55 protein-coding genes, 1 other RNA gene and 1 riboswitch (2 of these 57 only partly in view) are annotated in these 55316 nt (G+C 65.2%); of the genes, 32 read left to right on the forward strand and 24 right to left on the reverse strand.

Annotated elements, in window-relative coordinates; genetic code table 11:
• The 12 genes in view from MET49242_RS02090 to MET49242_RS02145 are tightly spaced (at most 19 nt apart) and all read right to left on the reverse strand, a layout consistent with a single transcriptional unit that may run on beyond the window.
• On the reverse strand, positions 1-1236 hold the 5' portion of the coding sequence (locus tag MET49242_RS02090) for a cobyrinate a,c-diamide synthase (RefSeq protein ID WP_036280234.1). The gene continues 75 nt to the left of window position 1, outside the view; 1236 of the gene's 1311 nt are visible here — the first part of the coding sequence; the start codon lies at positions 1234-1236; its stop codon lies off the left edge, out of view.
• Positions 1233-1997 (reverse strand): precorrin-4 C(11)-methyltransferase, encoded by a 765-nt coding sequence (gene cobM, locus MET49242_RS02095; protein ID WP_036280237.1) that lies wholly within the window; start codon positions 1995-1997, stop codon positions 1233-1235. The genes MET49242_RS02090 and cobM overlap by 4 nt, the downstream gene beginning before the upstream one ends.
• Positions 1994-2419: a cobalamin biosynthesis protein gene (locus MET49242_RS02100; protein WP_051133944.1), complete on the reverse strand. Its 426-nt coding sequence runs from the start codon at positions 2417-2419 to the stop codon at positions 1994-1996. The genes cobM and MET49242_RS02100 overlap by 4 nt, the downstream gene beginning before the upstream one ends.
• A complete protein-coding gene (locus tag MET49242_RS02105) occupies positions 2398-3600 on the reverse strand; it encodes a bifunctional cobalt-precorrin-7 (C(5))-methyltransferase/cobalt-precorrin-6B (C(15))-methyltransferase (protein ID WP_036280241.1) in 1203 nt (400 codons plus the stop codon). Before MET49242_RS02105 ends, MET49242_RS02100 begins: the two co-directional genes overlap by 22 nt.
• Positions 3600-4352 (reverse strand): precorrin-3B C(17)-methyltransferase, encoded by a 753-nt coding sequence (cobJ, locus tag MET49242_RS02110; protein ID WP_036280244.1) that lies wholly within the window; start codon positions 4350-4352, stop codon positions 3600-3602. The genes MET49242_RS02105 and cobJ overlap by 1 nt, the downstream gene beginning before the upstream one ends.
• Positions 4349-5113, reverse strand: coding sequence for a precorrin-2 C(20)-methyltransferase (locus tag MET49242_RS02115; RefSeq protein ID WP_036280248.1), 765 nt, complete (start codon positions 5111-5113; stop codon positions 4349-4351). The genes cobJ and MET49242_RS02115 overlap by 4 nt, the downstream gene beginning before the upstream one ends.
• The gene (locus tag MET49242_RS02120; protein ID WP_036280249.1) at positions 5110-5742 is read right to left on the reverse strand and encodes a precorrin-8X methylmutase; all 633 of its coding nucleotides are present in this window, start codon (positions 5740-5742) and stop codon (positions 5110-5112) included. Before MET49242_RS02120 ends, MET49242_RS02115 begins: the two co-directional genes overlap by 4 nt.
• The gene (cobG, locus tag MET49242_RS02125) at positions 5727-7016 is read right to left on the reverse strand and encodes a precorrin-3B synthase (protein ID WP_036280252.1); all 1290 of its coding nucleotides are present in this window, start codon (positions 7014-7016) and stop codon (positions 5727-5729) included. The genes MET49242_RS02120 and cobG overlap by 16 nt, the downstream gene beginning before the upstream one ends.
• Positions 7000-10290 (reverse strand): cobaltochelatase subunit CobN, encoded by a 3291-nt coding sequence (gene cobN / locus MET49242_RS02130; protein WP_036280254.1) that lies wholly within the window; start codon positions 10288-10290, stop codon positions 7000-7002. Before cobN ends, cobG begins: the two co-directional genes overlap by 17 nt.
• A gap of 6 nt (positions 10291-10296) precedes the next feature.
• Positions 10297-11334, reverse strand: a complete 1038-nt coding sequence (cobW, locus tag MET49242_RS02135) for a cobalamin biosynthesis protein CobW (protein ID WP_036280258.1) — start codon at positions 11332-11334, stop codon at positions 10297-10299.
• Positions 11331-12002 carry a CbtA family protein gene (locus tag MET49242_RS02140; protein ID WP_036280261.1) on the reverse strand — a complete coding sequence of 224 codons (672 nt, stop codon included), beginning with the start codon at positions 12000-12002 and terminating at the stop codon, positions 11331-11333. The genes cobW and MET49242_RS02140 overlap by 4 nt, the downstream gene beginning before the upstream one ends.
• A 19-nt stretch (positions 12003-12021) precedes the next feature.
• Complete coding sequence (locus tag MET49242_RS02145; protein WP_036286570.1) at positions 12022-12207, reverse strand: CbtB-domain containing protein; 186 nt, start codon at positions 12205-12207, stop codon at positions 12022-12024.
• Between the two features lie 48 nt (positions 12208-12255).
• Positions 12256-12451, reverse strand: a riboswitch (cobalamin riboswitch).
• 38 nt (positions 12452-12489) lie between these two features.
• On the opposite strand from MET49242_RS02145, the gene cobO reads away from it, so the two are divergent.
• The 3 genes from cobO to MET49242_RS23825 all read left to right on the forward strand — a co-directional run bounded on the left by cobO (position 12490) and on the right by MET49242_RS23825 (position 15557).
• Entirely contained in the window at positions 12490-13107 is a 618-nt protein-coding gene (cobO, locus tag MET49242_RS02150; RefSeq protein ID WP_036286579.1) for a cob(I)yrinic acid a,c-diamide adenosyltransferase, read from the forward strand.
• Positions 13108-13316: 209 nt separating this feature from the next.
• The gene (locus MET49242_RS02155) at positions 13317-14354 is read left to right on the forward strand and encodes a sterol desaturase family protein (RefSeq protein WP_036280262.1); all 1038 of its coding nucleotides are present in this window, start codon (positions 13317-13319) and stop codon (positions 14352-14354) included.
• 254 nt (positions 14355-14608) lie between these two features.
• Positions 14609-15557, forward strand: a protein-coding gene (locus tag MET49242_RS23825) for an IS630 family transposase (protein ID WP_144259431.1) whose coding sequence is annotated in 2 segments (ribosomal slippage) — positions 14609-14944 and positions 14946-15557 — 948 coding nt in all. Because the reading frame shifts where the segments join, the coding sequence is not laid out codon by codon here.
• 255 nt (positions 15558-15812) lie between these two features.
• Here the strand turns inward: MET49242_RS23825 and MET49242_RS02170 are convergent.
• A complete protein-coding gene (locus MET49242_RS02170) occupies positions 15813-16007 on the reverse strand; it encodes a hypothetical protein (protein WP_036280272.1) in 195 nt (64 codons plus the stop codon).
• A 460-nt stretch (positions 16008-16467) separates the two neighbouring features.
• On the opposite strand from MET49242_RS02170, the gene MET49242_RS02175 reads away from it, so the two are divergent.
• From MET49242_RS02175 to cobT, 16 genes are all read left to right on the forward strand, one after another.
• Positions 16468-17484, forward strand: coding sequence for a 30S ribosomal protein S2 (locus MET49242_RS02175; protein WP_036280275.1), 1017 nt, complete (start codon positions 16468-16470; stop codon positions 17482-17484).
• A 147-nt stretch (positions 17485-17631) separates the two neighbouring features.
• The gene (tsf, locus tag MET49242_RS02180) at positions 17632-18558 is read left to right on the forward strand and encodes a translation elongation factor Ts (protein WP_036280278.1); all 927 of its coding nucleotides are present in this window, start codon (positions 17632-17634) and stop codon (positions 18556-18558) included.
• Positions 18559-18727: 169 nt separating this feature from the next.
• Positions 18728-19456 (forward strand): UMP kinase, encoded by a 729-nt coding sequence (gene pyrH / locus MET49242_RS02185; RefSeq protein WP_036280280.1) that lies wholly within the window; start codon positions 18728-18730, stop codon positions 19454-19456.
• Positions 19457-19637: 181 nt separating this feature from the next.
• Positions 19638-20198 (forward strand): ribosome recycling factor, encoded by a 561-nt coding sequence (frr, locus tag MET49242_RS02190; protein WP_036286581.1) that lies wholly within the window; start codon positions 19638-19640, stop codon positions 20196-20198.
• Between the two features lie 55 nt (positions 20199-20253).
• Positions 20254-21030, forward strand: a complete 777-nt coding sequence (locus tag MET49242_RS02195; RefSeq protein WP_036280283.1) for an isoprenyl transferase — start codon at positions 20254-20256, stop codon at positions 21028-21030.
• The gene (locus MET49242_RS02200) at positions 21027-21881 is read left to right on the forward strand and encodes a CDP-archaeol synthase (RefSeq protein ID WP_036280285.1); all 855 of its coding nucleotides are present in this window, start codon (positions 21027-21029) and stop codon (positions 21879-21881) included. The genes MET49242_RS02195 and MET49242_RS02200 overlap by 4 nt, the downstream gene beginning before the upstream one ends.
• A gap of 11 nt (positions 21882-21892) precedes the next feature.
• Complete coding sequence (gene dxr / locus MET49242_RS02205) at positions 21893-23122, forward strand: 1-deoxy-D-xylulose-5-phosphate reductoisomerase (protein ID WP_036280287.1); 1230 nt, start codon at positions 21893-21895, stop codon at positions 23120-23122.
• Between the two features lie 78 nt (positions 23123-23200).
• Complete coding sequence (rseP, locus tag MET49242_RS02210) at positions 23201-24340, forward strand: RIP metalloprotease RseP (RefSeq protein ID WP_192815613.1); 1140 nt, start codon at positions 23201-23203, stop codon at positions 24338-24340.
• 299 nt (positions 24341-24639) lie between these two features.
• Positions 24640-27132, forward strand: a complete 2493-nt coding sequence (gene bamA / locus MET49242_RS02215; RefSeq protein ID WP_036280292.1) for an outer membrane protein assembly factor BamA — start codon at positions 24640-24642, stop codon at positions 27130-27132.
• Positions 27133-27265: 133 nt separating this feature from the next.
• The gene (gene lpxD / locus MET49242_RS02220; RefSeq protein ID WP_036286582.1) at positions 27266-28315 is read left to right on the forward strand and encodes a UDP-3-O-(3-hydroxymyristoyl)glucosamine N-acyltransferase; all 1050 of its coding nucleotides are present in this window, start codon (positions 27266-27268) and stop codon (positions 28313-28315) included.
• A gap of 53 nt (positions 28316-28368) precedes the next feature.
• Positions 28369-28833 (forward strand): 3-hydroxyacyl-ACP dehydratase FabZ, encoded by a 465-nt coding sequence (gene fabZ, locus MET49242_RS02225; protein WP_036280295.1) that lies wholly within the window; start codon positions 28369-28371, stop codon positions 28831-28833.
• A gap of 23 nt (positions 28834-28856) precedes the next feature.
• Positions 28857-29660 carry an acyl-ACP--UDP-N-acetylglucosamine O-acyltransferase gene (gene lpxA / locus MET49242_RS02230; protein ID WP_036280298.1) on the forward strand — a complete coding sequence of 268 codons (804 nt, stop codon included), beginning with the start codon at positions 28857-28859 and terminating at the stop codon, positions 29658-29660.
• Positions 29657-30844 (forward strand): lipid-A-disaccharide synthase, encoded by a 1188-nt coding sequence (gene lpxB / locus MET49242_RS02235; protein WP_036286583.1) that lies wholly within the window; start codon positions 29657-29659, stop codon positions 30842-30844. Before lpxA ends, lpxB begins: the two co-directional genes overlap by 4 nt.
• 135 nt (positions 30845-30979) lie before the next feature.
• The gene (locus MET49242_RS02240; protein ID WP_036280300.1) at positions 30980-32440 is read left to right on the forward strand and encodes an amino acid permease; all 1461 of its coding nucleotides are present in this window, start codon (positions 30980-30982) and stop codon (positions 32438-32440) included.
• Between the two features lie 8 nt (positions 32441-32448).
• On the forward strand, positions 32449-33867 hold the full coding sequence (locus tag MET49242_RS02245; protein ID WP_036286588.1) for a deoxyribodipyrimidine photo-lyase: 1419 nt from the start codon (positions 32449-32451) through the stop codon (positions 33865-33867).
• A 63-nt stretch (positions 33868-33930) separates the two neighbouring features.
• Positions 33931-34953 carry a nicotinate-nucleotide--dimethylbenzimidazole phosphoribosyltransferase gene (cobT, locus tag MET49242_RS02250; protein WP_036280303.1) on the forward strand — a complete coding sequence of 341 codons (1023 nt, stop codon included), beginning with the start codon at positions 33931-33933 and terminating at the stop codon, positions 34951-34953.
• Between the two features lie 9 nt (positions 34954-34962).
• Here cobT and MET49242_RS02255 read toward each other — a convergent pair whose 3' ends face one another.
• From MET49242_RS02255 to mnmA, 4 genes are all read right to left on the reverse strand, one after another.
• Positions 34963-35550 carry a 5-formyltetrahydrofolate cyclo-ligase gene (locus MET49242_RS02255; RefSeq protein ID WP_036280305.1) on the reverse strand — a complete coding sequence of 196 codons (588 nt, stop codon included), beginning with the start codon at positions 35548-35550 and terminating at the stop codon, positions 34963-34965.
• A 36-nt stretch (positions 35551-35586) separates the two neighbouring features.
• Positions 35587-35741: non-coding RNA, 6S RNA (gene ssrS / locus MET49242_RS23830), on the reverse strand.
• A 42-nt stretch (positions 35742-35783) separates the two neighbouring features.
• On the reverse strand, positions 35784-36506 hold the full coding sequence (locus MET49242_RS02260) for a class I SAM-dependent methyltransferase (RefSeq protein ID WP_036280307.1): 723 nt from the start codon (positions 36504-36506) through the stop codon (positions 35784-35786).
• Positions 36503-37741: a tRNA 2-thiouridine(34) synthase MnmA gene (gene mnmA / locus MET49242_RS02265; protein WP_036280310.1), complete on the reverse strand. Its 1239-nt coding sequence runs from the start codon at positions 37739-37741 to the stop codon at positions 36503-36505. Before mnmA ends, MET49242_RS02260 begins: the two co-directional genes overlap by 4 nt.
• 238 nt (positions 37742-37979) lie before the next feature.
• Between mnmA and MET49242_RS02270 the strand changes: the two genes are divergently transcribed.
• On the forward strand, positions 37980-38912 hold the full coding sequence (locus MET49242_RS02270; RefSeq protein ID WP_036286590.1) for a ribose-phosphate pyrophosphokinase: 933 nt from the start codon (positions 37980-37982) through the stop codon (positions 38910-38912).
• Positions 38912-40423 carry an acyl-CoA synthetase gene (locus tag MET49242_RS02275; RefSeq protein ID WP_036280313.1) on the forward strand — a complete coding sequence of 504 codons (1512 nt, stop codon included), beginning with the start codon at positions 38912-38914 and terminating at the stop codon, positions 40421-40423. The genes MET49242_RS02270 and MET49242_RS02275 overlap by 1 nt, the downstream gene beginning before the upstream one ends.
• 80 nt (positions 40424-40503) lie before the next feature.
• Here MET49242_RS02275 and MET49242_RS02280 read toward each other — a convergent pair whose 3' ends face one another.
• Complete coding sequence (locus tag MET49242_RS02280; protein ID WP_084678845.1) at positions 40504-40977, reverse strand: integration host factor subunit alpha; 474 nt, start codon at positions 40975-40977, stop codon at positions 40504-40506.
• Between the two features lie 233 nt (positions 40978-41210).
• On the opposite strand from MET49242_RS02280, the gene MET49242_RS02285 reads away from it, so the two are divergent.
• The 3 genes from MET49242_RS02285 to MET49242_RS02295 are packed head-to-tail and all read left to right on the forward strand — an operon-like array spanning position 41211 to position 43700.
• Positions 41211-41528 (forward strand): hypothetical protein, encoded by a 318-nt coding sequence (locus MET49242_RS02285; protein ID WP_036280316.1) that lies wholly within the window; start codon positions 41211-41213, stop codon positions 41526-41528.
• A gap of 1 nt (position 41529) precedes the next feature.
• The gene (locus MET49242_RS02290) at positions 41530-43209 is read left to right on the forward strand and encodes an OmpA family protein (RefSeq protein WP_036280318.1); all 1680 of its coding nucleotides are present in this window, start codon (positions 41530-41532) and stop codon (positions 43207-43209) included.
• The gene (locus tag MET49242_RS02295; RefSeq protein ID WP_036280320.1) at positions 43206-43700 is read left to right on the forward strand and encodes a Rab family GTPase; all 495 of its coding nucleotides are present in this window, start codon (positions 43206-43208) and stop codon (positions 43698-43700) included. Before MET49242_RS02290 ends, MET49242_RS02295 begins: the two co-directional genes overlap by 4 nt.
• Before the next feature lie 9 nt (positions 43701-43709).
• Here the strand turns inward: MET49242_RS02295 and MET49242_RS02300 are convergent, their stop codons facing one another.
• Together MET49242_RS02300 and MET49242_RS02305 are read right to left on the reverse strand one after the other, a co-directional pair.
• Positions 43710-44372: a response regulator transcription factor gene (locus tag MET49242_RS02300; RefSeq protein WP_227968021.1), complete on the reverse strand. Its 663-nt coding sequence runs from the start codon at positions 44370-44372 to the stop codon at positions 43710-43712.
• 348 nt (positions 44373-44720) lie between these two features.
• Positions 44721-45101 carry an AprI/Inh family metalloprotease inhibitor gene (locus tag MET49242_RS02305; RefSeq protein ID WP_051133945.1) on the reverse strand — a complete coding sequence of 127 codons (381 nt, stop codon included), beginning with the start codon at positions 45099-45101 and terminating at the stop codon, positions 44721-44723.
• A gap of 195 nt (positions 45102-45296) precedes the next feature.
• Here MET49242_RS02305 and hemN point away from each other — a divergent pair, with 195 nt between their 5' ends.
• A complete protein-coding gene (gene hemN / locus MET49242_RS02310) occupies positions 45297-46643 on the forward strand; it encodes an oxygen-independent coproporphyrinogen III oxidase (protein ID WP_036280325.1) in 1347 nt (448 codons plus the stop codon).
• A gap of 27 nt (positions 46644-46670) precedes the next feature.
• Positions 46671-47063, forward strand: a complete 393-nt coding sequence (locus MET49242_RS02315; RefSeq protein WP_036280327.1) for a hypothetical protein — start codon at positions 46671-46673, stop codon at positions 47061-47063.
• On the opposite strand, the gene MET49242_RS02320 is transcribed toward MET49242_RS02315, so the two are convergent.
• Positions 47053-48057, reverse strand: a complete 1005-nt coding sequence (locus MET49242_RS02320; protein ID WP_051133946.1) for a sterol desaturase family protein — start codon at positions 48055-48057, stop codon at positions 47053-47055. The two genes, MET49242_RS02315 and MET49242_RS02320, sit on opposite strands and share 11 nt — an antisense overlap.
• A gap of 132 nt (positions 48058-48189) precedes the next feature.
• Between MET49242_RS02320 and MET49242_RS26310 the strand changes: the two genes are divergently transcribed.
• The 3 genes from MET49242_RS26310 to MET49242_RS02335 all read left to right on the forward strand — a co-directional run bounded on the left by MET49242_RS26310 (position 48190) and on the right by MET49242_RS02335 (position 49790).
• Entirely contained in the window at positions 48190-48318 is a 129-nt protein-coding gene (locus MET49242_RS26310) for a hypothetical protein (protein ID WP_255679599.1), read from the forward strand.
• Between the two features lie 73 nt (positions 48319-48391).
• Entirely contained in the window at positions 48392-49489 is a 1098-nt protein-coding gene (locus MET49242_RS02330; protein WP_036280333.1) for an ATP-dependent RecD-like DNA helicase, read from the forward strand.
• Positions 49490-49499: 10 nt separating this feature from the next.
• The gene (locus MET49242_RS02335; RefSeq protein ID WP_036280336.1) at positions 49500-49790 is read left to right on the forward strand and encodes a hypothetical protein; all 291 of its coding nucleotides are present in this window, start codon (positions 49500-49502) and stop codon (positions 49788-49790) included.
• Positions 49791-49796: 6 nt separating this feature from the next.
• Here the strand turns inward: MET49242_RS02335 and MET49242_RS02340 are convergent, their stop codons facing one another.
• Positions 49797-51038, reverse strand: a complete 1242-nt coding sequence (locus MET49242_RS02340; RefSeq protein WP_036280339.1) for a hypothetical protein — start codon at positions 51036-51038, stop codon at positions 49797-49799.
• Positions 51039-51170: 132 nt separating this feature from the next.
• Between MET49242_RS02340 and MET49242_RS02345 the strand changes: the two genes are divergently transcribed.
• Positions 51171-51824, forward strand: a complete 654-nt coding sequence (locus tag MET49242_RS02345) for a hypothetical protein (RefSeq protein ID WP_036280342.1) — start codon at positions 51171-51173, stop codon at positions 51822-51824.
• 45 nt (positions 51825-51869) lie between these two features.
• Positions 51870-52818 (forward strand): IS630 family transposase gene (locus tag MET49242_RS23835; RefSeq protein WP_144259432.1). Its coding sequence is split into 2 segments (ribosomal slippage): positions 51870-52205 and positions 52207-52818, totalling 948 coding nucleotides; the frame shifts between segments, so codons are not numbered across the junction.
• Between the two features lie 162 nt (positions 52819-52980).
• Here the strand turns inward: MET49242_RS23835 and MET49242_RS02360 are convergent.
• Positions 52981-53490: a hypothetical protein gene (locus MET49242_RS02360; protein ID WP_036280347.1), complete on the reverse strand. Its 510-nt coding sequence runs from the start codon at positions 53488-53490 to the stop codon at positions 52981-52983.
• Positions 53491-53514: 24 nt separating this feature from the next.
• Positions 53515-54033, reverse strand: coding sequence for an HNH endonuclease (locus MET49242_RS02365; protein WP_051134438.1), 519 nt, complete (start codon positions 54031-54033; stop codon positions 53515-53517).
• A 503-nt stretch (positions 54034-54536) separates the two neighbouring features.
• Here MET49242_RS02365 and MET49242_RS02370 point away from each other — a divergent pair.
• Positions 54537-55316 carry the 5' portion of an undecaprenyl-phosphate glucose phosphotransferase gene (locus MET49242_RS02370; RefSeq protein WP_051133947.1) on the forward strand. The gene runs 615 nt beyond the window's last position, so the window shows 780 of its 1395 coding nt (coding positions 1-780); the start codon lies at positions 54537-54539; the stop codon falls past the right edge of the window.

The following is a 55316-nucleotide window of genomic DNA, read 5'->3' on the forward strand; positions in this document are numbered from 1 at the left end:
GGCGTCTCTTGCGAGCGCAAAGGGTTCGCCGTTTTCCCTCAGAATCGTCGCGTAATGAAATTCATGCCCGCGAAGCAGCTGCCCTGCGGCGCCCAGTAAGTGATCCGCGGCAAGTCGAGCCCGGCGATAGCCGAGATGCAGCTTTCGCTTTGCGAAACTGGTTTCGAGGTCGAGGAGGCCTGCCATCGCATGGGCGGCGCCGGCGGCGTCCACCAGCCCGCGCCCCAGGACCATGTAACCGCCGCACTCGCCATGAACTGGGCGAGTGGTGGCGAATTGGCGAAGGCCGCTCAAAAAACGTCCCGCCTGGGCGAGGCGTCCGGCGTGGAGTTCGGGATAACCGCCCGGCAGCCAGCAAAGGTCGCAGTGCTCCGGCGGCGGCTCGTCGGCGAGGGGAGCGAAAAAGAAAAGCTCGGCCCCGGCGGCCCGCCAGGCCTGCGCGAGATGGGGGTAGAAGAAGGAGAAGGCGTCGTCGCGCGCAATCGCAATCCGCTGCGCGGGCGGCTTGAAAATGTACTGAGATCCGCCGGTGGGAAAGGCGCCCTCGCTGCTGCGCGCGGAAGCGGCGACGGCGTCGACGTCCACATGCGCCTCGATGAAATCCGCCAGCTCGTCGAGCCGGGCGTCGAGGTCCGCGGTCTCGCCGGCCTGGACCAGACCGAGGTGGCGCTCGGGCAGGGCGACGCTCTCGTTGCGCGGGAGAGCGCCGAAGACGGTCAGGTCCAGCGCCGCGGCGCCTTCGCTGACGAGCCGTCGATGGCGTTCGCTACCAACCCGGTTCATCACCACGCCGGCGATTTTCACGCGGGCGTCATGCGTCGCAAGGCCGCGCAACACCGCCGCCGCCGTCTGGGCCTGACCCGAGACGTCGTGAATGAGCAGGACCGGCCAGCCGAGCAGGGCGGCGATATCGGCGCTGGCGCCCACGCCCGCCGCTCCGCCGGGCGCGCCATCGAACAGGCCCATCGCTCCTTCCCCGACGACAATGTCGGCGTCCCTGGCTGCGCCGCCAGCGAGGCCGGCGATGAGGTCGGCGTCCATGGCCCAGGAATCGAGATTGAGACTTTGACGACCGGTAGCCGCCGCATGGAAGGCTGGATCGATATAATCGGGGCCGCATTTCACTGCGCTCACGCGCATGCCGCGCCGGGTCAGCGCCCGCATGAGGCCGAGCGCCAGCGTCGTCTTGCCGGAGCCGGAGCGCGCCGCGGCGATGATAAGACCGGGCGCGATCACACCCCGCCTCGCGGCCGGAAACGGCGGTCGTAGCCAGCGTCATACAGCGCGCTCTCGCGAAAATCCGTCGCGCCGAGCGCCGGGCCAACGAGAATCAGCGCCGTACGCTCCATCGGCGCCTCGGATACGCGCGCCTCTATATCGGAGAGCGCGCCGCGCAAGATGCGTTCGTCTGGCCAGGACGCGCGAAAGACGACGGCCACCGGACAATCGGCGCCATAGAAGGGCGTAAGCTCCGCGACGACGCGCGCCAGCACATGAATCGAGAGGTGGATGGCGAGGGTTGCGCCCGATTGCGCAAAGGTTGCCAGCTTCTCGCGCTCGGGCATGGCCGACGCGCGGCCCGAGGTGCGGGTCAGCACCAGAGACTGCGCGACCTCCGGCAGAGTCAGCTCGCGCTTCAGCGCCGCGGCCGCAGCGGCGAAAGAGGGCACGCCTGGCGTCATCGTATAAGGGATGTCCAGCGCGTCGAGCCGCCGCATCTGCTCGCCCACGGCGCTCCAGATGGAGAGATCGCCGGAGTGCAGCCGCGCCACATCGAGGCCGGCGTCATGCGCGGCTTTCATCTCCCCAATAATGTCATCGAGGGAGAGTGGCGCCGTGTCGACGATGCAGGCGTCGGGCGGGCAATGCGCCAGCACGCCGGCGGGCACGAGCGACCCCGCGTAAAGACAGACTGGACAGCGCGCGATAATGTCGCGTCCGCGCAGTGTGAGAAGATCGGCGGCGCCGGGTCCTGCGCCGATGAAATGCACCGTCATTCCTTATCCTTTGCGCTCTCTTCCGCGCTGATCGCAAGAGCGCAGGCGGCATGAGGCGTCGCAACGCGCCGCGCGATCAATCTGCTGTCGGGCCCGGCGCCGACGAGCGCCGCCGTTTCCGCCACGCTGCCGACTCCGAACATGGCCTGCACGCGCGGCGAATGCGTCGGTGCGGCGCTCTTGCGCGCGCGCAGCGCATCGAGCGGGAGGAAGATGATGTCGACGCCGAGTTGACGCGCGGCCTCCTGAAGGCCCGCTTCTTCCGCCTTGCTCTCCAGCGTGCAGAGCGTGACGCGGCTCATATCGACATGGTGCTGGCCGACGATTTGCCGCACGAGATCGACGATCTCCTGCGCATCGACGCCCCGTCGCGCGCCGATGCCGGCCGCGTAGCGCGCAATCATGGCTTCGTCGCCCGCCATTGCATCACCGCCATCGCCGGGTCGAGCCCGTGAAAGCGCCCGACCGGACGGGCGCGGGAGATTTGCAGGTGAATGAGTTCGCCGCCTTTTTCTGCATAGTTTTGTGAGAGGAGCGCCTGCGTTTCGATCGTCACGGCGTTGACGACGATACGGGCGCCGCCGGGCAAGGCGCTCCATGCGCTTTGCAACATCTGCCCATCAGCGCCGCCGCCGATGAAGATTGCGTCCGGCGGCGCGAGTCCGGCAAGCGCCTGCGGCGCCGCGCCTGTCAAGATCCTGAGGTCGGGAACGCCGAGCGCGAGCGCATTGAGCGAAATGCGCGCCGCGCGCTCCGCGTCGCGTTCGATTGCAACGGCGCGGTTGGCGGGATCGCGCAGCATCCATTCGATGGAAATGGAGCCGGAGCCGGCGCCGATGTCCCAAAGCGTCTCGCCCTTGCGTGGCGCAAGCGCAGAGAGTGTAACGGCGCGAATCTCGCGCTTCGTGAGCTGGCCGTCGTTCTCGAACCAGTCGTCGGGAAGGCCGGGAGCGAGCGGAATGATGCGCGCGCCGGAGTCAGCCTGCACTTCGATCGCGACCGTATTGAGCGCCGCGACCTCATTGAAACGGAAATCCTTCGCGCTCGTTTCGCGCATGCGCTCATTGGGTCCGCCCAGATGTTCCAGCACATGTAGCCGCGAGTCGCCCATGCCGCGCGCGTCGAGATATTCCGCGAGCCGCGCTGGCGTCGTCTCGTCCCAGGATAGCGCGATGATGCGCGCGCGCGGTTGCAGGTAGGGCGCAATGCGCTCGAAGGCGCGCCCGTGCAGCGAGATGAGCGCGCAATCCTGCTGGCTCCATTTCAGTCGCGCGGCGGCGAGCGAAAAAGCCGATGGACTCGGAACGCAGAAGATTTCCTCGCTTGTGATATGGCGCGAGAGAAGATCGCCGACGCCATAGAAAAATGGATCGCCGGACGCGAGAACGACTGTCGGCTCGCCGCGCTGCACGAGAATTTGCGGGATGGCGTCCGACAATGGCGACGGCCATTGCAGGCGCTTTGCGGCGGTATCCCCGATCAGGGCAAGATGGCGCGCTCCGCCGACGATCAGCGTCGCCTGTTCAAGGAGTGTGCGCGCGGCCGGGGAAAGCGCTGCGAAGCCTTCTTCGCCAACGCCGACAATGGACAGCCAGGGGCGCATCAATTGGCCTTCCGCGACGTATAGACCCAATCACGCGCGCCCTCGCGCGCAATTCGCCGCGTGCCGCTCGCGCCGATGAGGACGAGCGTCGACATGTCGACCTGCGAGGGATCAACCTTGTCGAGTTGCGTGAGGATCATTTCTTCCCCCTCGCGCCCGACGGATTTCGCGAGGCTCACAAAAGTTTCGCCGGGGAGAAAGCGCCGCAGCAGCGCAAAGGCGTCAGCGATGCGCGTCGGTCGCGCGCGTGACGCGGGATTGTATAATGCGATGACGAAATCGCCGCGCGCCGCATGCTCCAGCCGCTTCTCGATCACGTCCCATGGCTTGAGATTGTCCGAGAGCGAGATAGCGCAAAAATCATGTCCGAGCGGCGCGCCGAGCCGCGCGGCCGCGGCCTGCATCGCTGAAACGCCGGGCATGACTCGAATATCGAGATCGCGCCATTCGCGCGGCCCGTGATCGACCGCCTCGAACACAGCCGCCGCCATGGCGAATACGCCCGGATCGCCTCCCGAGACAACCGCAACAATGCGTCCGGCCGATGCGCGCACGAGCGCTTCGCGCGCGCGATCGATCTCAACGCGGTTATCGCTCGAAAGACGCGTCTGACCTTCACGCTCCGGCACGCGCGCGACATAGGGCGCATAACCGATGACGTCCTGCGCCTCGGCAAGCGCCTGCTGGGCCTCCAGCGTCAGCCAGCGCGCGTCGGCGGGGCCGAGACCAACGACATAGAGGCGGCCATTCATGGGCGGCGTCCCCTTCCGGGAACGAGCGCCATGGAGAAATAGGGCGCAACGTCGTCGCGCTTTTCCGCAAACCGCAAGATCTTTTCGCCAGTCATGGTGCCGCGTTCGACATAGATCGCGCGTTCGGCGACGCCGGCGCGCGCCATGGCGCGACGCAGCTTGGGAAAGTTGCCGCCGAGCTTCATCACGACAGCCGCATCCGTCGAGGCGAGCCGTTGCGCAAGCGTGTCTTCATCGAGCGTCGCGGGCATTACGGTAAGAATATCGTCGCCCCATGTCATCGGCTGCCGCGCGGCGGCGAAACAGCCGGACATGCCGGAAACGCCCGCGCAAATATCCACGCGAAATCGCTGATCGAGGCGCGTGAACATGTGCATGAAGGAACCGTAGAGCATCGGGTCTCCTTCACACAGCAAGGTCACGTCACGCCCCGATTCCAGCACGGCGCCGAGACGTTGCGCGCTCTCCTTATAGAAGGACGCGAGCGCGTCGACATATTCGGGCTGCTCGAAAGGAATTTCCGTCGTCACGGGATAAAGGAGCGGCAGCTCCTCGCAGCCGGGCGAAAAATATCGCTCTGCAATCGTGCGCGCATTGCTCGCGCGTCCGGGCTTGCCGAAATAAGCGATGATCTTCGCTTCTCCAATGAGACGCGCGGCCTTTACAGTAACGAGTTCGGGATCGCCGGGACCGAGGCCGACGCCGATCAGCGCGCCGAGCGCGACGCCGCTCTCCTGCGATTTCGACGCAGCCACGTTCATTCCGCCTCGCTCGCGAGCGCGTTGATCGCTGCCGCCGCCATGGCGCTGCCGCCCTTTCTGCCTTTGACGATGGCGAAAGGCGCGCGCCCGTCGGCGGCAAGCGCCTCTTTCGACTCGGCAGCGCCGACGAAACCAACGGGCATGCCTATGACCGCGGCCGGACGCGCGACGCCCTCGTCGAACATTTCGAGCAAGCGAAACAGGGCGGTGGGCGCATTGCCGATGGCGACGATGGCGCCGTCGAGCCGATTGCGCCAAAGCTCCAGCGCGGCGGCGCTGCGCGTGTTCTTGATTTCCGCGGCAATCGTCGCGACAGCGGGCTCGGCGAGCGTGCAGACGACCGGGTTGTTCGCGGGCAAACGCGCGCGCGTCACGCCATGCGCGACCATGTTGGCGTCGCAGAGGATCGGCGCGCCCCTGCGAAGCGCCTCCTTTGCAGCCGACACGAAGGTCGGTGAAAATTCGATGTCGTCGGCAAGCTCCACCATGCCGCAGGCGTGGATCATGCGCACGGCGACTTTCTCCTGCTCGGGCGTGAAGCGAGAGAGATTCGCCTCCGCGCGAATGATCGCAAAGGAGCGCGTATAGATCGCGGCGCCGTCGCGGATGTAATTCATGGCGTCTGACATGATTGTTCCTTTGCGCGAATTGTCAGCGCGCGTTCGACGTCGTCGATCGACAATCCCGCCATTCGCGGCGCAGCCGATGCGTCGCCATTCTCGACAAGATCGAACAGGCCGCCGTTTGCGACGAGCGTAACCGGCGCGCGGCCGGGATGTGCGCAACCTTTGGCGCAGCCGGAGACATGCAGGCCGACGCCGTGTATTCCCGCAAACTTTTGCGCCAGCGGCGCCAGCAACGCAAGGGCGTTGCGCGTTTCACCCTGCGCCTGCGGACATTCCGGCGCGCCGGGGCAGGCGACGACCGCGAGGCGTGGATCGTCGGCGGAGGTCACAAGGCCGCGCGCATGTGCGGCGTCGACAACGCGTTGCGCCGCTTCGCGTGATGGCGTTGGAACCAGAAGCGCGCGCAAGCTCGTGAGACGTATCTCGCCGACGCCCTCGTCTATCGCGAGCATTGCGAGCGTTGAGAGATCGTCGGCGCGCCAGCGGCCGAAGGGCGCCGCGGCGCCGGCGTAATTGACCCCATGCGTCTGTTGTGCGCCGAACGCGGCGGCGAGCTGGGGATGGGAGCGCCTCTCGCAAGGCTGCGCCTTCAGCCCTGCTTCGCGCAGCAGGGCCTCTAAGCCGCGAGCCGCAACGACATAGCGCATACGCCGCAATTCGAATGCGCGATCGCCGCGAAGCGCGAGAAAGGCGCGGGTCATTCGGAGCGCAGTCGCCACAGCGTCGCGTCTGTCAACGAGGACGGCGCGGTCATCTGCGCCGGCGACAAAAAGCGCCACTCTGCCCACGTCATGCGCCTCAATTCGAATATCTGCGGAGACATCGGTGAGCGACAGAGCGCCGCCGTCGTCGACCGAAAAGAGGAACTTCGCGGGAAGGGCGTGGAGCGCAACGTCGCGCCGCGCCGCCTCGGCGAGCGCGAATGCGAGCGCATTCGCGTCGAAAAGCGCATCGGCGTCCAGACCGGCGAGGGGGGAGGCGACAATATTCATCACGCGCTCCGCATCGGCGTCGGGCGCAAGCAGCCCCTGCGCATCCATACGACGCAACGCTTCTGCAAGCGTCGACTCGCTAACTCCGCGTATCTGCAATTGCGCGCGCTGCGAAAGATCGACGAGGCCGTTGCCGCAATCCGCCGCGATCTCCGCAATCGCGCGCAGTTGCGCGGCGGTGACGCGCGAGCCGACGATCTTGGCGCGGATCAGCAAGCCGTCATTGCTCGCCATCGGCCTGTGCGCGCCGGGGCACCAGCCTTTGATTTCAGGCGTCGGCCGCATGTTGCTCTCCGACGCTCGACAAGACGGCAAGGACGCTGTTACGCCGCGTACGCCACAGATCGCGCGACAGCGCTTCGTTGAAGACCCGCGCGACAGCCTGCAACGCGCGTGGATTTTCCTTCCTCAGAAAATCGCGCACGGCGTCGTCGCCGAGCGTCGCAGAAAAAGCGAGGTCGAATTGCGCGTCGCTGACAAGGCCGCCCGTCGCCGCGAAAGCAAAGAGATTGTCGACGCTCTCCGCTATCTCGCCGGCGCCGCGATGGCCGTGACGCATCTGTCCCGCGAGCCAGCGCGGATTGGCGAGGCGCATGCGCAGCGCGCGGGCGATTTCATCCTGCAGCGGGCGCGCGCGCAATTGCTCGGGGCGAGTGGCGTCCAGATGGACAAAATCCGCATCGCCGCCCAGCATTTTATTTGCGGCGGCGAATCCGCCTTCAAAATCGACGAAGGCCGGGCCGGTGAGCACATCGACTTCCGCCATGTCCTGCACATGCACGTGGGCGTCGGCGCGCGCGACCTGCGCGGTGAAACGCTCATGCGCGGGCGCGGTCTCTCCCGCGCGGTTGAGCGCATGGCCGCCAGCGGAAAGATAGGCGCGCGCAAGATCCTCGCGCGTCGTCCATTCGCCCCGCACGATGCGATCGCTTACGCCGAGGCCGTATGTTCCTTGAGCGGCTCCGAAAATGCGCGTCAGATCATCCGCGTCCTTCAGCGGATTGAAGTCGCTGTCTTCGTCGAGCGCGGCGACGGCGCGCACGGCGTCGTCGAAGAGCGCAACGAGATTGGGGAACATGTCGCGGAACAGACCTGACACTTGCAGCGTCACATCGACTCGTGGGAATTCGAGACGCGCCTGCGGCAGAATCTCGAAGCCGATGACGCGCGCGCTCGCCGCATCCCAGCGCGGCGCCGCGCCGAGCAGCGCAAGCGCCTGCCCGAAATCCTCTCCGCCCGTGCGGATCGTCGCGCTGCCCCACAGGTCGAGCATGATATGGCGCGGATATTCGCCATGGTTCTGCGCATGGCGCGTCATCACTTCCTGCGCGGCGCGCCGGCCGATGTCATATGCCGTCTGCGTAGGGGCGTGACGCGGGTCGATACAATAAAGATTGCGGCCCGTGGGCATCACGTCGGCGCGGCCGCGCGAGGGCGCGCCGGCGGGACCAGGCTCGATGAAACGGCCTGCAAGGGCGGCGATCAGCGCGCGGCGTTCGCTTGTCGCGCAAGCGTTGCGCTCCGGGTTGTCATCCGCGCGGCCGAAGACATGCAGCCCGTCGCCGATGCGCATTTCCTTCAGATCGCACATCCAGGCGTCGAGGCGTGTGAGCGTTTCGGCAATGTCGCTCTCGCGCGACACGCCACATTCGGCGGCGAGTCCGCTGCGCTCCGCTTCGTCGAGGATGGCGCCCGCGATGACGCGCGCGCGACGCGGGTCGAGAGACGCGGCCGTGGAATATTCGTCCAGAAGCGTTTCTATTTTTGCCGCCGCGTCGAAGAGTTCGGCGTCGATGAGCGGCGGGGTGAGATGGCCGATCGTCACGGCGGCGGCGCGGCGTTTCGCCTGTGCGGCTTCGCCCGGATCGTTGACGATAAAAGGATAGATGAGCGGCGTCGGGCCGAGCACCGCTTCCGGCGCGCAGGACCGGGACAGCATCGCCGACTTGCCCGGCAGCCACTCCAGTGTGCCATGGGCCCCGAGATGGATCAGCGCGTCGATTTTTCGTATGTGACGGAGCCAGAGATAAAAGGCGACATAGGCGTGTCGCGGCGCCCGCTGCACGTCGTGATAGGTTTCGTAACGATCGACGCGCGCGCCGCGATCGGGTTGCAGCGCCACTGCGAGATTGCCGCTGACGATGCAGGAGAAACGGAAAGCGTCTTCGACGGCAGCAGGATCGTCCTGCGGCGCGCCCCATGATTCATTGACGCTGGCGACGAAATCGGGGGGAAGCATCGCGAGCAGGCGAAGATAGTCGTCGATCGAATAGTCGATAGTGTAAACGCTATCTTCGAGCGCCCGCATCAAGGAGGGCGCGCGTTCCACGGCATGGCTGACGCTGTATCCCGCTTCACGCATCGCTTCGACGATCTCGGCGACGCTCGCCTCCGCATCCAGACCAATCGCATATCCGCCGCGTCCGCGCCGCGCGGGATAGTCCGAGAGGATCAGCGCCAGACTCTTTTCGGCATTGGATTTGCGGCGCAGTCGGGCCCAATTCGTCGCGAGATCGGCGACAAAAGAAACACGCGACGTCTCGGGCGCGTGGCGCATTTCGGCGAGTTCGGCGACGCCGCGCGCGGTTTCTTCCTTGAAAGAAATAGCGCGGGTGAAAATGCGGCCATCGACTTCGGGCAGCACGATATTCATTGCGAGATCGGCGCCATTGGCGCCGCGCGCCGAACCTTCCCAAGCCTCCCGCGTGCAGGTCGCGAGCGCCACCTGAAGCACCGGCGCGTCTGCGCGGTCGAGAACGGCGCCGGATTCGCGCCTTGCGGAAAATGCCGTGGCGTTGAGAATGACGTCGGGAAAGAAAGCGTCGAGCGCCCGCGCGACGAAGGCTTCGCTCTCCGGATCTTTCAGGCTCGCGACGTATAGCGCCTCCACCGCGAACCCGCGCTCGTACAGCGCGTCGGCGAGCGCAATGATGGGCGCGACATCGTCCGCGAGATACATCGACCGATAGAAGACAATGGTCGCACGCGGTGCGTCGACCTGCGCCGCACGGCAGGCGGCGTCGAAACGTCCGGCGTTGGCGACGGCGACGCTTTCCCGCCACTCGGCGGGAAGACCCGCGAGAGTCGATGCGTAACCGAGAAACGAGCGCAGATTGTCGGGGCCGCCGTCCTGAAAGAAGGACCAGATGCGATGCAGCGCTTGCGCATCGAGTGTGGACGCCTGAGCAAGGCGCATGTCGTCGACCGTGTCGCCCGGCACGATGGCGAGCGCAATATCTTGCGTGCGCGCCAGCGCCTCCAGTTGGTCGACGCCATAGGCCCAATATTCCTTGCCGCCGAGCAGTCGCACGACGACGACTTGCGCGTGGCGAACGACGTTGTCGAGATAGAGATCGACGGAGTAGGGGTGTTTCAGATGCGCGAGCGACGCGCAGCGCAGGCTCGGCAGGACGCCACGGTCTTTCTCGTGCTGTTGCGCAAGCAGGCGCAGTTCCGAATCGGAGAAAGACAGAAAGACGATTGTTCCCGGCGTCTGGCCAAGGTCCGTCGCCGCGCCGGCGTCGTCGAGACTATGGAGATCGCGCGGGAGGAGGTGCATGGCGCGTCACGGCTGCGCCAGCATGGCGGTTATCGAATCGCGGTCGAGGCCCTTTTCGCCGATGACGACGAGACGGCTGGCGCGGGCTTCGTTCGGTTTCCATGGGCGATCGAAATGGTGCTGGATGCGCGCGCCGACGCCCTGCACCAGAAGCCGCATCGGCTTGCCGGCGACTTCGACAAATCCTTTCACGCGCAGCACGTCATGCGCGCGCGCAATGTCCGCGAGTTTCGCGACGAGGGCGGCGGGGTCCGTGACCGCCGGCAGGCTGACGACGAAACTGTCGAAGTCGTCGTGATCGTGATCCGGCTCGGCGTCATGGTGGGAGGGGCGGCTGGCGAGATCGTCTTCCGCCGCCGCGGCGAGACCGAGCAGCACGAGCGGATCGACCCGGCCGTCCCGCGCGCGCACCACCTTCACAGTATCGCGGGCGCCTTGTGAAAGCTGCTCGGCGACGCGAAGCTCCTCATCGGCGTCCAGAAGATCGGTCTTGTTGAGAATCACGAGATCGGCGCAAGCGAGTTGGTCCTCGAAGACTTCCTCGAGCGGATTGTCGTGGTCGATCGTCTCGGTATCCGCACGTTCCTGCGCGACGGCGTCGAGATCGTCGGCGAAGCGGCCTTCTGCGACCGCCTTTCCGTCGATGACGGCGATGACGCCGTCGACAGTAAGCTTGGAGCGGATCGCCGGCCAGTCGAAGGCTTTCACGAGGGGCTTCGGCAGCGCGAGGCCCGACGTCTCGATGATGATATGGTCCGGCCGCTTTTCATGCGCGAGCAGCGCCTCGATCGCGGGCACGAAGTCGTCGGCGACCGTGCAGCAGAGACAGCCGTTGGCGAGTTCGACTATATTTTCTTCCGGACAGTTCTCGACGCCGCAGGCGCGCAGGATTTCGCCGTCGACGCCGACGTCGCCGAATTCATTGATGACCAGCGCGAGACGGCGGTCGCGCGCATTCTCCAGCACGTTGCGGATGAGAGTCGTCTTGCCGGCGCCGAGGAAGCCGGTGACGATGGTCGCGGGGATTTTTGCTTGTGTCGTCATGCGGTCTGCGTCTCGTCTTGCGAGATGAGCCGCCACACGAGGCCGACAAGCGCGCCGGCGAGCACCCAGCTCATGGCTTGTACAGCGAGCGACGAGGCGGCGAATTGCGCCGCCAGCTCCGCGGGCGCCGTGCTTTCCGGCGCGGCGGGCGTCGGCGTGAAGAAATGCGGCGCGACGATCAACACGGCGCCCGCGACTTGCGCGATCCATGCGTCGAGCCGCAACAGCGCGTAAAGCCCGGCGCCGGTCGAAACCGCGGCGGCGACCCACCAGATCTGGCGTCCGGCGAGATCGGTTTCTGCGGCCCCGGGTAGTTGGGGGGCAAGCCCGAGACTCGTTGCAAGCCCGGTCGCGGCAAAGGCGCAGGCGCCCCAGAGCGCGGCGCGGCGCGGGCCGATCGGATCGCCGGAGACGAGCATTCCGGCGAGCAGAATCAGCGCGTAACCAATCGAGACGGCGACGGTTGCGAGGCTGGTGGCGGCCGTGCGCCGCAGACCCTCGAAAGCGGGCGCGGCATGCTCAGCCGCGACGTCATGAGCGTGCTGCGCCGTCTCATAAACCTCGGCGGCGAGGATGAGCGGAGTCGTGGTGACATGCTGCAGGGCCGCGACGGCGAGCCCCGCAACGACGCCGGCGATGAGACCGGCCGCCAATGTTCGCGCGATCACGGGTCGCGTGTCGTGGCGGCTAGTGACAGGGGAAGGAGAGGGCGTGGCGCGAATCGTGGGCCGCGTCGTGCACGGTCTCGGGATTCGCGAAACCCGCGACATAGACGAGGCTCGCGCCGAGGAACAGCGCGATGAAGGCGGCCTTCAGCGCTTCTACCTTCGAGCGCGCGAGAGACCCGGACCGGGCGGCGAAAAAAGCGTTCATGGTGTTCTCCTGCCGCCCCACCGGCGGCGTTTTTCATGCGAGAGGCGATCGAGGGATCGCCGCGACGGCAGGTCTCCTGGCTTCCGGGTCCATGGTCCGCGCCGCCTTCCCAAGCTGATTGCTCAGTGGCGGATGGCGCGGGCCTTACCGGTTACAGTTGCGGGGGCAGCCGTGGATTTGGGCAAGGCCCGCACCGCGTTCCCTTTTCGCCTTCTTGCGAAGGACCGTCGCTTTCAGTCATATGCGCGTGACATCATTCCGTCAAATGGCGAGGGCTGCATTTTGACAATCGGGCAGGAGGACGACGAAGCGCGCCGCCATCGCTTGAAGATGGAGAAGCGGAAGGCCGTTCAGGACGCCGAGGTGGCCGGCAAGACCATCGCGCAGAAGGGCCTGCTGATGGTCCACACCGGGCCTGGCAAGGGGAAGTCCACCGCCGCTTTCGGGCTCGCCCTGCGCGCGCTCGGTCATGGCTGGAAGGTCGGCGTCGTCCAATTCGGCAAGGGCGCCTGGCGAACCGGCGAGCGCGACATGCTCGAAAAACTTGGACAGGTCTCCTGGCATACGCTCGGCGAGGGCTTCACCTGGGAGACGCAGGATCGCGCCCGCGACGAGGCCGCGGCGCGGCGCGCCTGGGAAAAAGCCTGCGAATTGATGGCGGACCCCGAAATCCGTCTGCTGGTGCTGGACGAGCTGAATATTACGCTGCGTTACGAGCATCTGCCGCTGGCCGAGGTTCTCGCGGCGCTCACGGCGCGTCGCAACGATCTGCATGTCGTGGTGACAGGCCGGAACGCCAAGCAGGAGCTGGTCGAAATCGCCGATCTCGTCACCGAAATGACGCTGGTGAAGCACCATTTTGCGGCCGGCGTGAAGGCTCAGGAGGGCATAGAGTTCTAAATCGGGTCGCCGATTCGGCAAAAGGCGCGCCGATGAGCCGGGGCGAGGCCTTGGCAAGGCCCAGTAGAGAGAATACGCTTTCCGGGCAGTTAGTTCGAGCAGCTCATGAGGTCGGACGCAGCCCAAACCGACGCTGGAACTGGACAGCCATTTTCAGGCGGCGAGGTCCCGGCCGACCTCTCGAAAACCATCCGGACAAGAAGCTTTCGATGGACCTGTACACCGCGATCCGCTTTTCCCTGGCGAGAATATCGAACGAACTGTTTTCATTTGGCTCGATTTTTTCAATCTATTCGCTGGCAACGACATTTGGCCTGGCCGTTTTCGCATTGGCTTATCGTCAGAAAAGCCGTCGAGGGCGCGCCAATTTGAGGGCCATCGCCCGCGCCATTTTCACAAAGAAAATCTTGGTGCATGAATCCTTTGCCGCCGACGTGAAACTCTTCGTGCTGAGCGTCGTTTTCATGCCGGTAATCGTGGTTTCCCTCGTGGTTTCCGCAAATACTGTCGCAATCGCCGTCAAATCCATGCTCACAGGCGCCTTTGGCGCGATGGGGTCCGCCGATTGCTGTGATCTCTCTATAAAACTGGTCTCCACAGTCGTTCTGTTTCTGGCGTATGAGATAGGATATTGGGTTGACCACTACCTCAAACACAGGGTCTCGTTTTTGTGGGAACTCCACAAGGTGCATCACACGGCTGAGGTTCTTACGCCACTGACGAACTTCAGAAATCACCCTGTCGACAATATATTTTTCGGGTACATGCTCTCAATGTTCATCGGCAGCGCCTCCGGACTGCTGGCGTGGTTGTTCGGTCGAAATACGGAAGCGTTCACGGTTGACGGCAAAAACATAATTTTCATCTTTTTTCTCTGGACAATCGGGCATCTGCAGCATTCGCAGTTCTGGATCCCGTTCCGGGGCGTTTGGGGGCGGATCATCCTGAGCCCCGCGCATCATCAGATCCATCACTCGAACGACCCCCGGCATTTCAATCGCAACCTCGGCAGCGTTCTCGCCGTCTGGGACTGGATGTTCGGCACGCTCGAAATTCCATCAACGAAGAACCCGCGCCTCGTATATGGCGTCAACGAAGAAGGCCGGCGCCCACACTCCTCGACAGGAATGCTGTTGACGCCGATTGTCATGGCGACGAGCGCGCTCTGGCATGAGGTTGTCTCAATCCGAAAATCCTTCCCCAATGCTGCGTTTGCATTGTGGGCAAAAAGAAATCGGATTTCGTGACGGAAATTGCTTGCGTTCTGTTTTTTGCTGGTTGCGAGTGTTTTCGCCGCCATTTCACGAAAAAGGGGCCTTGTCCCGGCGCCTGACAAGCCCGGCCGCCCCTGACCGCAAGCTGGTTTCGTGTGGCGTATTTTTCGTCGAGCCCTGAACCGCCGCGCAGATTAGAGCATTTCCCTGTTTTTCTGAATCGGGAGGGATTCCTGTTTTAGCAGGAGTGTGGTTCAAGATGCTGGCTGGGCGGAGGCCAGCATCCAATGGTTCGACCTCTCTCCAATGATCTTCGAGAGCGTGTGGTTGCGTCGGTTTTGGCTGGCGAGAGTTGCCGCGCCGTGGCGTTGCGCTTTGGCGTGGCCGTGTCATCGGTCGTGAAGTGGTCGCAGCGCCAGCGCGAGACGGGCTCGGTCGCGCCGGCGAAAATGGGCGGCTATCGCAAGCGCGTGCTGGAGCCGCATCGCGCTTTCATTGTCGAGCGTCTGGCGCAGACGCCGCATTTGACGTTGCATGGCCTCAAGGACGAGCTGCTGGCGCGCGGGGTCAAGGTTTCGCACAACGCCATTTGGATGTTCCTGCGCCGCGAGGGGCTGCGGTTCAAAAAAAACGCTGCTGGCGCTCGAACAAGGCCGCGCTGACATTGCGCGACGGCGCAAGCGCTGGCAATCGCTGCAAGCGCGCCTCGATCCCAGGCGGCTGGTCTTCATCGACGAGACCTGGATCAAGACGAACATGACGCCGCTGCGTGGCTGGGGCCCCAAGGGCAAGCGCTTGCGCGGCTTCGCGCCGCACGGCCATTGGCGCACGCTGACCTTTCTCGGCGCGCTGCGCTGCGATCGTCTCGACGCGCCCTGCGTCTTCGACGGGCCAATCAACGGCGCGTGTTTCCGCGCCTATGTCGAACAACAACTCGTCCCCGCGCTCAGGCAGGGCGATATTGTCATTATGGACAATCTCGGCAGTCACAAGGGCGAGGCGGTGCGACGCGCGATCCGCGCCGCCGGAGCCAGACTGTGGTTTCTGCCGCCCTATTCGCCCGACCTCAATCCAATCGAACAGACCTTTTCCAAACTCAAACACTGGATGCGACAGGCGCAGCAGCGAACCATCGATGAAACCTGGCGACAGATCGGACGCCTCGCAAAAGACATCCAACCACAAGAATGCAGCAACTACTTCACAAACGCAGGATATGCTTCCGTCAAAATATGAAACGCTCTAAAGGGGCGCTCAATCTCTGCAGAAAGTTGCGTTGAAGCACGCTTCGCCGAAAAACCGGGTATGCTTCCACACGCTTACGCCTGTGAAAACCTCTTGAAAAAAGCGCCGCCAAAAAGGCGGAAGCCGACGCTCGAACTAGTCGAGAACGTCGGCTCCAAACCGATCTACGCCGTTAACGACGCAGATCACCCTTCTATCAGACAAGGCCGGGAGCCTGAACTCCCGGCAAGTCCGTAGGCAGGGGTATTACTGGATCATGCGGGCGGTCGAACCGACGCCGGCCGAGCCGAGCGCTTCACGGTTGTTGCCGGTGCCGTTCGTGCCCTCGGGGGAGATCCAGTCCGGAACCCAGGTAAGAGCGACGATGACGAAACCCAAGAAGGCGGCGACCCAGATGAGGGTCTTGCCGATTTCAGCTCCGCTGTGAACGTTAACGGCCATGTGTTTTCCCCCTGTTGTTTTTTGTAACCAGTATTACTGCCGCATCAAAGGTAGCCTAGCTCGATTCAAAACCGTTGGCAATGCACGTCTTTCACGAATTTCAAACTCTTCAAAAATGGGGTTTGTTATTATAAATCAGATATTTGATGTGCGACAACACGTCGCGGGCGATTTGATTTTTGCAGTGCAAAAATCCGTGTCTCGCGCATTTCGCGGTCAGCCACGCGCTGCAAAAAAATCGTTCTGGCGACGACCGCAGGGCGCAAACGGCATGCGTCCACGTCCAGTCGAGTTGCAGCTGCGCGCAGGAGCCTATTGCCCCGGGCGGGCGGTTCCCCTATAAGCGCGCGCATTCCACAGGCGAAGGTATTACGGCGTCTGATTCAAGGCGTCGTTTCCGGTGGCCGGTCTCCGGCCTCTAAATCCTTGCTTTCGCCGAGGCTCAACCGGAGAAAAAACTATGGCGCTTCCCGACTTCACCATGCGCGGCCTTCTCGAGGCCGGCGCCCACTTCGGCCATCAGGCGCATCGCTGGAACCCGAAGATGGCTCCCTATATCTTCGGCGCCCGTAACAACATCCACATCATCGACCTCGCGCAGACGGTTCCGCTGCTGCATCAGGCGTTGAAGACCGTTTCCGACACGGTGGCCAAGGGCGGCCGCGTGCTCTTTGTCGGCACCAAGCGCCAGGCGCAGGACCAGATCGCCGACGCCGCCAAGCGCAGCGCGCAATATTACATCAACTCCCGTTGGCTGGGCGGCACGCTCACCAACTGGAAGACGATTTCGGGCTCGATCAACCGTCTCCGCAAGCTGGACGAAATGCTGTCGGCCGGCGCCTCGGGCGTGACCAAGAAAGAGCGCCTCCTGCTGACCCGCGAGCGCGACAAGCTCGAAAAGGCGCTCGGCGGCATCCGCGACATGGGCGGCACGCCGGACCTGATCTTCGTCATCGACACCAACAAGGAGCAGCTCGCGATCAAGGAGGCGAATCGCCTCAAGATCCCGGTCGTGGCGGTGCTCGACACCAACTGTGATCCGGACGGCGTCACGCATCCGATCCCCGGCAATGACGACGCTGGCCGTGCGATTGCTCTCTACTGCGATCTCATCGCCAGGGCGGCGATCGACGGCATCTCCCGCAGCCAGGGCTCGCTCGGCGTGGACCTCGGCGCGGCCGAGGAGCCGGTGGCGGAGGCTGCGGTCGCGGCGAGCGACGCCGGCGAAGCCTATGTTTCCGCCGAGGTGTTCGAGCTCCTTGCCGCCCCGCGCGGCGCCCCCGACGATCTGGCCAAGCTGAACGGCGTCGGCCCGCAGCTCGTCAAGAAGCTCAATGACGCCGGCATCTTCCATTACTGGCAGCTCGCCGCGATGACGCCGGCCGATGTCGAGAAGGTCGACGCCGATCTCAAGCTCAATGGCCGCATCGCCCGTGACGGCTGGATCGATCAGGCGCGTACGCTTCTGTCCGCCTGACGCGTTCGTTCGTCACCCGCAGTCTTCAAGCTATCGGGCGCCGGCTCCACCAGAGCCGGCGCCCGACGCAATATCGCCCCAGGCCGGCAAGCCGCGTGTTTGCGCGGCTGCGAAACGGCCCGACCTCGAAAAGAAGGAATTTCGACCATGGCAACGATTACCGCCGCCCTCGTGAAGGAACTGCGCGAAAGCACCGGCGCCGGCATGATGGACTGCAAGGCCGCGCTGACCGCGACCGACGGCGAGTTCGAGGCGGCGGTCGACTGGCTGCGCAAGAAGGGCCTCTCCAAGGCCGCCAAGAAGGCTGACCGCGTCGCGGCCGAAGGCCTCGTCGCCGCGCTGACCGCCGGCGCCAGTGGCGTCGTCGTGGAGGTGAACTCCGAAACCGACTTTGTCTCGCGCAACGCGGACTTCCAGACGCTGGTGAAGAATATCGCCGAGGTGGCCCTGAAGACCGGCAAGACCGACGCCGCGGAGCTCGGCGCGCAGGCCTACCCGGGCGGCGGCACGGTCGCCGAGAACATCACCAGCGCCATCGCGACCATCGGCGAGAACCTCACGCTGCGCCGCGCCGCCTCGCTCGCCGTGGCCGACGGGGTTGTCGGCCGCTACGTGCATGGCCAGGTCGTCGACGGCCAGGGCAAGATCGCCGTCATCGTCGCGCTGGAGTCGAAGGGCGACAAGGAAGTGCTCGCCACGCTGGCCCGCCAGCTCGCCATGCATGTCGCTTCGGCCAATCCGCAGGCCCTCGACGCCTCCGGCCTCGACCCGGCGATCGTCGAGCGCGAGAAGAAGCTGCTCGCCGAGAAGAACGCCGGCAAGCCGGCCAATGTGCTGGAGAAGATCATCGATTCGGGCATCAAGACCTTCGCCAAGGAAGTCTGCATGCTCGATCAGGTTTCGAACCACCCCGACCATAACGGCAAGACCGTCGCGCAGGCGGTGAAGGAGCTCGAGGGCAAGGCCGGCGCGCCGATCGCCATCAAGGGGTTCCTGCGTTATGCGCTGGGCGAAGGCATCGAGAAGCAGACTAGCGACTTCGCCGCGGAAGTGGCGGCGGCCGCGAAGGGCTGATTCCCCTTCGATTTCGAGATCGAGGCCCGGGCTGCGCGAGCGGCCCGGGTTTTTTGATGCGTCCTTGCGGGAGGGCCGTTCATGCGGATCGTGACGCCGGTCACTTGCGGGCGCGGCGCGCCGTTCGTATGAAGGAAGCGCCCCGTTCCAGCCAGCGAGATTTAGAGACATGCGCGATCACGCCCCGACGCGAAGCTTCAGACGCGTGGTCGTCAAATTGTCCGGCGAAGCGCTGCAGGGGCAGGCGGCTCACGGGCTCGACGCGCCGACGCTGGCGCGCGTGGCGAGCGATCTCGCCGCCGCCGCCGAAAATGGCCATCAAATCGCGGTCGTCGTCGGCGGGGGGAATTTCTTCCGGGGCATCAAAGGCGCGGATAGCGGCATCGAACGCGCCCGCGCCGATTCGATCGGGATGCTGGCCACCGTCATGAACGGCCTGGCGCTGGAGCAGGCGATAGAGATGCAGGGGCGCCAGGCGCGCTGCCTCTCCGCCGTGCCCATGCCCGCCGTTTGCGAGTCCTTCTCGCGCCGGGCCGCTCTCCATCATCTCGACAAGGGCCGCGTCGTCATCGCCGCAGGCGGCACCGGCAATCCTTTCTTCACCACGGATACGGGCGCCGTGCTGCGCGCGGCCGAACTTTCCGCCGACGCCGTGCTGAAGGCGACCCAGGTCGACGGCGTCTACACCGCCGACCCGAAGCGCGATCCGAGCGCGACGCGCTACGAAAGGCTCACCCATGACGAGGCGATCGCCCAAAATCTCGCGGTGATGGACACCGCCGCTTTCGCGCTCGCGCGCGAGAACAAGATCCCGATCATCGTGTTTTCGATCGGCGACCCCGGCGCCATCGCCTCGGTGCTCGCCGGCGGCGGGCGCTCGACGCTGGTCGCGCCGTAAATCTCGACTTTCCGCGCGCGGCGGAAAAAAACATGTAATAAGGGGCTCCCCGGCAAGCGGACGGCTGGCGCGCGTCATTGTCCAGCGGGGCGCGTTGCGGGAAAATCGCCGTTTGGCGGGATTAACACGACGGCGGGCCGTTCTTGACCCCGCCGGCGACCAAAGACAGGTTGTGGAGATCATGACGGAGAAATTCGATCTCGCGGATTTGAAGCGCCGGATGCAAGGCGCGATCGCGACGCTCAAGCACGAGTTCGGCGGGCTGCGCACGGGCCGCGCTTCTGCGAGCCTGCTCGAGCCGGTGCATGTCGACGCCTATGGCCAGCATTCGCCGCTCAATCAGGTCGCGACGATCAGCGTCCCGGAGCCGCGGATGCTCTCCGTGCAGGTGTGGGACAAGGCGCTGGTGATCGCCGTCGACAAGGCGATTCGCGAGGCCAATCTCGGCCTGCAGCCGACCGTCGAAGGGCAGATGCTGCGCATCCGCATGCCCGAACTGAACGAGCAGCGCCGCAAGGAGCTCGTGAAAGTGGCCCACAAATATGCCGAGGACGCGCGCGTCGCCGTGCGCCACGTGCGCCGCGACGGGCTCGACATCCTCAAGAAATTACTGAAGGATCACGCCATTCCCGAGGATGACGAGAAAAGGCACGAAACCGAGGTCCAGAAGGCGACCGACGAGGCGGTAAAGGAGATCGACGCCGCTCTGGCCGCCAAGGAAAAGGAAATCATGCAAGTCTGAAGCGTGGCAATACGCCATCCTTTGCTAAGATCGGACGGCGATTCGGAACGCAACGATGGCGGAAAGTGATTTTTTGGAGATGGCGACGACCGCCCCGGAAATCGGGGCGGCGCCTCGGCATGTCGCTCTCATCATGGACGGTAACGGCCGCTGGGCGGCGGCGCGCGGCCTGCCGCGCTTCGAGGGTCACCGCCGCGGCGTCGAGGCGTTGCGCCGCGCCGTGCGCGGGGCGATCGACCTCAAGATCTCCTATCTCACCGTCTATTCCTTCTCGGCCGAGAACTGGGCGCGTCCCCGAGAAGAGGTGCAGAGCCTGCTTGGCCTGCTGCACCGCTTCATCCGCAACGATCTCGCCGAACTCCATGGCAATAATGTCCGCGTGCGCGTCATCGGCGCGCGGGCCGACCTCGCGCCGGAGATCGCCGACCTGTTGCGCGAGGCGGAGCAGGTGACGCAGGCCAACACCGGCCTTACGCTCGTCGTCGCCTTCAATTACGGCGCGCGGCAGGAGATCGCGGCGGCGGCGCGCGCTCTGGCGGAAATGGTGGCCGAAGGGCGGCTCGACCCTGAAAAGATCGACGCCGACGCGATTGCGGCCCGTCTCGACACGGCGGACATTCCCGACCCGGACCTCATCATCCGCACCTCGGGTGAGCAGCGCCTGTCGAACTTTCTTCTGTGGCAGGCGGCGTACGCGGAGTTCGTGTTCCTGCCGATCCTCTGGCCGGATTTCGACCACGCAGCGCTTGTCGCCGCTATTGCCGAATACAAGCATCGCGACCGGCGCTTCGGCCGCGTCCAACCCGCGCGCAGCGCGACGACCGCGTCATGACGCCCCCCTCGAGCAGCGCGCCTGCGCCGCGCGGCGGCTTCGCCGACCTCGGACCGCGCGTCGCCTCGGCCGTGGTGCTGGTGGCCGCAGCGGCCTTCACCCTGTATGCCGGCGGCGATGTTTTCGCCCTGTTCTGGCTGGCCGCCGCTCTGGCGATCAACTGGGAATGGCAGGGACTGATCGGCGGAGAACGGCGTCTGGCGCGGGTCGTGGCGGGCGGCGCGGCCGCCGCGGCCGCGGCCGCGTTTGGGCGCGTTGGAATGGCGGGCGTAGCCGCCGCCGAGATCGCGCTCTTCGCGCTTGTCGCGGCCATTCTGGCAGGGCCGGAGCGGCGCGTCTGGGCCGGGGCAGGGGTGGTCTACGCCGGGGCGCTGGCTTTTTCCGTCTGTCTCCTCCGCGAGTCGCCCGACTTCGGGCTGCTTTCCATCGCTTTCCTTTTCGCGGTGGTGTGGGGCACCGATATTTTCGCCTATTTTGGCGGGCGGCTGATCGGCGGGCCGAAGCTCTGGCCGCGCGTATCAGCCGGCAAGACCTGGTCGGGCACGATAACGGGCGTGCTGAGCGGCGCGGCGCTCGGCCTCGCCACGGCCTATTTCGTCGGCGGTCCGGCGCTCGCGAGCGTCCAGACCTTCCTTGTCGGCCTCGTCGCGGCCGCCGTTTCGCAGATCGGCGACCTTTTCGAATCATCGGTCAAGCGCCGCTTCGGGGTGAAGGACTCGAGCCAGCTCATCCCTGGCCATGGCGGGGTGATGGACCGGCTCGACGGATTCATTTTCGCCAGCGTCTTCGCGGCCGCTCTCGGCTTGTTGCGGGGCGACCCGTCGGCGGCCGCCGGCCTGTTCTTCTGGTAAGCGAGTAAAAGATGGCTTTGGGCAACGGACATTCCGACATGAGCGCGCGCGCGCCGCGCCGCATCGTTCTCCTCGGCGCTACCGGCTCGATCGGACGCTCGACGGTCGACCTTCTCGAACGTGATCCCGAAGGCTTTTCGGTCGTGGCGGTCGCCGGCGGCGCCAACGCCGCCGAACTCGCGCGCGTCGCTCGCGTGACAAAGGCCGAATTCGCCGCGATCCGCGACGAAAGCGCCTATGCGGAGCTCAAGGAGGCGCTGTCCGACACCAATACGCAGGTCGCAGCCGGCCGCGAGGCGGTGATAGAGGCGGCGGTGCGCGAATGCGATCTGGTCGTTTCGGCGATCGTCGGGGCGGCGGGGGTCGAGCCGACCTATGCGGCGCTTTCCGCAGGCCGCGACGTTGCGCTCGCCAACAAGGAATGTCTCGTCTGCGCCGGCGTTCCCTTCATGCGCATGGCGAAAAAGATGAAGGTCCGGCTGCTGCCGGTCGACAGCGAGCACAACGCCATTTTCCAGGCGCTGGGCGGGGAGGATCCCGCGCGCATCGAGCGCATGATCGTCACGGCGTCCGGCGGTCCCTTCCGGACCTGGAGCAGGGAGCGCATCGCCGCCGCGTCGGTGGAGGAGGCGCTCAACCACCCCAACTGGGCGATGGGGCCGAAAGTCACGATCGACTCGGCGGGTCTGATGAACAAGGGCCTCGAGCTGATCGAGGCGCACCACCTATTCGACGTTCCGGCTGAGAAGCTCGAGGTTGTCGTGCACCCTCAGTCGATCGTACACGGCCTCGTTGCCTTCACCGACGGCTCGGTGACGGCCGGCATGGCCCCGCCGGACATGCGCGTGCCGATCGCTCACTGTCTCGGTTATCCCGATCGCCTGACCACGCCCGCGCCGCGGCTCGATTTCGCGAAGATCGCCGCGCTCACCTTCGAAGCCCCTGATTTTGAACGTTTTCCGGCCCTGCGTCTGGCGCTCGACGCCCTCGCCAATGGCGGCGGCCTGCCCACCGTGCTCAACGCAGCCAATGAGATTGCGGTCGAGGCCTTCCTCGACCGGCGCATCCCTTTCGCCGGAATCGCCGGGCATGTCGCGGAAGCCTGCGAGGCGGCGCTGCGCGACGGCACGGCCCGCGAGCCGGCAAGTGTGGAAGATGCGCTCGCCATTGACCATATTGTTAGAGAAAGGTCGCGGACGGTCTTGGCCGTGGCCGCGGCTTCAGGCATGTTAACGCTTTAGTAACCAATCCACGCCGAGCGCCGGCGAGGGTTTGGCCCAAGCGAGAGCGTTCGGAGGCGAGACGTGCTGGACCTGTTGATGACTTTCGTGACCTACGTCGTCCCCTTCGTCCTCGTGCTCAGCGTGGTCGTCTTCATTCATGAATACGGCCATTTCATCGTCGGGCGATGGTGCGGCGTGCAGGTCGACGCCTTTTCGATCGGCTTCGGGCCGGAGCTCTGGTCGCGCGTCGACCGTCTCGGCACGCGGTGGCGGATCGCGGCCATACCGCTCGGCGGTTATGTGAAATTCCACGGTGACGCCAATGGCGCCAGCGTGCCGGACCCGGAAGCCGTGAACGCCATGCCCGCGGCCGAGAGGGCGGTGACCTTCGCCGCACAGCCGGTCTGGAAGCGTTCGGCAATCGTCTTCGCTGGCCCGTTCGCGAATTTCCTGCTGGCGATCGCGATTTTCGCGGCGTTGTTCGGGTTTTATGGCCGTACGGTGCTCGCGCCGCGCGTCGGCTCCGTCGTCGCCGGCGGGGCGGGGCAGGCGGCAGGCTTCCAGCCGGGCGACCTGGTCGTGTCGATCGACGGGACGCCGATCGACAGTTTTGGCAAGATGCAGGAGATCGTCTCCGTCTCCGCCGACAGGAAGCTGATTTTCGTTATTCGCCGCAACGGCGCGGAGCTGACGTTCCCGGCGATCCCCGCCTGGCGTGAAATCGACAGCGCGGTAGGCAAGGTCCGCATCGGCATGCTTGGCCTGCAGGCCTCGACCGCGGCCGCCGACGTGCGCGAGGAGCGGTATGGGCCGCTCCAGTCGCTGGCGATGGCCGTCGACGAGACCTGGCAGGTCGTGCATCGCACAGGCGTCTATGTCGGCGGGCTGATCACGGGGCGCGAGAGCGCCGACCAATTGTCGGGCCCGATCGGCATCGCGCAGATGTCGGGTCAGATGGCGAAGGCTGCCACCAAGGTCGGCATTGCGCCGTTCATGAACCTCATCGCGATCCTCTCTGTCTCGATCGGCCTGCTCAATCTGATGCCAGTGCCGCTGCTGGACGGAGGGCATCTGCTGTTCTTCGGCATAGAGGCGGTGCGCGGCAGGGCGCTGAACGAGCGCGCGCAGGAGTTCGCCTTCCGGGTCGGCCTCGCGATGGTCGGCGCATTGATGATCTTCTCGACCTATAATGACATCGCGCGCCTCATCCACAGGCTGGCCGGCGGCGCGTCATAACCGTCTTTCCGCCACTTTTCGACGCAAATACTGTCTGGCCGCGCCTTTCGGGGCGCGGCTTTTCTGCGTTTTCGACGCACGAGAGATCGGTTGTTAACCAGGTGCTGACCATGAATCGTGGCTTTGGCGTCACGCCTTCGACAAATTGCTAAAACACCATTTATTCTGGATTTGCAGGGTTGGTTAAACCCTGTAGAAGATTCGACGGACCAGTAGGAGCGCGGCTCGCCAGCGCGCCAAAACAGTGGAACATCGCGCCGCGCCATGGGCGGCGGTCGTTGCGACGAGGACCGGCTTTTATGCAATCCATCAGCGGCATTTGGAAATCTTCGTCAATTTTGATCGCGGCGTTCGCGGTCCTGCTCGCCTGCGCCGCTCCCGCCGCCGCGGCGCCGGAAATTGTCGTGCAGGGCAATACGCGCGCTGACGCTGAAATGATTCGTTCTTACTTCACCGGAACAAGCCCCGCCGAGATCGATCAGGGCCTCGAGGCGCTGCGCGCGAGCGGGCGTTTTTCGAGCGTTTCCGCCAGCCGCCAGGGCGGCAAGGTCGTGGTGCGCGTTTCCGAAGGCAATATGATCAACCGCGTCGCTCTCGAGGGCAACAGCAAGGTCAAGACCGAGAATCTTCTGCCTGAGTTGCGCACGCGCGCCCGCACCGCGTTCAGCCCCGCGACCGCGGAGTCGGACGTTGCGCGTCTGACGGAAATCTACCGCCGCTCGGGTCGCGCGGCCGCGAAAGTCTCCTATCGCACTGTCGATCTGCCGAATGGCCGCATCGATGTCGTCTTCACCATCGTCGAGGGCGACAAGACCGGCGTCAAGGAGATCAAGTTCGTCGGCAACAACGTCTACTCCACGCGCCGGCTCGTCGGCATGATGGAGACGACGGAAATGAACTTCCTGTCGTTCCTGAAGTCCAGCGACGTCTATGATCCCGATCGCATCGCGTCGGATCTCGAACTCGTCCGCCGCTTCTATCTCAAGAACGGCTACGCCGACTTCCGCGTGGTGAGCTCCGACGCGCAGTTTGATCCCGCGCAGGGCGGCTACATCATCACCATCGTTGTCGAGGAAGGCCCGCAATATCGCGTGTCGTCGGTCGATGTCGAATCGCACCTGCCCGACGTGGACGCCGCCTCGCTGAACGACGTGCTCCGCATCTCCGCCGGCGACGTCTACAATGGCGACGCAGTCGAGAAGTCGGTCGAGGCGCTGACCCGCGAAATCGCCAAGAAGGGGTACGCCTTCACTCAGGCGCGTCCGCGCGGCGAGCGCAATCCGGCCGCCCAGACCGTCGCGATCCGCTTCGTTCTCGATGAGGGTCCGCGCGTCTACATCGAGCGCATCAACATCCGCGGCAACACCCGCACGCGCGACTATGTCATTCGCCGCGAATTCGAGATCGGCGAGGGCGACGCCTATAATCGCGTGCTGATCGACCGCGCCGAGCGCCGCCTCAACGGCCTCGGCTACTTCAAGAAGGTCAAGATCACCAATGAGCCGGGCTCGTCGCCCGACCGCGTGATTGTGAATGTCGACGTGGAAGATCAGCCGACGGGCAACTTCGGCGTCTCCGGCGGCTATTCGACGACTCAGGGCTTCATCGCCGAAGTGTCGGTCTCCGAAAGCAACTTCATGGGCCGCGGCCAGGCCGTGCGCATGTCCGTGCAGGCGGGTCAGCTGTCGCGCGGCGTGACCTTCAGCTTCACCGAGCCTTACTTCCTTGACCAGCGCATCGCGGCGGGTTTCGACGTCTTCGCCAAGCGCATGGACGCCTACAACTACTCGATCTACAGCTCGACCTCGGTCGGCGGCACGATCCGCTTCGGCGTTCCGATCACGGACGAGCTGACCTTCTCGCCCCATTATTCGATCTATCAGACGACGATCTCGATCCCGAATAACTGGAGCCGTCCCTATAACGACTGTTGGTCGCCGGTCCCGGGTCTGACGCCTGGCTTCTCGCCCTTCTTCCCGGAGCCGAGCCTCTTCATCAACTGTCAGACGAACGGAGAAGCGTCGCTGGCGATCAAGGAATCGCAGGGCACGTTGCTGACGTCGCTGGTCGGCTATTCGCTGACCTTCGACAATGTCGACAACTTCAAGAACCCGCACAACGGCTGGCATGCGACCCTGTCGCAGGACGTGGCCGGCGTCGGCGGCGATTCGCGTTACCTGCGCACCACGGGCGACATCCGCTACTTCCACGAGATTCCCTATCTCGACGACGTTGTCGGCATTGCCCGCGTCCAGGGCGGCGACCTCTCGACCTTCGGCGGATATACGCCGCGCATTCAAGACAACTTCAATCTCGGCCCGAGCCTCGTTCGCGGCTTCGCGCCGGGCGGCATTGGTCCGCGCGACTCGAATATCTTCACCAGCTTCAACAATAACCGGGGCAACTCCCTCGGCGGCTCCGATTACTTCGGCGGCTCGCTCGAAGTGCAGTTCCCGCTGTGGGGCCTGCCGAAGGATCTTGGTCTGAGAGGCGCGCTGTTCGCCGACGCTGGCACGCTCTGGAACTTCCAGGGGCGCACCAACTACAGCAACAATCTGCCGACCATTCCGGGCGTCACCTGCCTTGCGCCTTATTCGGCGCAGGCCGCCTTCGGCGTCGGAACCTGTGTGATCCCCGTATCCGACTCGATGAAGCTTCGTTCGTCGGTCGGCGCGTCGCTGTTGTGGAATTCTCCGATGGGCCCGATCCGCTTCGACTATGCGGTCGTGACGTCGAAGGTCTATGGCGACATCACGCAGAACTTCCGCTTCACTGGCGGCACGAACTTCTGATGCTCAGCAAAGCTCGTCGGGCCAAAAGCGCCCGGCGAGCGGTTTGCCTTGCGCAGCCGCCCGCCGGCGCATGCGCCAATCTTATCTCCGCGCCTGCGATTGCCTCCGGCGCCGCCCCAAAAGAGCGGCGCGCATGAGCGCCGTCGCCTTCTTCCAATTGTCCCGTCCGTTCACGCTCGCCGAAATTGCCGAAGCGACGGAGGCGGAAATCCGCAACGCCGACCAGTCGCCCGCATCGACCGTCGTCACAGGCGTGGCTCCGCTGGAGGCGGCTCGCGCCGGCGATCTGTGTTTCTTCGATTCGTCACGCTACGCCGAGGCGCTTTCCTGCTGTCGCGCCACCGCCTGTTTTCTGCGTGAACGGCATCTTCCGCTTCTGCCTGAGGGCGTCATCGGCCTCGTTGTCGAGCAGCCATACCGGGCCATGACGCGCGCGACGGCGCTGCTCTTTCCGCAGGCGTTGCGCCCCGGCTCGCTGTTTGCCGCCAGCGGCGTGTCGCCCGGCGCCGTCGTTCATCCGGAGGCGCGGCTGGAGCCTGGCGTCACTGTCGATCCCGGCGCTTTCATCGGCCCGCGCGCGGAAATCGGGTCCGGCACGACTATCGGACCACATGCGGTCGTCGGGCCGGACGTGCGTATCGGCCGCGACTGCTCCATCGGGGCGCACGCCAGTCTCATTTGCGCGCTCGTCGGCAATCGCGTCATCATTCATCCCGGCGCGCGGCTCGGGCAGGACGGCTTCGGTTTTGCGCCGACGCAAAAAGGCTATCTAAAGACGCCGCAACTGGGGCGCGTCATCGTCCAGGACGACGTCGAAATCGGCGCCAACACAACGATCGACCGCGGCGCGACGCGCGACACGATCATCGGCGAGGGCACGAAGATCGATAATCTCGTGCAGATTGGCCACAATGTCGTGATCGGCCGTTTCTGCGCCATCGTCGCGCAGACGGGCATAGCGGGCTCCTGCGAGATCGGCGATTTTGTCGCGCTGGGCGGCCAATCCGCGATCGCCGGCCACTTGACGATCGGTGAGGGCGCCGCCATTGCGGCGAAATCCGGCGTCATGCGCGACGTCCCGCCCGGCGCGCGCTTTGGCGGCTCCCCCGCCCGGCCTTTGCGCCGGCATTTGCGCGCGGAAGCCATGCTCGACAAAATGGCGCGGCGGGACAGACCGATGTAATACAACCGGCAAGGGCGCGGCAGTCGCCCGCGGTTTCATCGGGGAGGAAAAATATGACTGAGACAGCCGCCGGCGCGACGCTGGAGAGTGCCGACATATCGCAGATCATGCGCTGTCTGCCGCACCGTTATCCGTTTCTGCTGGTCGATCGCATCGTCGACATTCGCGGCGACGAATCCTGCGTGGGCGTCAAGAACATCACCATCAATGAGCCGCAGTTCATGGGCCATTTCCCCGAGCGGCCGGTGATGCCGGGTGTGCTGCTCATCGAGGCGATGGCGCAGACGGCCGGCGTCATCGTCATGCGCGCGCAGGGCGAGATGGAGAAGCCGAAGCTCGTCTATTTCATGACGATCGACAATGCGAAGTTCCGCAAGCCCGTGACGCCGGGCGACCGTGTCGAATTCCACATGACCAAGACGGCGCAGAAGCGAAACATCTGGTGGTATCAGGGTCGCGCGATGGTCGATGGCGCGCTCGTTGCCGAAGCGACCATCAGCGCCATGATGGGGGTCTGAAGCGCGCGGCGCATCAGGGAAGAATGAGCGCGACGCTCCATCCCACCGCAATCGTCGAGGACGGCGCCCGCCTGCATGACGGCGTCGTCATCGGGCCTTTCTGTCATATTGGCGCGAGCGTCGAGATCGGCGCCGGCGCCGTTCTCCAATCCCATGTCGTGATTTCGGGGCGCACGCGCATCGGCGCGGGCGCGCGTATCTTTCCATTCGTTTCGATCGGAACGCCGTCGCAGGATCTCAAGGCCGCGCTGGCCGAGGGCGCGGTGACGATCGGCGATGACTGTGTTGTGCGCGAGGGCGTGACGATCAACGCCGGCGTTGGCGCAGGCACGCTGGTCGGCGCGCGCTGCGTCTTCCTCGCCTATTCGCATGTCGCGCATGATTGCCGGCTCGGGGAGGGCGTCGTGCTGTCGAACCAGGCGTTGCTCGGCGGCCATGTCGAGATTGGCGACCATGCGATGATCGGCGGCGGGACCGCCGTGCATCAGAATGTGCGCATCGGCGCGCATGTTTTCATCGGCGGGCTGGCGGGCGTCGAGGGCGACGTGATTCCTTTCGGTCTCGCGGGCGGCAATCGCGCGCATCTCTTCGGCGTCAATCTGGTCGGCGTTCGACGGCGCGGTTTTTCGAATGAGCGCATCGCCCGTCTGCGTGAAGCCTATCGCCGGCTCTTTGCGAGAGACGATGCGCGGGCGCTCACCGAGCGCATCGACGAGGTCGCCGCAGCCTTCGCGGGCGACGCCGACGTCGCGCAGATCATCGATTTTCTGCGGGCTCCGTCTACGCGCCCGCTTTGCGCGCCACGCGCGCGCGGCGACGACGCGTGAAAGCTCCGCGCATTTTTCTCATCGCGGGCGAAGCCTCCGGCGACGCGCTCGGCGCGGCTTTGATGCGCGCGCTTCGCCTCGCGCGGCCTGACGCGAGCTTCATTGGCGTAGGCGGCGAGGCGATGGCGCGAGAGGGGCTCGTTTCCCTCTTTCCGCTTGCCGATATTGCTGTGATGGGTCTCGCGCCCGTGATCCGGCGCCTCCCTAAACTCATCGCGCGCATCAATGAAACGGCGCGCGCGGTCATAGCCGCGCAGGCGGACTGTCTCGTTCTCATCGACGCGCCTGATTTCACCCATCGCGTCGCGCGCAAGGTTCGCCGCGAGAGGCCACGCATGCCGATCGTCGATTACGTCAGCCCAACCGTCTGGGCCTGGCGCCCCGGCCGCGCGAAGGCGATGCGCGCCTATGTCGATTGCGTGCTGGCCCTGATGCCTTTCGAGCCCGAGGCGCATGAACGGCTCGGCGGCCCGCGCTGCGTCTATGTCGGTCATCCGCTGGTCGAGCGGCTCGATGAACTGACGCGCTACGCTCCGCTTGAAGGAAACGAAAGCGGGGAGCCGGGCGACGCCTCGCGGCGCGATCGGCCATTGCTCCTCGTCCTTCCGGGTTCGCGCGTTGCGGAAGTCCAGCGCATGACGCCGCTTTACGGCGAGACGCTCAAGCTTCTGATGCGCGAACGTCCCGATCTCGAAGTCGCCATTCCCGTGGCGCCGAATATGGAGAGGACGTTGCGCGACGCGCTACGCGACTGGCCACTCGCACCCCGCCTGATCACGCAGCAGGAGAAATTCGCGGCCTTTCGCAATGCGCGCGCGGCGCTCGTCACCTCGGGCGCCGCAACGCTGGAGCTTGCGCTCGCCGGCACGCCGATGGCCGTCGCTTACAAGGTCTCGCCAGCCGAGTCGCTGTTGCGTTTTCTGATCGAGGTAGATTCGATCGTGCTGCCCAATCTCGTCATCGGCGAAAACGCGATTCCGGAGTTTCTTCAGGAGGCGGCGACGCCGCGTGCGGTGGCCGACGCGATCGCGTCGCTGCTCGAAGACGGCGCCGCACGCGCGAGGCAGCTTTCCGCCTTTGCGCGAGTGCGCGAACGCCTCAGCGAGGCCGGCGACAACCCCAGCGCCCGCGCGGCGCAGATCGTGCTGCAATATGTCGACGGACGGGAGTCCGCCGCGGGTTGACCGCTTGCGTCGGCGCATAGCCGGACTAGACCTTTTCCGCTTGTATCTTTCGGCGCCGCAACCATAATCGGCGCGAGTTCACTCCCGTGGCGCGAAACGATAATTGCGCCGCGCATTTGCGAAAGGGCGACGGCCTTGTCCGAAGTCGCGCGAAAAAACTATCTGACGCGGAAATCGCTGGAAGCGATCATTGCGGAAAACGACGCAGAACGTGAGGGCGGCGGTCTCAAGCGCGCGCTTGGCTGGGGGTCGCTGATGGCGCTCGGCATCGGCGGCATCATCGGCGCCGGCATTTTCGTGCTCACCGGCACGGCGGCGGCGAAGTTCGCCGGCCCCGGCGTCACGGTCTCCTTCCTGCTGTCCGGCCTCGCCTGCGCCTTCGTTGCGCTGTGCTATGCGGAGCTCGCCGCGCTCATTCCGGTGGCGGGAAGCACCTACACCTACACTTACGTGACGCTCGGCGAGATCTTCGCCTGGATCATCGGCTGGAATCTCGTGCTGGAATACGCCGCCGGCGCCGCGACCGTCGCGGTAGGCTGGGCCGGCTATTTCAATCGCGTGCTGCAGGGCTTTGGCATAAATCTGCCGCCCGAGTTCACCACCGCCTATTTCGCCCATGCAAGCGCGCATGCGCCACCGGAGACCGTGCATGGCGTATTCAACGTGCCGGCGGCGGCGATCATCTTCCTCCTGACGATGATCCTCGTGCGCGGTACGACGGAGTCCTCGACCTTCAACAACATCATCGTCGCCATAAAGGTCACCGTCGTGCTGCTGGTGATCTTTTTTGGCGCGGCGCATGTCAATTTCGCCAACTGGACGCCGCTCGTGCCCGAGAACAATGGCGAATTCGGCATATTCGGCTGGAGCGGCGTGGTGCGCGGCGCCTCCGTCGTCTTCTTCGCCTATATCGGGTTCGACGCCGTCTCGACGGCCGCGCAGGAGGCTCATACGCCTCAGCGCGACGTGCCGATCGGCATTCTCGGCTCGCTCGTCATCTGCACGGTTCTCTACGTCGCCGTCGCGGCCGTCGCGACGGGCGTCGTGAACTACAAGGAGCTCGGCGTTCCCGATCCGATTGCGCTGGCGATGGATCGCACCGGCCAGACCTGGATTTCATGGGTCGTGAAATTCGGTGCGCTCGCCGGTCTAACGACGGCGATCCTCGTGCTGCTCTTCGGACAGACGCGCGTCTTCTACGCCATGGCGCAGGACGGTCTGTTGCCGCCCGTCTTCGCGAAACTGCATGATCGCTTCCGCACGCCGGCGGTGAGCCAGATCATGATCGGCTTCTTCGTCGCGCTGGCCGCGGGTCTGTTGCCGATCGACATTCTCGACGAAATGGTCAGCATCGGCACGCTTGCGGCTTTCTGCCTCGTCTGCATGGCCGTCATTCATTTGCGCCGCGCGCATCCCGAAATGCATCGTCCCTTCCGCGCGCCGGGCATTCCGTTCATGCCGATCCTCGGCATCGGCTCCTGCCTCGCGCTGATGGTCGCCCTGCCTCTCGAAACATGGCTGCGGCTGCTGATCTGGACCGGAATCGGTCTCGCGATCTACATGTTCTACGGCATCAGTCACGCGAAGCGGGGGTGAGCGCATTAATGAGCGCGCCCGCTGTCGTCTGGTTTCGCAATGACCTGCGTCTTGCAGACAATCCGGCGCTGACGGCGGCGGCGCGCTCGGGCGCGCCGATTATTGCGCTTTACGTGCTCGACGATGAAAGCGCCGGCGAATGGCGCATGGGCTCGGCGAGCCGCTGGTGGCTGCATCATTCGCTGACGGCGCTTGCGCACGACCTTGCGCGACTGGGCGTCACGCTCACACTGAGACGCGGGCGCGCGGAATTCGTGCTCGAAAATATCGTGGCCGACGCCGGCGCCGGCGCCGTCTACTGGAACAGGCTTTACGAGCCATGGGCGATGCGTCGCGACAGCGAAATCAAGTCGCAGTTGCGCGCGCGCGGTGTGATGGTCGAAAGCTTCAACGGCTCGCTGCTTTTCGAGCCGGGCGGCTTGCGCAACAAGCAGGGCGAGCCCTTCCGCGTTTTCACCCCTTTCTGGCGCGCCTGTCTTGCGGCGGAGGCGCCGGACGCGCCATTGCCGGCTCCGAAGAAACTGACCGCCGCGCCGCCGCCGGCGAGCGACGCGCTGGCCGATTGGCGTCTATTGCCGACGAAACCCGATTGGGCGGGCGGCCTGCGCGAAACCTGGCGGGCCGGGGAACACGCAGCGCTCGAGCGGCTTGCCGAATTCGCGAAGAAGCGCGTGCGCGACTACAAGATCGACCGCGACTTCATGGCCCGCGAGGGCGTCTCGCGCATGTCGCCCCATCTGCATTTCGGCGAAGTTTCGCCGCGGCGGATATGGGCGGAGATAACGGAAGCCGCAGGCGACGCAGGCGCGGCCTATTTGCGCGAAATCGGCTGGCGCGAGTTCTGCCATCATCTGCTCGTCGCAAATCCGCAGATGCCCGAGCGCGCGCTCGACGAGCGGTTTCGCGATTTTCCCTGGCGCGAGGACGCCGCGGCGCTGGAGGCGTGGCGCAGAGGCCAGACGGGCTATCCGCTGGTCGACGCCGCGATGCGCGAATTATGGATCACAGGCAACATGCACAATCGGGCGCGCATGGTCGCCGCGAGCTTTCTCGTCAAGCATCTGCTGATCCCCTGGCAGGAGGGTGAGCGCTGGTTCTGGGACACGCTCGTCGACGCCGATCTCGCCAACAATAGCGGCGGCTGGCAATGGGTCGCCGGCTGCGGCGCCGACGCCGCGCCTTATTTTCGCGTGTTCAATCCCGTTCTGCAGGGCGAGAAATTCGATCCCGAGGGCGATTACTTGCGCCGTTATGTTCCCGAACTCGCAAGGCTCGATGCGCGCCACATCCATTGCCCGTGGGAGGCGCCGGAGGAGGTCTTGCGCGCGGCGGGCGTGCGACTGGGCGAGACCTATCCACGCCCGATCGTGGACCATGCGAAGGCGCGTGATCGGGCGTTGAAGGCGTTCGAGGCGACGCGAGGATAGCGACGCTCGCAAATCCTCCTGAAACCCATTAAGGCATGGTCTCTCTTCCCAATTCGAGAAACCATGCACGCCGACATCCGCCCCTTCGAAGAAATCCGCATGCTTTTCGCCAATCTTCCGACGCCGAGCGAAGAGAGCGTCGCGGCCGTTCGCGCGCGTGACGCGCAACTCACCAAGCCGCCGGGGGCGCTTGGACGGCTGGAGGAGATCATCGAGTGGCTCGCGGCGTGGCAGGGCAGGGCGGAGCCCGCGATCGAGCGTCCGCTCGTCGCTGTCTTCGCCGCAAACCATGGCGTCGTCGCGCAAGGCGTCTCCGCCTTTCCGGCGAGCGTCACGGAGCAGATGGTGGCGAATTTCACCGGCGGCGGCGCGGCGATCAACCAGATTTGCAAGGCCCACGGCGTCGGGCTGAAGGTTTATGAACTCGCGCTGGAGCGCCCGACACAGGATTTCACCCAAGCGCCCGCGATGGATGAGCGCGAGGCCGCCGCGACCTTCGCCTATGGCACGGCGGCGATAGAGGATGGCGTCGACCTTCTCGCGCCCGGCGAGATGGGAATCGGCAACACAACCGTCGCGGCGGCGATCTATACGGCGCTCTATGGCGGGCCGGCCTCGCGCTGGACGGGGCGCGGAACGGGCGTCGATGACACGGGTCTTGCGCGCAAGAACGCCGCCATCGAGGCGGCGCTGAAGCTGCACGGGCCGCATCTTTCCGACCCCTTCGAGATCATGCGGCGTCTCGGCGGGCGGGAAATTGCGGCGATGATGGGCGCGATCACCGCCGCGCGGCTCAACCGCATTCCGGTCGTGCTCGACGGCTATGTCGTCTGCGCGGCGGCGGCGCTGCTGCATGCGATCACGCCCGACGCTATTGCGCATTGCGTCGCCGGTCATGTGTCGGCGGAGGGCGCGCATGCCGATGTCCTGGAGCGTCTCGGCAAGAAGCCGCTGCTCGATCTCGGTATGCGTCTGGGCGAGGGCTCCGGCGCCGGCCTCGCCATCGCGATCATCAAGACAGCGCTCGCCTGCCATCGCGACATGGCGACATTCGAGAGCGCGGGAGTGAGCGGAAAGGCGAGTTGAATCGCCGCGTCAGCGCGGCGTGATCAGTTCCCGCTCGGTCATCAGATAATCGAGCCGCTGGTCGTGCGGCTCGGTCGGCACGTGGTCGGCCTCCTGGCAGGAATAGGCGACGCCGACGGCGACGACCTTTTTCTTCGGCCGCAGTTCGGCGAGCGTCGCATCATAGATCCCGCCGCCATATCCGAGCCGGAAACCTCGGCGGTCGAAAGCCGCGAGCGGCGAGAAAATGATGTCCGGGTCGCGTGCGATCTTGTCGTCGGCGGGTTCGGACAGGCCGAACGGCCCTTTCACGAGATCGTCGCCGGGCGCGAAGTCGCGGAAGACGAGGGGATGACGAACCTTGTGCATCACCGGCAGCACGACCTGATAGCCGTCGCCGGCAAGCGCCTCGATCAGCGGGCGCGTGTTGAGTTCGCTGCGGATCGGCCAGTAGACCGAGACGACGGGCGCCGTGGAGCCGGCTTGGCTCGCGATCTCCCTCACGAGCGCAAGGCCGCGCTTCGCGACGGCGGCGGCCGCCTCATGCGCCTCCTGCGGCGACACGAGGTCACGGCGCGCGAGCGAATGCCGGCGCAGATCGGTTTTCACGTCGGTCATGGCGGTCGGGCGTCTGATCGTCGAAGAAAGAGAAAGCGCGGGCCACGTGAGCCGTGGGACATCGATCCCGGGAACCTACAACGTAGGTGGGCGCCATATGACCAAGCCCACGGGCAAGGCCAGGGACAGCTCCCATAAGGATCGATAAGGCCCCGGGGAATAATAGTCCTGCACGAACCCCGCAGCGCCGCTCTGCTAATCTAGCGACGACCGGGGCTTTGCGCCAGTGGGCTTCAGGCGTATTCCAGCTCGGCGGGCTCCGGCGCCGTCTCCGTTGCGGGCTCCACCTGCAGGCGCTGGATGCGAACCAGCGTGAAAAGGCCAAAGGGCGCGAGCAGGCGGCGTTCGACGAGGGTCATGTCGTCGCGCTGATCGATCCAGTCGCCGATCGTCGACCACGGAAACTGCGGTCTCCAGCCGAGCTTCGGAGCGACGTGCCGGTCGAGGAACGTCTCCAGCACAGCGAGCGGATCGTCCTTGCGGCTCACATGGTTGACCAGCACGATCTCCCCGCCCCGGCGCACCACGCGGGCGAGTTCGTCGAGCATCGCCTCGGGCTCCGGCGCGACGGTGAGGACGTAAGGCGCGACGACGCAGGCGAAGCTCGAGTCGGCGAAAGCCATTCGCGTCGCGTCCATCTTGGCGAGTCCGTGAACATTGGTCAGCCGCTCGCGCGCGACGCGATGGGCGGCGCGGCGCAGCATCGGCTCGGACAGGTCGACGCCATAGATTTGCGTGTCGCGGTCGAACATCGGCAGTTCGAGACCGGTGCCGACGCCCACGTCGAGAATCGGACCGTCGGCCTTCGAGGCCGCGGCGGCGGCGGCGCGGCGGCCGGGGCGCAGCAGCGCCGTAAAGGTCAGGTCGTAGATCGGCGCCCAGCGCGCATAGGCGGCCTCGACGTCGCAATTGTCGAGCGCGTCGGCTTCGCGATAAATATTTCGTGCTTCGCTCATCTTGGCGCCCCTTGCGCAGTTGCGGCGCGCCGCGGCGGCGCCATGGGTGCAATTGTCGTACGTGCCGGCTCCACAGCGGCGATGAAACCGCCGCCGAGCACGCGCGCCGCATCGTCGGCGCGATCATAGAAAACACAGGCCTGGCCCGGCGATACGCCGAATTCGCTGGCGGCGAAAACCACAGTCGCGGACGAGTCCTCGCGGGCGATCAGTCGGGCGGGGACAGGTGGGCGCGTCGAGCGCACGCGTGCCATGATGTCGATTCCCTGTGGCGGCATATCGTTAAACTCGCCAGAACCGATCCAGTTCACGTCGCGTAGCGCAACGGCGCGGGTTTCCAGCGCCTCGCGCGGCCCGACCACGACCTCGGCCCTGGCGGCGTCGAGGCGCACGACGAACAGCGGCTCGGCGTCGCGGCCGGCGACGGAGGCGCCAAGGCCGAGCCCGCGGCGCTGGCCGATCGTGTAATGCACAACCCCGGCGTGTCGGCCAAGCACGCGGCCGTCGACATGCACGATGTCGCCGGGAACCACGGCGTCGGGCGCCAGGCGCTCGACAACGTCGGTGTAGCGGCCGCTCGGCACGAAGCAGATGTCCTGGCTGTCCGGCTTGTCCGCGACCTCGAGTCCGTAGTTGCGGGCCATTTCGCGCACTTCGGCCTTCGTGTAGTCGCCGAGCGGAAAGCGCAGCATGCGCAGTTGCTCACGCGTCGTGGCGAAGAGGAAGTAGCTCTGGTCGCGAGAGGCGTCTTTCGCCCGGTAGAGCGCGCGCCCGCCTTCGCCATCGTCGCGCGAAGAGATGTAGTGGCCCGTCGCGAGCACATGGGCGCCGAGATCCTTCGCGGTTTCGAAGAGATCGGCGAATTTGATGAACTGGTTGCAGGCGACGCAGGGGACCGGCGTTTCGCCGCTGGCGTAGGAGGCGGCGAATTCGTCGATCACCTTCTCACGGAAGCGGCGCTCGTAGTCGAGCACGAAATGCGGAATGCCCAGCCGCGCCGCCACCGCGCGCGCGTCCTGAATGTCCTGTCCGGCGCAGCAGGCTCCCTTGCGGTGGGTCGCCTCGCCATGGTCGTAAAGCTGTAGCGTGACGCCTACGACGTCATAGCCCTGTTCCTTGAGCAGCGCGGCCACGACGCTGGAATCCACCCCGCCCGACATGGCGACGACCACGCGCGTGTCGCCGGGCGACGCCGGCAGGATCAGGGGATCCGAAACGCTGGAACAAACCGTCATATTCGAGAGCGCCTGCAAATCCGGGGTTGAGTGTGGCCCGCGCCACGGTCCGGACCCGGTAGAAGGGTGTCGCGACCGTCGGCAAACTGACATTTAGAACATTACCCGTCCGTGACGCAATCATGAGCGGCGGACCCCACGCGACCCGGCGCCACGGAAACGTCATATTGTTCGCGACGGCCGCGGCTGCTAATACGCCGCGGTGTTTCAAAGGGGTGAGGAAGAGTCGATGGCGGCGATGAAACTTCTGGCGGGCAACTCGAACCGGGCGCTCGCGGAGGCGATTGCGGCGCATCTCAATATTCCCCTGTGCCGCGCCCAGGTGCGGCGCTTCGCCGATCAGGAAATCTGGGTCGAGATTCTCGAGAACGTCCGCGGCCAGGACACTTTCGTGATCCAGTCCACGTCCTTTCCGGCGAACGACCATCTGATGGAACTGCTGATCATGATCGACGCGCTGCGCCGCGCCTCCGCGCGCCGCATCACGGCGGTCATTCCCTATTTCGGCTACGCCCGGCAGGATCGCAAACAGGGTCCGCGCACGCCGATCTCGGCCAAGCTCGTCAGCAATCTGATCACCCGCGCCGGCGCCGACCGCGTGCTGACGGTCGATCTTCACGCCGGTCAGGTGCAGGGCTTTTTCGATATCCCGACCGACAATCTCTTCGCCGCGCCGGTCATGGTCGCGGACATCAAGTCGCATGCGTTGCTGAAGAACACGATGGTGATTTCGCCCGACGTCGGCGGCGTGGTGCGCGCCCGCGCGCTCGCCAAGCGCATCGACGCCCCGCTCGCCATCGTCGACAAGCGTCGCGAGCGCGCCGGCGAGTCGGAAGTCATGAACATCATCGGCGACGTGGCGGGGCACAATTGCATCCTCGTCGACGACATCGTCGATTCGGGCGGCACGCTGTGCAACGCCGCCGAAGCGTTGCTCGCCGCCGGCGCCGAGTCGGTGCACGCATACATCACGCATGGCGTGCTTTCCGGCGCGGCGGCGGAGCGCATCGCGGCCTCGAAGCTCAAGGAACTCGTCATCACCGACACGATCCGCGCGACAGACGCGATCAACGGCGCGCATAATATTCGCGTCATTCCGATCGGGCCTCTGATCGGCGAGGCCATCGCCCGCACGGCGAAGGAAGAAAGCGTGTCGAGCCTGTTCGACTGATGCGCGAGCCCGTTCCGCCCCGCTTCAACCTCGCCCGCTATTGCCTCGCCGACAACGCCCGGCTGCGGCCGGACGCGACCGCCATCACGGTGGTCGGCGACGACCATGTGCTGCGCTGGACGCATGCGGAACTGGATCTCAGGGTGCGGCGTCTGGCCGCAGGGCTGCAATCCCTCGGCCTCGCGCCGGGCGCGCGGGTGATGATCCGCATGGGCAATGAGGCCAACGCGGCGCTGGCCTATTTCGGCGCCATCGCCGCGGGCTATGTGGCGCTGCTCGCCTCTTCGCAGCTCACCTTCGAGGAAGCCGATTTTCTTCTGCGCGACTGCGGCGCCTCGGTTCTGGCGCTGGGCGCGGCCTTCGAGGAGGAAGCGCATGACGCGCCGGGCGTCACCGTCCTACGCGGGGCCGATCTCGGGCGCCTCGCCGAAAGCGCGCCGCTTCCCGGCTACGCCGACACCGCTGCGGACGATCCCGCCTATCTCGTCTACACCTCAGGCACCACGAGCCGGCCCAAGGGCGTGTTGCACGCCCACCGCGCCGCCTGGGGCCGCCGGCCGATGCGAGAGCACTGGACAGGGCTCGGCCCCGGCGACGTGATGCTCCACGCCGGCGCGATCAACTGGACCTATACGCTCGGCGTCGGCATCGTTGACCCGCTTTCGGCCGGCGGGTCCGCCGTGCTCTATAACGGCCATCCCGACCCGGCGGTCTGGCCGCGTCTGATCGAGGAGCATCGCGCAACGGTCTTCGCCGCCGTACCGGGCGTCTATCGCCAGATGCTCAAATACGCCGCGCCCGAGAAAGCCGATCTTTCCAGCCTGCGTCATGGACTTTCCGCCGGCGCCGCGCTCGCGCCGAGCCTGCTCGCCGACTGGCGCGCGCGCACCGGCAAGGAGATTTATGAAGCCTTCGGCATGAGCGAATGCTCGACTTTCATTTCCAGCGGACCGACCACGCCCGTGCATCCCGGTTCGCCCGGGCGGCCGCAGCCGGGGCGGGTGGTCGCGGCGCTGCCGCAGGAGGGCGGCGAGACGCCGCTGCCGTCCGGGGAAACCGGCGTGCTCGCCGTGCGGCGCGATGATCCGGGCCTGATGCTGGGCTACTGGAACCGTCCCGAGGAGGAGCGCGAGGCGTTCCGCGGCGCGTGGTTCGTCTCCGGCGATCTCGTCGAGTTCGACGCCGAAGGCTACATGCACCATCACGGCCGCGCTGATGAAGTGATGAACGCCGGCGGCTTCCGGGTGTCGCCGGCGGAAGTCGAGAAATGCCTGCTCGCCTTCGACCATGTGGCCGAGGCCGCGGCCGCCGAGCGTCCCGGCCGCGACGCCGACGCGACGATCATCAGGGCCTATGTAGTGATGCGCGACGGCGCGCCGCGCGACGAGGCCGCGATCCTCGCGCATTGCCATGAGCATCTCGCCGCCTACAAGCGCCCGCGCTCCGTGACTTTTCTCGACGCTTTGCCGCGCAACGCCAACGGCAAGTTGAACCGGAAGCTTCTGCCTTAAAGAAACGGGCCCGATCGCGCGGAGGGGCATGTATGCGCGATCGGGCCCTTGCGTCCGTTGCGCGGGGCAAGCGAACGGACTTATTCGGCGAGCGTGTCGCCCAAAGCTATTGCGTCGCTCTTCTGACGCGCCGTGATCGTCTCGTTTTTTCGCGACGGCCGGCGTTTCTCGGGCGTTTTGTCGCGCGGAGCCGGCGGCTCGCCATTCACCGTCGCCTTCATGTTCGGCGAAGCCTTGAAGACGACGACGCGGCGAGCCTCGATCGGCACCGGCGCGCCGGTGCGCGGGTTGCGCCCCGAGCGCTCTTCTTTTTCGCGCACCAGGAACGATCCAAAATCATGCAGTTTGAGCGATTCGCCTGAGACCAGCGTCGACACCATTTCATCGATGACGCAATCGACTATCCGCTTCGCCTCGCGGCGGGAGACGCCCTCGATGCGCCTGTGGATCGCCAGCGCGATATCCTGACGGGTCAGCGCGCCGCGCGATGTTTCACGGTCGTCGTCCTCCGGGAAATCGGATTGCATTCCATTCAACTTATCGGCGGTCGTCATGTTTACAGCTCGGAGTCCATTCTGTTCTGGCGCGCAGCGTGTTCAGTAAGCGCTTATGGGGCCGGAACATTGCGCGAAATTGCGCGCTCAGGGCCAAGGTTGACAGTGCTGATGGTCACCTCCCGGGCGTGACATTGGTCACAATTCGTAACCGCACGCCTCGTCATTGCGCGGCGCAGGTGCTAGAAGGGCTTGAGCGTAGCTATAATTTTTGCGTCCGAGGGTGTGGCGTCATGACGCGGAGCACGGATGAGGGGGATGTGTCGATCGGAACGGAACGCGGCGCGCCTCCCGATCCCATCGATCAGGTTCGGGAACTCCTGTTCGGCGCGACCAAGCGCGAAACCGACAACCAGCTGAGCGTCATCGAGACCAGGCTGGAAGAAATGCGGACGGATTTTCTCGCCCGCTTCTCGGCGCTGGAGGGCCAGCTCGCCGATCTCGCGCGCGAGACCGAGAATAGCCAGGCGGAGGCAATCGAGGCCATCGGCGGCGCGATCGCGCAATTGGGCGCGACGATCCAGAACATGAGCGCGAGGCGGAAGGGCTGAAATGTCCGCATCCGGCGGCGGCGAGGCGTTCGAAAGGCTCAAGCAGCTATTGCTCGACGAGACGACTCGCCGTCTCGACGTGACGACAGAACGCGTCGAGAAGATCGACGCGCGCTTCGGCGACAGCAGAAAATTCGCAGCCGCCACCGGCGACATTCTCGTCGAGGCGCTGCAGCGCGCGGAAGAGAAGCGGCATCCCGAACTTTCTCGCGCCGTCGCGCCGCTGGTGATTTCGGCCATCCGCTCGGAAATCAAGAACTCCAAGGAGATGCTGGTCGAGGCGCTCTATCCGATCATGGGACGCCTCGTCACCGCGGCGGTCGCCGGCGCCTTTCGCGAACTTGTCGAAACGCTGAACGAGCGAATCGACGCGCTGGTCTCCGCCAATTCCTGGCGGCTGCGGATGCGGGCCATGGCCACCGGCAGGACCATGGCGGAAGTTGCGCTCGCCGAAGCCGACGCCGGCCGGCTGAAGCGCGCGCTCCTGCTCGAACGCGGCAGCGGCCGTGTCCTGGCGAAATGGCCTCTGGCGGAGGAGGGCGACGCGCGGGTCGACGCGAATGTCGATCTCGAAAGCGGGATGATCGCGGCGATCACGGAATTCGCGACCAACGTCTACGCCGACAAGGGCGGCGAGTTGCGCATGCTCGATCTCGGCGCGAGCCATGTTTTCTTGCGCGCCTCGCACCGCGTCATCATCGCGGCGGAATTTGGCGGCGATCTGTCGCGCCATCGCGAAAGCCGGCTCGACGAGGCTTTTCTGTCGATCGTCGAACGTCACGAGAAGGACGAAGTGTCCTGTACGGGCGAGATGGTTGGCCGCCTGCTGAACGACGCGCTGGCGGAGGAGCCTGCGAAGCCGAAAAGCAGGAAGCCGGTGATGATCTTCGCCGCCGTAGCGGCGGCGCTCGCCATATGGGCCGCATGGGGGCCGGCGACGCGCGCCATTCGCGATTGGCGAATCGGCGCAGCGGCGCGCGCTGCGATGGCGGCGCATCCAGTGCTTGCGCAATTCCCGCTGCGCATCGAGGTCGAACACGATGCCGGCCGCGTGGTGGTGCGCGGTCTCGCCGCCAATGAAGCCGAACCGCTGGCAGTTGCGGATGCGCTGGTCGAAGCGGCTTCGCCCTATCGCGTCGAGCGCGAGGTCTCGATCGTGGCGTTGGCGTCGCAGACGCAGGAGATGCGCGCGGGCGAGACTCGCGCCGCAGCGACCCTGCAGGAGGCGCAGGCGCAGATCGAGACCCTGCGCGCGGAGTTGAAGGAAACCCGCGCGTCTCTCGACCGATATCTGGCGCAGGACGAAGCGCCACACGTGAAGCTGCGGCGCTTCGTCGAGACTTTCGCCGTGTTCTTCACGGAACTGGACACGCTTTCAAATCCTGCGGCGACGGCGAAGGGACTGGATGAACTGGCGGGGTTGATGAAGGCGAGCGGCGCAAATCTTCGCGTCGTGGGTTATGCGGACGAGGTCGGCTCCGCGACCCTGAACCGCGCCGCTTCGCGCAAGCGCGCCGACAAGATCGTCTCCATGCTCGTCGAGCGCGGCGTGCCGCGTCAGCGGCTGGCGCTCGTTCCGCGGTCGACTCTCGACCCGATCGCGGACACCGAATTCGACGCCATCCGGAGCCGCCGCGTCGCTTTCGAGCTTCCCTTCGCCGGCGAGTTCGAGGTGCGATGATCTCCGCGAAAGTCATGTTGCTCGGCGACATCGGCGTCGGCAAATCCTCCCTCGCCCGCCGCTTCGTCTTCAATCGCTTCGAGAGCGAGTACAAGACCACGATCGGCGTCGACGTGCTCACCCACGACGTCGATCTCGGCGCGGAGTGCAATAATGACAAGTTGCGTTTTGTCCTGTGGGACACGGACGGCGATTTCGGAAGCCGTATTTTCGAGACGGTTTATCTCGCAGGCGCCTCGGCCGCGATCGTCGTCGCCGACGCGACGCGTCCCGCGACTCTGGTGAAGATGTCGGCGCTCGCGTCGCGTTTCGAGGAGAGTTTTCCCGGGCGGCCGGTGTCGGCGATCGTCAACAAGATAGACCTTGCGCCGGAGCTTCCCGATGTCGGCGATTCCTGCATCAAGGCTGTTTACACGAGCGCGAGGACCGGCGAGGGGGTGGAGGAAATGTTTCTCGGCCTCGGCCGCGCAATCTGGCGTCGCGCAATTTAGCGATCGGCTTCATCGGTTCGAGAGTGCGCGGATCGCAAGCTCCGTGCGGCTGCGCAGATGGAGTTTGGCCAGGATCGTCGAGACGTGATTTTTCACCGTGCCTTCGGCAAGGCCCATCTCCCGGGCGATTTCGCGATTGCCCTTGCCTGCGGCGACATGCGCGAGCACGGCCTTTTCGCGGTCGGTGAGCGGCTCTTCGTCCTCGGCCGACGGCGACGCGGCGCGCTGCGGGCTTTTCACGCGGCGGAACTCCGCGAGGATCTTCGCGGCGACGCTCGGCGAAAGGCGCGGTTCGCCTTTGGCGACGGCCCGAATTGCCGCAAGGATTTCGCTCTCTTCCGAATCCTTCAATAAATACGCCTGCGCGCCGGCCGTTATGGCGTCATAGACGAGTTCTTCATTGTCGAAGGTCGTCAGCATGATCACGCGCGTCCGAGGATTGTCGGAAAGAATCATGCGCGTCGCCGCGACGCCGTCCATACGCGGCATTTTCGCATCCATCAGAATGACGTCGGGTGAATAGGCGCGCGCGGCGCTTACCGCCTGTTCGCCATCGGCGGCGGTTGCGACGACGTCGATATCCGCCTCGAGCGCCAGCAGCGCCGCGAGCGCCTTTCGGATCACGGTCTGATCCTCGGCGATCATGATGCGGATGGGCTGGTGTTCCGTCACTTGGCCTTCCTCTCGCTCCTTACGGGGGGCGGGACGTCAGCATAGGCTCAACTTTGCGGCTACGCAAAAGCTGTATGGGAGATGAACGACGCGGACATGTCCTGTTCAGGAGGGACGAGTCATATTGCGTCACATGAGGCCGCATCGGCTGCGGTCCCATCAGTCTTCAGGAAGAGTATCCAGGGGGATGTTGTCCCCGGCCTGAAGACAAGTTCGAGAATAAGCGCCGAGTATGAAAAGCCAAGCGCTTACGCGATCCTTCGCCGCACCCCCGCCCCTCTCGCGCGGCGTTGGACGTAGAGCCTCCCGGAGAAATCCGGGAGGCTTTCTTTTATGGGCCGGCCCGCGCTACATCGGCTTCAGGCCCAGCGCCTTGCCTTCCTTGGCGTCGCGACGCCAGACGCCGTTGCTGTCGCGCTCGAAATGCGCCTTGTGGCCTTTGCGGGCGGTGAGCACGAGCCGGCCGTGATCGACCGTCCAGCCGACGGGATCGAAGATGACTACGCCATTGTCGCGGCAGGCCGGCGCGAGCTGCGCCTTGTTGCCGCCGGGACCGCGGGCGCGCGTGTCCAGGGTCAGCATGCAGCCGGTGTCCTTGTCCTCGTCGCGCAGGATCGAGTAGCGGCCGCCGACGTCGCCGGCCGCCAAAGCCGCCGCCGAAAAGGCCGCGAACGCCGCCGCCAGGCCGAAGCGCTGCAGCTTGCGCGCGCGCCGGGAGTTTTTCGACATCGTTCCTCGCTCCAACACTTAAGGGAATCGCCAACATTGTGCCTTTTTCGCGCGCGAGGGCCAAGCCCGTTTTGTCAAGCTTCACCCGGACAGGGCGCGATAATGTGTAGCAGCGGGAGTTTTTGCGCCGCGTTCCGCCGCGCGCTATTCTTGATTTATGTAAGGGCCGCGCCGCGGCCCCACGGAATCCGACAGATGGACCCTGCCGCCCTCGCGCTGGCCGAACGCTCGGCGCCGCGTTACACGAGCTATCCGACAGCGCCGCATTTTTCCAAGGAAATCGGCGACGCGGAAATGCGCGCCTGGCTCGCTGCACTCGACGAGGGCGCGTCGCTTTCACTCTATTTTCATGTGCCCTTCTGCACCGCGATCTGCTCCTACTGCGGCTGCCACACCAAGGCGCTGCGTCAGGAGGCGCCGCTCACCGCATACAAAGAGACGCTGCTGCGCGAGCTGGAGCTGACGGCGCAGACGACCCGCGCGCGGCGCGTGACGAGCATCCATTGGGGCGGCGGCACGCCGAGCATTCTGGGGCCCTCGCGTTTCGGGGAAATCGCCGAGCGCGTGCGCGACCTCTTTGCCGTCTCCGACGAAACGGAACATTCCATCGAACTCGACCCGCGCATTCTCGACGCGGCGCTCGTCGAGGCGCTGGCGCGCGCGGGCGTCAATCGCGCCTCGCTCGGGGTTCAGGATCTCAATCCGCATGTGCAGGAGGCTTCCGGCCGCATACAGCCTTACGAGATTGTGGAGCGGGCCGTCGGGTTGCTGCGCGCGGGCGGGATCGAGGCGATCAACCTCGATCTGATGTATGGCCTGCCGCGCCAGAGCGTCGCGGATGTGGAGCGCACCACCTCGCTTGCGGCGGGGCTCGATCCGACGCGCCTCGCCGTTTTTGGTTACGCTCATGTGCCCTGGTTCAAGACGCATCAGAAGCTGATCGACGCCGCAGCGCTTCCCGGCGCCGCCGAGCGCCTCGCGCAGGCGGCGGCCGTGCGCGCGACGCTGGAGCGCGCGGGCTATGAGGCGATCGGCCTCGACCATTTCGCGCGGCCGACCGACCCACTCGCGATTGCGGCGAAGAATGGTCATATGCGGCGCAATTTTCAGGGCTACACGATCGATCAGGCGGACGCTCTTCTGCCTTTCGGCGTCTCCTCCATCGGCCGTTTGCCGCAGGGCTATGTCGGCAACGCCACCGATCTCGCTGGCTGGCGCCGCGCGGTGGAGGCGGATCGCTTCGCCGTCACGCGCGGTCTCGCCTTCACGCGCGAGGACCGCGCGCGCGGCGAGATCATCGAGCGGCTGATGTGCGACTTCGCCGTCGACTACGGCGCAATGGCGCTGGCGCATGGCTTTGCGGAGGACGCCTTCGACGCCGCGCGGGTCCCGCTCTCGGCGCTCGCCGCCGACGGCGTCGTGACCGTCGAGGGGCGGAGCGTGACGGTCACGCCGCGCGGCCAGCCCTTCATGCGCCTTGCCGCCGCGGCCTTCGACGCCTATCTCGAAACGAGCGCCGCGCGGCATACGGTGGCGGTGTAAGGGGCGGGGCGTTACAGGGAGGCGTTAATGACGCCGCTGACGCTCTATCTCGCCAAACTCATCGGCGCGACCATGCTGGCCGTCTCGCTCTGGATGGCCGCGAAGAAGCCGCTCGTGCTCGCGCTGGCGAAGCGCGTCATCGGCGATGAAGTCTTCACCGCCTACATAGGCGTTCTGCGGACCTGCCTGGGTCTGGCGATGGTGCTGGGCCACGACGTATGGAGCGGCGGCGCGCTGCCGGTGATCATCACGCTCATCGGCTGGCTAGAACTGCTGCGCGGCCTTCTCATCCTTTTCCTTCCGCACGACAGGCTGGTCGCGATTTTCGAGTCGATGCGGCTCGAAAAACACTACGCCGCCTATGCCGGCGGCGTGTGCCTCGTCGGCGTCTATCTCCTGATCGCCGGCTTTATCGGCTGAGTTCCGCCCGCTTTTCCAGCGCCTCCTGCGCCGGCGCCTGCGGCAGCAGCGCCACGGTGACGTCGCGGAACGGCGTGAGCAGCAGTTCCGTGACGCTGTGGGGGTCGACGCCCGGCTCCTCGACGCCGAAGGCGAGGCGGGGACTCTCCTTTTGCGGAACGACCAGCGTGCCGAACATCCAGTCCCAGATCGCGAGCGCATTGCCCATGTTGCTGTTGTAATGCGCCGGATCGATCGAATGATGGATCTGGTGATGTGCGGGGCTCATCAGCAGACGGCCGAGCGCGCCGGTGAAAGGAATCCAGATTTGCGAATGCTGGAGATGCACATAGGCGAAGAAGAACAGCACAAGAAAGGCGTTGGTGCCATCGACCGCGTAGGCCGCAAAGCGCACGCCGAAGGCGAAGGCCGTCACGCCGATCGCAAGGCCGACACAGAGCGCCACGACATTGGTGAAGACGAGCGAATCCAGCGGATGCACGCGCCACACTGTCCATGGCGTGAGACGCTCGGCGGTGTGATGGGTCTTGTGCGTCTCCCACAGGAAAGGGATGCGGTGCTTGAGATAATGGTCGAGCCAGTAGCCGAATTCGTAAGCCAGGAACGCGACGACGGTCACGACTGTACGGGAGACGAGTTCCGGCGCTTGGGATGGCGCGCGGGCGCCGAAGCGATCCGTCAGCAGCGCCTGCACGAATTCCGAAACTTCCTTCACGCCGAGGCAGAACCAGCCGATGAAGAGACCGGTAACGAATATATTTACGAAGAAATAAAAGAGGTCGGCGCGCGTCGAGCGATGGAACATCAGCTCTCGCGAAAAGAAGGCCCGCGAGAGCGCCGCGAGCCGCACATGGCCGCGCCGGCGCCATTGACGAAAGGCGAGATAGCCGAAACCGACACAAAAGGCGCCCGCGAGGGAGAAGAGCGAGAAATGCGATCCCGGCGACATGAGGACGGGGTGAAGCCTTTCGGTCAGGTTCGCCAGAATGCTCATTTTGCCCGCTCTTCGTCGGATTTTCGTCTGTCCGAACGCTAGAGCGCGGCGGTAAAGGACTTCTCAATGGGCGGCTTTGCGCCATATGCGCCATGGGCGTCAAAAGGACGCAGCGCGGCCGGGGAGGGAGAGATGTCCGATCAAGAACTGATCAAGAATCCGAAATTCTGGGCCGTGTGGGTCGCAATCTGGCTCGGGCTGCTGCTCGCAATCGAGAACATCATCACGAAGATCAATCTGTTGATGCAACTCGGCGAATAAATCTCCGCGGCTTGTCCCGCGCGGCGGGCTCCGGCATCGTGACTGTTCCCGATTCGATCTTGCCTGCGGAAACATGCCGGTCTGGACGCCTGAACAGGATCAAGCGCTCGGCGCTGTCGCCCGCTGGCTGGAAACGCCGCGCGGGCCCCAGGTTTTTCGTCTCTTCGGCTACGCCGGAACGGGCAAGTCGACGCTTGCCCGCCATCTTGCCGAACATGTCGACGGCGACGTCGCCTTCGCGGCCTTTACCGGCAAGGCGGCGCTGGTCATGCGCTCCAAGGGCTGCAAGGACGCGCGCACTATCCATAGCCTGATCTATCGCGCCACCGACACGGAGACGGAGGAGCCCTCCTTCGTGCTCAATGACGAAAGCGACGCGGCTCACGCAAAGCTGATCGTCATCGACGAATGTTCGATGGTCGATGAAGAGTTGGGGCGGGATCTTCTCTCCTTCGGCAAGAAAGTGCTCGTGCTGGGCGATCCGGCCCAATTGCCGCCGGTGAAGGGCGGCGGCTTTTTTACAGAGGCGGAGCCCGACGTGATGCTGACCGAAGTGCATCGTCAGGCGGCGGACAATCCGATCATTCGCCTGTCGATGACCATTCGCGAGGGCGGAACGCTTACGCGCGGCGAATTCGGCGACACGCGCATCGTCTCGCGCGACCAACTCGATCCCGCCCTCGTCACTGGCGCGGATCAGGTGCTCGTCGGCATGAACAAGACGCGCCGGGCCTATAATGGCCGGCTGCGCCAGCTTCGCGGCTTCACGGGCGAATTGCCGCAATCGGGCGAGAAGCTCGTCTGCCTGCGCAACAATCGCAAGAAGGGGCTGCTCAACGGCGCGCTGTTCACCGTGAAAAGCGCCGGCGCGCTGCGGCGGGGCAAGGTGCGGATGCTCGTCATTCCCGAAGATGGGGAGGCCGGAAAGTTCCAGCGCGTCGCGGTCATTCCGCAATTCTTCGAGGGCGGGGAGGGTGAAATCCCGTTCGCGCTGCGGAAGGATTCCGACGAATTCGATTTCGGCTATGCGCTCACCGTGCACAAGGCGCAGGGCTCGCAATGGGACGACGTGACCCTCTTCGACGAGTCATACGCCTTCCGCGAACATCGCGCGCGCTGGCTCTATACCGGCGTCACGCGCGCGGCGAAGAAGCTGACGCTGGTGATGTGAGGGAGTCGCGATGGGCAAGGAAAGCGCGATCGAGATGCGCCGCATGAAAGACGGGGCGGTCTATCGTTTCGTCGCGGCGCCGACCACGGAGGGCGCGCCGCGTTATCGTCGGGAAGACAAGGACGTCTGGATCATGCGCGACCCGGCCTTCGGCTGGATCGTCTGGGACAGGGAGAACAAGGCGCTCATGGGCCGGCCATGGGACGTCGCGCCCTCGGAACAGGGCGATCTTCCGCCCGCCTGCGAATGGGTCAGCAAGCGCGGCGGAGACTCATTCGTCTACCAGCTGGTCTTCGTCTGAGGACTACTACCGGCCCCAGGCGTCGATCGCGTCGGCGAAGACGCGCTCGCCTGTTGCGCCTTTTTCCATGTTGATCGTCGCGGCGCGACCGTCGTTGAATTGCATCGGCAGGTCGAGCAGTGGCAGCGAGCGCAGAAGGGTGACGTTTCGCTGCTCGCGATCGCCGCGCATCAGGCCGATGAGGAAATTATTTTCCGTGATCGGCACGGGAATGCCCGCGACCTTCTCGCCCGACTGCGCGTCCACACGCCGCATTTGGATGGGGCCGATGGCCTTCACACCGCCCACAGGGCTGCCGGGCGCGGGCGTGAAGGTGACGTTGATCGTGTGAGAAGCCGAAAGCGCTGTGTCGGTGTTCTTGCGGAACAGCAGCGTCAGTTTCAGCTTGGCGTCGGGTATGTCGACGTCGCCGCGAATGGCCGAACCCACGGGCTCCCCCGGCCCGCCGCCGACATTCTCGAGGCGCCAGACGACATTGGCGTTATAGATCTTGTCGACCTTGGCGGGCTCCTGAAGCGAGGCCACCCACATTTCGGCTCTCTGCGCGACCGGAAGGTTCGATGCGCGCTTGCCCGAAGCGGCGGGAGCCGCCGATTTCGCGCCGCCGTCGACGCGATCGTCGAACTTGCCGGCCTCCGCGTTTTCGGCGGTCTTGGTTTCTTCGGGCTTGAGTTTCGCGAGATCCTCGGGCCGCTCGCGCAGCTGCCAGGCGAGCACGCCGACGACGCCGATCAGCGCGACGAGCACCGCCGAAACGGCGATGATGCGGCGAGAGGCCAGCTGCGGGGCGGGTGGCAGGGGCAGGGGCGCCGCAGGGCGCTGCGGCTCGCGCGGATGCGAATCGTTTTCGATGGGCGCTTTTTCGGCAGCCGCGAGCGTCTCGCGCCAGGCGGCGTTTTCGTCGCGCGGGGGCGCGGGCGCCTTGGGCGGCTCCGGGGGGCGGGCCGGAGCGGCGGGCGGAGGCGTGGCTTCCCGCTTCATCGACGGGGCGGGCTGCGGGCTTGGCTGGGCGCCGGGCGACAGCGCTTGCGCTCCCTTGGCCGCAGTCTCGATCTCCAGCCTCGTGATCGCTTCTTCCAGCGCGCGGCCTTCTGCGGCGATGTCGGCTTCCGCCACAGGCGGCTGGATGTTGCGCAGCTGGTTGACCAGCGCCTTCCGCGCACGCTCGTAGACGGCTTGTCTCGCCTCGGTCGTCGGCTGGGGGAGCGCGGAGATCGCTCTGGAGATCAAGGAATAATAATCAGCCATGTTTGGTTAAGAGCACTTCCCGCCGGAGGCGTCAATCCTGACCCCCTTGCCAATGCGAGAAAAACCGGGGATTTCCATGCATCGAGAGGCGCCGGCGAAAAATCGCGCGGCGCTCGCGTCTGGAGATTGTGCATGTCCCTGTCCGGCCAATTGCTGCGCGCAATATGTCCCGCGCTGCTCGTCCTGTTCCTCGCCTGTCCGCGCGCGGAGGCGATCAGCATGGACAAGAGCTCAACCATCAGGGACCAGTGCGAGTTTTCGGTCGGCCCCGACCTCGTCGAGGTCGTCGCCTATATGCCGGATCGTTCACGCGACCGGTTTTGTGCGGACTTTCCCGCGACCGGACGCATCATCATGACGATCGACCTCATCGCAGCTCGGCTGCGTGATCTTCCGATCGAGGTGCGCGTGGTGAAAGAGCCCGCCGGCCCACTGACCGAGGAAGACGATCTCGCGCCGCTGACCGTGGCCTTCATGGAGCCGCGCGTCTATCCCGGCGGGGCGGTGGTCGTCGATCACACTTTTGCGGAAAGCGGCAATTACGCGGCCTTCATCACCGTGATCGAGTCCTCCGGCGCGCGCCGCACGACGCGATTCGGCTTCACGGTCGGCGGATCGCTTCTGTTCTACGCGCCGGCGATCCTCGGCGGCGTGTTCCTGACGGGGCTCCTTCTCGCTTACTGGAGCTACGGAGCCCAGCGCGGCGAGCGGACCGGCAAGAACCGCAAGCGCCTATCCTTAGAGCATTTCCCTGTATTTCTGAATCGGGAGGGATTCCTGTTTTAGCAGGAGTGTGATTCAAGATGCTGGCTGGGCGGAGGCCAGCATCCAATGGTTCGACCTCTCTCCAATGATCTTCGAGAGCGTGTGGTTGCGTCGGTTTTGGCTGGCGAGAGTTGCCGCGCCGTGGCTTTGCGCTTTGGCGTGGCCGTGTCATCGGTCGTGAAGTGGTCGCAGCGCCAGCGCGAGACGGGCTCGGTCGCGCCGGCGAAAATGGGCGGCTATCGCAAGCGCGTGCTGGAGCCGCATCGCGCTTTCATTGTCGAGCGTCTGGCGCAGACGCCGCATTTGACGTTGCATGGCCTCAAGGACGAGCTGCTGGCGCGCGGGGTCAAGGTTTCGCACAACGCCATTTGGATGTTCCTGCGCCGCGAGGGGCTGCGGTTCAAAAAAAACGCTGCTGGCGCTCGAACAAGGCCGCGCTGACATTGCGCGACGGCGCAAGCGCTGGCAATCGCTGCAAGCGCGCCTCGATCCCAGGCGGCTGGTCTTCATCGACGAGACCTGGATCAAGACGAACATGACGCCGCTGCGCGGCTGGGGCCCCAAGGGCAAGCGCTTGCGCGGCCTCGCGCCGCACGGCCATTGGCGCACGTTGACCTTTCTCGGCGCGCTGCGCTGCGATCGTCTCGACGCGCCCTGCGTCTTCGACGGGCCAATCAACGGCGCGTGTTTCCGCGCCTATGTCGAACAACAACTCGTCCCCGCGCTTAAGCAGGGCGATATTGTCATTATGGACAATCTCGGCAGTCACAAGGGCGAGGCGGTGCGACGCGCGATCCGCTCCGCCGGAGCCAGACTGTGGTTTCTGCCACCCTATTCGCCCGACCTCAATCCAATCGAACAGACCTTTTCCAAGCTCAAACACTGGATGCGACAGGCGCAGCAGCGAACCATCGATGAAACCTGGCGACAGATCGGACGCCTCGCAAAAGACATCCAACCACAAGAATGCAGCAACTACTTCACAAACGCAGGATACGCTTCCGTCAAAATATGAAACGCTCTAGGGGGCTGACAGAGCGCGGGAACGAGGATCAGTTTCGCGACGCGCCGGGAGTTCGTTTCCGTTATCGAGCGCCTCCCTGCCGAGAGTGGACGCCGTGGGCGGCCCGTGTCCGCGGCTTCGTCGCGGGCGTCGCCCGCCTATTTCGAAGGCCGGTCAAACCGGTCCTTGCGGGCGCGGAGCGATCGCCGTATCTCGCTGGCGCGGGCCGGCGATCAGCCAGTAGATCGCGCCTGTCACCGCGCCGGTCAGGAAAAACAGCAGCGCGATTCGGCCCTCCAGAGCGCTGACGCTCTGTGCGCGCTCCAGCCCCTTGGCCGCGCGGGCGATCCAGGGCGACGCGCCGGCGAGGACGCCGCTCACTCCCGAATACCAGACAATCGAGCGCACGCCGGCCGCCTCGCCGACGAGCGCCGCAATCGCGAGCGGGGCGACGCAGGTGGCGACGACCACGGCCCAGATCACGAAACCGAAAGCGGCGAGCGCGTCCTCCGGCGCGCCGGTGCGCAATGTCTCATCGATGATCGCGAATATCCCCGCCATGGTCACCGAGAGGCCGGCCTCCATGGTCGCGGGATCGAAAAGCGCGGAGACGACGAGGAAAATCGCGCCAACGCCGGAGGCGATGGCGAATCCGAAAATCATGACGATGAGCCGACGAAGCATCGGGAATCCCGTGGGGGCGGCGCGTCAGGGTTCGAGCACCGAATCCCAATAGAGATAATCCATCCAGCTTTCGTGCAGGTAATTGGGCGGGAACAGGCGGCCGTTGCGATGCAGATCGGAAACGCTCGGCTGAAAGGGCGCCTGCGCGGGCGACATGTGGACCTCGTGCGGCAGCCGGTCGCCCTTGCGCAGGTTGCAGGGCGAGCACGCCGCCACGACATTTTCCCATGTCGTCGCTCCGCCCTTGGAGCGGGGGATGACATGATCGAAGGTCAATTCGTCATGCGCGCCGCAATATTGGCAGGTGAAGCGGTCCCGCAGAAACACGTTGAATCGCGTGAATGCCGGCTGGCGCGTCGGCCGCACATATTCCTTCAGCGAGACGACGGATGGCAGCCTGATCTCGAAGCTCGGGCTTTTGACTGTCTTGTCATATTCGGAGACGATGTTCACGCGGTCCAGAAACACCGCCTTTATCGCGTCCTGCCAGCCCCATAGTGAAAGCGGATAATAGCTCAGCGGCCGGTAGTCTGCGTTGAGCACGAGGGCGGGACAGGCCTGCGGCGAGACGGTCTGCTGACGGAAGTAAACGGTCACGCTGCCTGCCTCTCTTTTTTGAGAAGGGCCTTCCGGACCGCGCCAAGGTCCCTATGGCCTTTTGCGACTATGGACAGTCTACAGGGAGGATGACGCGATTGTGAAGGCGCCTCTCTAAAGGCGCGCGCCAGCGTCTTGCGCGGGCGGAGACGCAAAGTAATAAGCTCATATTTTCTGGCGACTTGCAGTAATGGCGCGGCGATATGCGCCCGGAGCCGCGCGCGATCCATGATTAACTGAAGGCGTTCAGAGGCTTGAGCCTTGCAGCCGAAAGGCTGCTCGGGTTCCAGCGACCTGAAACTGTGCCGATTCGGAACACGAGCGTTCAAAATGGAGAACGCGTCTTGTCCCAGCAGGCCGAGTATCGGCGCTCAAAATCCCGTTTCAACGCGTCGGGCGGCGCATCGGAGCGGTTTCAGCCGCGGCGAAGCCGAAGCTGGTCCGAGCGGATGCCGCAGCGCAACACCGCGCTGGTGCGAGCGTCCTTTTCGGCCATGGCCGCGTCTTTCGACCTTCTGACGATCGTTGGCGTCGCGGTCGCCATCGAGACGACCTATTACTCGATTTTCTATGGCTGGAGCGGCCTCAGCGCCACGAACCTGCAAATGTGCCTGTTCGCGGCGGCGTCCTTCGTGGTCGCCAATGCGATGCGCAACGAATATTCCTTCGCGAATTATTTGCAGTTGCGCGGCCACGGCTGGCGCAGTTTCAGCCTTTGGAGCCTTGTCTGCCTCTGCGCCATCGCCGTCGGATTCCTCACCAAGGCGACCGAGGAGACGTCGCGCGCGGCCTTCGTGCTTGTCTACGCCGTCGGATTCTTCGCGATTTACGCGCAGCGCGCGACGCTCGCACATTTCGTGCGCTCCAGCGCGGCGGCGGGCGGCGTCTCGGCGCGGCGCCTGTTTCTCGTCGGCTTCGAGAAGGATGTCGAAGCCTTTACCTATCGCTACAAGCCCTGGACCTGCGGCATGCATGTCGTCGCCGCGGTGGTGCTGCGAGAGACGGAGAGCACGCTCGACGATGATCTGGCTCTCGCCGCCGCATCCGCGCGCATGCTGCGCCCCGACGACGTCTTCATCCTCGCGCCCTGGTCGCGCACGGATGTCATCGACGCCTGCGTGACGGCCTTCCTGCGCGTGCCGGCGCGCATCCATCTGGGGCCGGAGCGCGTGCTCGACCGCTTCGTCGACGCCCATATCGACAAGGTCGGCGCCATTTCGAGCCTGAGC

The organism is Methylocystis sp. ATCC 49242, assembly GCF_000188155.2.
Taxonomy (GTDB): Bacteria; Pseudomonadota; Alphaproteobacteria; order Rhizobiales; family Beijerinckiaceae; genus Methylocystis.

What these genes read in the sequence shown, in the direction of transcription:
- MET49242_RS02360 (WP_036280347.1), bottom strand. Translation starts at nt 53,490, where the DNA reads ATGCTTCGTCGGCTCATCGTCATGATTTTCGGATTCGCCATCGCCTCC.
- MET49242_RS02330 (WP_036280333.1), top strand. Translation starts at nt 48,392, where the DNA reads ATGCCGGTCTGGACGCCTGAACAGGATCAAGCGCTCGGCGCTGTCGCC.
- frr (WP_036286581.1), top strand. Translation starts at nt 19,638, where the DNA reads ATGACGGAGAAATTCGATCTCGCGGATTTGAAGCGCCGGATGCAAGGC.
- MET49242_RS02195 (WP_036280283.1), top strand. Translation starts at nt 20,254, where the DNA reads ATGGCGGAAAGTGATTTTTTGGAGATGGCGACGACCGCCCCGGAAATC.
- bamA (WP_036280292.1), top strand. Translation starts at nt 24,640, where the DNA reads ATGCAATCCATCAGCGGCATTTGGAAATCTTCGTCAATTTTGATCGCG.
- MET49242_RS02245 (WP_036286588.1), top strand. Translation starts at nt 32,449, where the DNA reads ATGAGCGCGCCCGCTGTCGTCTGGTTTCGCAATGACCTGCGTCTTGCA.
- MET49242_RS02315 (WP_036280327.1), top strand. Translation starts at nt 46,671, where the DNA reads ATGACGCCGCTGACGCTCTATCTCGCCAAACTCATCGGCGCGACCATG.
- MET49242_RS02290 (WP_036280318.1), top strand. Translation starts at nt 41,530, where the DNA reads ATGTCCGCATCCGGCGGCGGCGAGGCGTTCGAAAGGCTCAAGCAGCTA.
- cobM (WP_036280237.1), bottom strand. Translation starts at nt 1,997, where the DNA reads ATGACGGTGCATTTCATCGGCGCAGGACCCGGCGCCGCCGATCTTCTC.
- MET49242_RS02170 (WP_036280272.1), bottom strand. Translation starts at nt 16,007, where the DNA reads ATGGCCGTTAACGTTCACAGCGGAGCTGAAATCGGCAAGACCCTCATC.
- cobW (WP_036280258.1), bottom strand. Translation starts at nt 11,334, where the DNA reads ATGACGACACAAGCAAAAATCCCCGCGACCATCGTCACCGGCTTCCTC.
- MET49242_RS02345 (WP_036280342.1), top strand. Translation starts at nt 51,171, where the DNA reads ATGTCCCTGTCCGGCCAATTGCTGCGCGCAATATGTCCCGCGCTGCTC.
- MET49242_RS02305 (WP_051133945.1), bottom strand. Translation starts at nt 45,101, where the DNA reads ATGTCGAAAAACTCCCGGCGCGCGCGCAAGCTGCAGCGCTTCGGCCTG.
- pyrH (WP_036280280.1), top strand. Translation starts at nt 18,728, where the DNA reads ATGCGCGATCACGCCCCGACGCGAAGCTTCAGACGCGTGGTCGTCAAA.
- cobN (WP_036280254.1), bottom strand. Translation starts at nt 10,290, where the DNA reads ATGCACCTCCTCCCGCGCGATCTCCATAGTCTCGACGACGCCGGCGCG.
- MET49242_RS02340 (WP_036280339.1), bottom strand. Translation starts at nt 51,038, where the DNA reads ATGGCTGATTATTATTCCTTGATCTCCAGAGCGATCTCCGCGCTCCCC.
- MET49242_RS02120 (WP_036280249.1), bottom strand. Translation starts at nt 5,742, where the DNA reads ATGTCAGACGCCATGAATTACATCCGCGACGGCGCCGCGATCTATACG.
- MET49242_RS02260 (WP_036280307.1), bottom strand. Translation starts at nt 36,506, where the DNA reads ATGAGCGAAGCACGAAATATTTATCGCGAAGCCGACGCGCTCGACAAT.
- dxr (WP_036280287.1), top strand. Translation starts at nt 21,893, where the DNA reads ATGGCTTTGGGCAACGGACATTCCGACATGAGCGCGCGCGCGCCGCGC.
- cobJ (WP_036280244.1), bottom strand. Translation starts at nt 4,352, where the DNA reads ATGAATGGCCGCCTCTATGTCGTTGGTCTCGGCCCCGCCGACGCGCGC.
- MET49242_RS02175 (WP_036280275.1), top strand. Translation starts at nt 16,468, where the DNA reads ATGGCGCTTCCCGACTTCACCATGCGCGGCCTTCTCGAGGCCGGCGCC.
- MET49242_RS02295 (WP_036280320.1), top strand. Translation starts at nt 43,206, where the DNA reads ATGATCTCCGCGAAAGTCATGTTGCTCGGCGACATCGGCGTCGGCAAA.
- MET49242_RS02280 (WP_084678845.1), bottom strand. Translation starts at nt 40,977, where the DNA reads ATGACGACCGCCGATAAGTTGAATGGAATGCAATCCGATTTCCCGGAG.
- tsf (WP_036280278.1), top strand. Translation starts at nt 17,632, where the DNA reads ATGGCAACGATTACCGCCGCCCTCGTGAAGGAACTGCGCGAAAGCACC.
- MET49242_RS02255 (WP_036280305.1), bottom strand. Translation starts at nt 35,550, where the DNA reads ATGACCGACGTGAAAACCGATCTGCGCCGGCATTCGCTCGCGCGCCGT.
- cobT (WP_036280303.1), top strand. Translation starts at nt 33,931, where the DNA reads ATGCACGCCGACATCCGCCCCTTCGAAGAAATCCGCATGCTTTTCGCC.
- hemN (WP_036280325.1), top strand. Translation starts at nt 45,297, where the DNA reads ATGGACCCTGCCGCCCTCGCGCTGGCCGAACGCTCGGCGCCGCGTTAC.
- rseP (WP_192815613.1), top strand. Translation starts at nt 23,201, where the DNA reads ATGACTTTCGTGACCTACGTCGTCCCCTTCGTCCTCGTGCTCAGCGTG.
- MET49242_RS02285 (WP_036280316.1), top strand. Translation starts at nt 41,211, where the DNA reads ATGACGCGGAGCACGGATGAGGGGGATGTGTCGATCGGAACGGAACGC.
- MET49242_RS02275 (WP_036280313.1), top strand. Translation starts at nt 38,912, where the DNA reads ATGCGCGAGCCCGTTCCGCCCCGCTTCAACCTCGCCCGCTATTGCCTC.
- cobG (WP_036280252.1), bottom strand. Translation starts at nt 7,016, where the DNA reads ATGCGGCCGACGCCTGAAATCAAAGGCTGGTGCCCCGGCGCGCACAGG.
- MET49242_RS26310 (WP_255679599.1), top strand. Translation starts at nt 48,190, where the DNA reads ATGTCCGATCAAGAACTGATCAAGAATCCGAAATTCTGGGCCGTGTGG.
- MET49242_RS02105 (WP_036280241.1), bottom strand. Translation starts at nt 3,600, where the DNA reads ATGCGCCCCTGGCTGTCCATTGTCGGCGTTGGCGAAGAAGGCTTCGCA.
- lpxA (WP_036280298.1), top strand. Translation starts at nt 28,857, where the DNA reads ATGAGCGCGACGCTCCATCCCACCGCAATCGTCGAGGACGGCGCCCGC.
- MET49242_RS02100 (WP_051133944.1), bottom strand. Translation starts at nt 2,419, where the DNA reads ATGGCGGGCGACGAAGCCATGATTGCGCGCTACGCGGCCGGCATCGGC.
- MET49242_RS02270 (WP_036286590.1), top strand. Translation starts at nt 37,980, where the DNA reads ATGAAACTTCTGGCGGGCAACTCGAACCGGGCGCTCGCGGAGGCGATT.
- MET49242_RS02145 (WP_036286570.1), bottom strand. Translation starts at nt 12,207, where the DNA reads ATGAACGCTTTTTTCGCCGCCCGGTCCGGGTCTCTCGCGCGCTCGAAG.
- mnmA (WP_036280310.1), bottom strand. Translation starts at nt 37,741, where the DNA reads ATGACGGTTTGTTCCAGCGTTTCGGATCCCCTGATCCTGCCGGCGTCG.
- MET49242_RS02335 (WP_036280336.1), top strand. Translation starts at nt 49,500, where the DNA reads ATGGGCAAGGAAAGCGCGATCGAGATGCGCCGCATGAAAGACGGGGCG.
- lpxD (WP_036286582.1), top strand. Translation starts at nt 27,266, where the DNA reads ATGAGCGCCGTCGCCTTCTTCCAATTGTCCCGTCCGTTCACGCTCGCC.
- MET49242_RS02155 (WP_036280262.1), top strand. Translation starts at nt 13,317, where the DNA reads ATGGACCTGTACACCGCGATCCGCTTTTCCCTGGCGAGAATATCGAAC.
- MET49242_RS02115 (WP_036280248.1), bottom strand. Translation starts at nt 5,113, where the DNA reads ATGAACGTGGCTGCGTCGAAATCGCAGGAGAGCGGCGTCGCGCTCGGC.
- MET49242_RS02200 (WP_036280285.1), top strand. Translation starts at nt 21,027, where the DNA reads ATGACGCCCCCCTCGAGCAGCGCGCCTGCGCCGCGCGGCGGCTTCGCC.
- MET49242_RS02320 (WP_051133946.1), bottom strand. Translation starts at nt 48,057, where the DNA reads ATGAGCATTCTGGCGAACCTGACCGAAAGGCTTCACCCCGTCCTCATG.
- fabZ (WP_036280295.1), top strand. Translation starts at nt 28,369, where the DNA reads ATGACTGAGACAGCCGCCGGCGCGACGCTGGAGAGTGCCGACATATCG.